This is a genomic window from Streptomyces sp. BE303 (assembly GCF_036290945.1).
Classification (GTDB): domain Bacteria; phylum Actinomycetota; class Actinomycetes; order Streptomycetales; family Streptomycetaceae; genus Kitasatospora.
Genome location: NZ_JAQYWZ010000613.1, coordinates 1 through 44,556 on the forward strand (window position 1 = coordinate 1; position 44,556 = coordinate 44,556).

General features: G+C 75.0%; 40 protein-coding genes and 1 pseudogene. 24 read left to right on the forward strand and 17 right to left on the reverse strand.

Translation table 11 applies throughout. The features are described 5' to 3' along the window. The 7 genes from PUR56_RS13915 to PUR56_RS13945 form a co-directional block, all read right to left on the reverse strand. A partial coding sequence (locus PUR56_RS13915; RefSeq protein WP_329879444.1) for an enoyl-CoA hydratase-related protein occupies positions 1 to 481 on the reverse strand: 481 nt, incomplete at its 3' end. A gap of 166 nt (positions 482 to 647) precedes the next feature. Beyond that, positions 648 to 1,703, reverse strand: coding sequence for an enoyl-CoA hydratase/isomerase family protein (locus PUR56_RS13920; protein ID WP_329949133.1), 1,056 nt, complete (start codon positions 1,701 to 1,703; stop codon positions 648 to 650). A 247-nt stretch (positions 1,704 to 1,950) separates the two neighbouring features. Then, positions 1,951 to 3,171, reverse strand: a complete 1,221-nt coding sequence (gene fahA, locus PUR56_RS13925) for a fumarylacetoacetase (RefSeq protein WP_329949134.1) — start codon at positions 3,169 to 3,171, stop codon at positions 1,951 to 1,953. Then, positions 3,168 to 4,070: a hypothetical protein gene (locus PUR56_RS13930; protein WP_329949135.1), complete on the reverse strand. Its 903-nt coding sequence runs from the start codon at positions 4,068 to 4,070 to the stop codon at positions 3,168 to 3,170. Before PUR56_RS13930 ends, fahA begins: the two co-directional genes overlap by 4 nt. Continuing rightward, the gene (locus PUR56_RS13935; RefSeq protein WP_329949136.1) at positions 4,067 to 5,275 is read right to left on the reverse strand and encodes a homogentisate 1,2-dioxygenase; all 1,209 of its coding nucleotides are present in this window, start codon (positions 5,273 to 5,275) and stop codon (positions 4,067 to 4,069) included. Before PUR56_RS13935 ends, PUR56_RS13930 begins: the two co-directional genes overlap by 4 nt. A 154-nt stretch (positions 5,276 to 5,429) precedes the next feature. Next, positions 5,430 to 6,644, reverse strand: coding sequence for a 4-hydroxyphenylpyruvate dioxygenase (gene hppD / locus PUR56_RS13940; RefSeq protein ID WP_329879449.1), 1,215 nt, complete (start codon positions 6,642 to 6,644; stop codon positions 5,430 to 5,432). Between the two features lie 398 nt (positions 6,645 to 7,042). Further along, positions 7,043 to 8,476 carry a phosphoribosyltransferase family protein gene (locus PUR56_RS13945; RefSeq protein WP_329949137.1) on the reverse strand — a complete coding sequence of 478 codons (1,434 nt, stop codon included), beginning with the start codon at positions 8,474 to 8,476 and terminating at the stop codon, positions 7,043 to 7,045. A gap of 261 nt (positions 8,477 to 8,737) precedes the next feature. Here PUR56_RS13945 and PUR56_RS13950 point away from each other — a divergent pair, with 261 nt between their 5' ends. The 12 genes from PUR56_RS13950 to PUR56_RS14005 all read left to right on the forward strand — a co-directional run bounded on the left by PUR56_RS13950 (position 8,738) and on the right by PUR56_RS14005 (position 19,213). Further along, positions 8,738 to 10,168 (forward strand): sedoheptulose 7-phosphate cyclase, encoded by a 1,431-nt coding sequence (locus tag PUR56_RS13950; protein WP_329949138.1) that lies wholly within the window; start codon positions 8,738 to 8,740, stop codon positions 10,166 to 10,168. After that, entirely contained in the window at positions 10,161 to 10,886 is a 726-nt protein-coding gene (locus PUR56_RS13955) for a cupin domain-containing protein (protein ID WP_329949139.1), read from the forward strand. Before PUR56_RS13950 ends, PUR56_RS13955 begins: the two co-directional genes overlap by 8 nt. Next, a complete protein-coding gene (locus PUR56_RS13960; RefSeq protein WP_329949140.1) occupies positions 10,883 to 11,314 on the forward strand; it encodes a hypothetical protein in 432 nt (143 codons plus the stop codon). The genes PUR56_RS13955 and PUR56_RS13960 overlap by 4 nt, the downstream gene beginning before the upstream one ends. Positions 11,315 to 11,595: 281 nt before the next feature. Beyond that, a complete protein-coding gene (locus tag PUR56_RS13965) occupies positions 11,596 to 12,837 on the forward strand; it encodes a 3-dehydroquinate synthase family protein (protein ID WP_329949141.1) in 1,242 nt (413 codons plus the stop codon). Positions 12,838 to 13,078: 241 nt separating this feature from the next. Next, entirely contained in the window at positions 13,079 to 13,624 is a 546-nt protein-coding gene (locus tag PUR56_RS13970; RefSeq protein WP_329949142.1) for a hypothetical protein, read from the forward strand. Beyond that, positions 13,621 to 14,031 (forward strand): hypothetical protein, encoded by a 411-nt coding sequence (locus PUR56_RS13975; protein ID WP_329879456.1) that lies wholly within the window; start codon positions 13,621 to 13,623, stop codon positions 14,029 to 14,031. Before PUR56_RS13970 ends, PUR56_RS13975 begins: the two co-directional genes overlap by 4 nt. Beyond that, the gene (locus PUR56_RS13980) at positions 14,028 to 15,332 is read left to right on the forward strand and encodes a zinc-dependent alcohol dehydrogenase (RefSeq protein ID WP_329949143.1); all 1,305 of its coding nucleotides are present in this window, start codon (positions 14,028 to 14,030) and stop codon (positions 15,330 to 15,332) included. The genes PUR56_RS13975 and PUR56_RS13980 overlap by 4 nt, the downstream gene beginning before the upstream one ends. Continuing rightward, entirely contained in the window at positions 15,329 to 16,180 is an 852-nt protein-coding gene (locus PUR56_RS13985; protein ID WP_329949144.1) for a cupin domain-containing protein, read from the forward strand. The genes PUR56_RS13980 and PUR56_RS13985 overlap by 4 nt, the downstream gene beginning before the upstream one ends. Further along, entirely contained in the window at positions 16,180 to 17,109 is a 930-nt protein-coding gene (locus PUR56_RS13990) for an SDR family oxidoreductase (RefSeq protein ID WP_329949145.1), read from the forward strand. The genes PUR56_RS13985 and PUR56_RS13990 overlap by 1 nt, the downstream gene beginning before the upstream one ends. Positions 17,110 to 17,188: 79 nt before the next feature. After that, positions 17,189 to 17,761, forward strand: coding sequence for a VOC family protein (locus PUR56_RS13995; RefSeq protein WP_329949146.1), 573 nt, complete (start codon positions 17,189 to 17,191; stop codon positions 17,759 to 17,761). After that, complete coding sequence (locus PUR56_RS14000; RefSeq protein WP_329949147.1) at positions 17,754 to 18,878, forward strand: NAD(P)-dependent alcohol dehydrogenase; 1,125 nt, start codon at positions 17,754 to 17,756, stop codon at positions 18,876 to 18,878. Before PUR56_RS13995 ends, PUR56_RS14000 begins: the two co-directional genes overlap by 8 nt. Positions 18,879 to 19,033: 155 nt before the next feature. Beyond that, positions 19,034 to 19,213: a hypothetical protein gene (locus PUR56_RS14005; RefSeq protein ID WP_329949148.1), complete on the forward strand. Its 180-nt coding sequence runs from the start codon at positions 19,034 to 19,036 to the stop codon at positions 19,211 to 19,213. A 159-nt stretch (positions 19,214 to 19,372) separates the two neighbouring features. On the opposite strand, the gene PUR56_RS14010 is transcribed toward PUR56_RS14005, so the two are convergent. Both PUR56_RS14010 and PUR56_RS14015 read right to left on the reverse strand, forming a co-directional pair. Continuing rightward, positions 19,373 to 20,128: a hypothetical protein gene (locus tag PUR56_RS14010; protein WP_329949149.1), complete on the reverse strand. Its 756-nt coding sequence runs from the start codon at positions 20,126 to 20,128 to the stop codon at positions 19,373 to 19,375. Positions 20,129 to 20,464: 336 nt separating this feature from the next. Next, positions 20,465 to 22,705, reverse strand: coding sequence for a GAF domain-containing sensor histidine kinase (locus tag PUR56_RS14015; RefSeq protein WP_329949150.1), 2,241 nt, complete (start codon positions 22,703 to 22,705; stop codon positions 20,465 to 20,467). A gap of 378 nt (positions 22,706 to 23,083) precedes the next feature. Between PUR56_RS14015 and PUR56_RS14020 the strand changes: the two genes are divergently transcribed. The 3 genes from PUR56_RS14020 to PUR56_RS14030 all read left to right on the forward strand — a co-directional run bounded on the left by PUR56_RS14020 (position 23,084) and on the right by PUR56_RS14030 (position 27,793). Next, positions 23,084 to 23,716 (forward strand): response regulator transcription factor, encoded by a 633-nt coding sequence (locus tag PUR56_RS14020; protein ID WP_329879481.1) that lies wholly within the window; start codon positions 23,084 to 23,086, stop codon positions 23,714 to 23,716. Positions 23,717 to 23,895: 179 nt separating this feature from the next. After that, positions 23,896 to 26,121, forward strand: coding sequence for a sensor histidine kinase (locus tag PUR56_RS14025; protein WP_329949151.1), 2,226 nt, complete (start codon positions 23,896 to 23,898; stop codon positions 26,119 to 26,121). 337 nt (positions 26,122 to 26,458) lie between these two features. After that, positions 26,459 to 27,793, forward strand: a complete 1,335-nt coding sequence (locus tag PUR56_RS14030; RefSeq protein ID WP_443034494.1) for a M28 family metallopeptidase — start codon at positions 26,459 to 26,461, stop codon at positions 27,791 to 27,793. A 55-nt stretch (positions 27,794 to 27,848) separates the two neighbouring features. Here PUR56_RS14030 and PUR56_RS14035 read toward each other — a convergent pair whose 3' ends face one another. Then, positions 27,849 to 29,549: an acyl-CoA dehydrogenase family protein gene (locus tag PUR56_RS14035; RefSeq protein WP_329949152.1), complete on the reverse strand. Its 1,701-nt coding sequence runs from the start codon at positions 29,547 to 29,549 to the stop codon at positions 27,849 to 27,851. A gap of 145 nt (positions 29,550 to 29,694) precedes the next feature. Then, positions 29,695 to 30,228, reverse strand: a pseudogene (locus tag PUR56_RS14040) (PadR family transcriptional regulator); the annotation flags it as partial. A gap of 204 nt (positions 30,229 to 30,432) precedes the next feature. Between PUR56_RS14040 and PUR56_RS14045 the strand changes: the two are divergent. Beyond that, on the forward strand, positions 30,433 to 30,903 hold the full coding sequence (locus PUR56_RS14045; RefSeq protein ID WP_329879467.1) for an SPW repeat protein: 471 nt from the start codon (positions 30,433 to 30,435) through the stop codon (positions 30,901 to 30,903). A 66-nt stretch (positions 30,904 to 30,969) separates the two neighbouring features. Here the strand turns inward: PUR56_RS14045 and PUR56_RS14050 are convergent, their stop codons facing one another. Further along, positions 30,970 to 32,364, reverse strand: coding sequence for a class II fumarate hydratase (locus PUR56_RS14050; RefSeq protein WP_329879468.1), 1,395 nt, complete (start codon positions 32,362 to 32,364; stop codon positions 30,970 to 30,972). Between the two features lie 234 nt (positions 32,365 to 32,598). Next, positions 32,599 to 33,336 carry a carbon-nitrogen hydrolase family protein gene (locus tag PUR56_RS14055; protein ID WP_329949153.1) on the reverse strand — a complete coding sequence of 246 codons (738 nt, stop codon included), beginning with the start codon at positions 33,334 to 33,336 and terminating at the stop codon, positions 32,599 to 32,601. A 253-nt stretch (positions 33,337 to 33,589) separates the two neighbouring features. Between PUR56_RS14055 and PUR56_RS14060 the strand changes: the two genes are divergently transcribed. Then, on the forward strand, positions 33,590 to 35,506 hold the full coding sequence (locus tag PUR56_RS14060) for a cholesterol oxidase substrate-binding domain-containing protein (RefSeq protein ID WP_329949154.1): 1,917 nt from the start codon (positions 33,590 to 33,592) through the stop codon (positions 35,504 to 35,506). Positions 35,507 to 35,590: 84 nt separating this feature from the next. Here PUR56_RS14060 and PUR56_RS14065 read toward each other — a convergent pair whose 3' ends face one another. Beyond that, entirely contained in the window at positions 35,591 to 36,241 is a 651-nt protein-coding gene (locus PUR56_RS14065; RefSeq protein WP_329949155.1) for a helix-turn-helix domain-containing protein, read from the reverse strand. Between the two features lie 69 nt (positions 36,242 to 36,310). Between PUR56_RS14065 and PUR56_RS14070 the strand changes: the two genes are divergently transcribed. Together PUR56_RS14070 and PUR56_RS14075 are read left to right on the forward strand one after the other, a co-directional pair. After that, positions 36,311 to 37,204, forward strand: a complete 894-nt coding sequence (locus PUR56_RS14070; RefSeq protein ID WP_329949156.1) for an AzlC family ABC transporter permease — start codon at positions 36,311 to 36,313, stop codon at positions 37,202 to 37,204. After that, entirely contained in the window at positions 37,204 to 37,512 is a 309-nt protein-coding gene (locus PUR56_RS14075; RefSeq protein WP_329879473.1) for an AzlD domain-containing protein, read from the forward strand. The genes PUR56_RS14070 and PUR56_RS14075 overlap by 1 nt, the downstream gene beginning before the upstream one ends. An 8-nt stretch (positions 37,513 to 37,520) precedes the next feature. Here the strand turns inward: PUR56_RS14075 and PUR56_RS14080 are convergent, their stop codons facing one another. Together PUR56_RS14080 and PUR56_RS14085 are read right to left on the reverse strand one after the other, a co-directional pair. Then, positions 37,521 to 37,838 carry a hypothetical protein gene (locus PUR56_RS14080; RefSeq protein ID WP_329879474.1) on the reverse strand — a complete coding sequence of 106 codons (318 nt, stop codon included), beginning with the start codon at positions 37,836 to 37,838 and terminating at the stop codon, positions 37,521 to 37,523. Between the two features lie 61 nt (positions 37,839 to 37,899). Then, positions 37,900 to 38,472: a GNAT family N-acetyltransferase gene (locus PUR56_RS14085; protein WP_329949157.1), complete on the reverse strand. Its 573-nt coding sequence runs from the start codon at positions 38,470 to 38,472 to the stop codon at positions 37,900 to 37,902. 104 nt (positions 38,473 to 38,576) lie between these two features. Here PUR56_RS14085 and PUR56_RS14090 point away from each other — a divergent pair, with 104 nt between their 5' ends. The 5 genes from PUR56_RS14090 (at position 38,577) to PUR56_RS14110 (ending at position 43,724) form a co-directional block, all read left to right on the forward strand. After that, complete coding sequence (locus tag PUR56_RS14090) at positions 38,577 to 39,767, forward strand: acyl-CoA dehydrogenase family protein (RefSeq protein ID WP_329949158.1); 1,191 nt, start codon at positions 38,577 to 38,579, stop codon at positions 39,765 to 39,767. A gap of 127 nt (positions 39,768 to 39,894) precedes the next feature. After that, on the forward strand, positions 39,895 to 40,281 hold the full coding sequence (locus tag PUR56_RS14095) for an ADP-ribosylation/crystallin J1 (protein ID WP_329949159.1): 387 nt from the start codon (positions 39,895 to 39,897) through the stop codon (positions 40,279 to 40,281). A gap of 187 nt (positions 40,282 to 40,468) precedes the next feature. After that, positions 40,469 to 41,353 (forward strand): alkaline phosphatase family protein, encoded by an 885-nt coding sequence (locus tag PUR56_RS14100; protein ID WP_443034493.1) that lies wholly within the window; start codon positions 40,469 to 40,471, stop codon positions 41,351 to 41,353. Positions 41,354 to 41,810: 457 nt separating this feature from the next. Next, positions 41,811 to 42,290: a hypothetical protein gene (locus PUR56_RS14105; RefSeq protein ID WP_329949160.1), complete on the forward strand. Its 480-nt coding sequence runs from the start codon at positions 41,811 to 41,813 to the stop codon at positions 42,288 to 42,290. A gap of 138 nt (positions 42,291 to 42,428) precedes the next feature. Continuing rightward, entirely contained in the window at positions 42,429 to 43,724 is a 1,296-nt protein-coding gene (locus PUR56_RS14110) for a multidrug effflux MFS transporter (protein WP_329949161.1), read from the forward strand. A 287-nt stretch (positions 43,725 to 44,011) separates the two neighbouring features. Here the strand turns inward: PUR56_RS14110 and PUR56_RS14115 are convergent. Beyond that, positions 44,012 to 44,556: carbohydrate binding domain-containing protein (locus PUR56_RS14115; protein WP_329949162.1), on the reverse strand; the 545-nt coding region annotated here is incomplete at its 5' end.

Genomic DNA, 44,556 nt, shown 5'->3' on the forward strand with positions numbered 1-44,556 from the left:
ACAGCTCCATCGCCTTCGCCTTGCCGACCGCCCGGGTGAGCCGCTGCGAACCGCCGATCCCGGGGATCACCCCCAGCTTGATCTCCGGCTGGCCGAACTTCGCGGTGTCCGCCGCGAGCAGGATGTCGCAGAGCATCGCCAGCTCACAGCCCCCGCCCAGGGCGAAGCCGGCCACCGCGGCCACCACCGGCTTGCGGAGCTCGCCGAGCCGGTCCCACGGGCCCAGCCAGTCGTCCAGGTAGACGTCGGGGAACCGGTTGCCCTGCATCTCCTTGATGTCGGCGCCGGCCGCGAACGCCTTCTCGGAGCCGGTGATCACCAGACAGCCGATCTCCGGGTCCCGGTCGAACGCGGTCGCGGCGGTCACGACCTCGTTCATGAGCTGCGTGTTGAGCGCGTTCAGGGCCTCCGGCCGGTTGAGCGTGATCAGCCCGACCCGGCCCTTGCGCTCGACCAGGATCGTCTCGTAGGTGTCGGTCATCGCCGTTGACTCCCTTTTCCACTGCTCGGCGCCGCCGGGGCGCGCTCTGACCACCCCACGATCTCCGAACCGGACCGCCTCGCGCCAGTCTCGCTCCGCGAGACGGTCGTCACGGGCCGCGCCCCGGGGGTTCGGGCCGGTGGCTCGGGCGGGTCGGTCCGGCTGTTCAGTCCAGGGCCGGCCCGTCACCCTCACGCGGGGCCAGGAAACGCGCCACGTCCTCCTCGGTGACGGCGGCCAGCGACGCCGGGGACCAGTGCGGGTCACGGTCCTTGTCCACGACCTGCGCGCGGATGCCCTCGACCAGGTCGTGGCCGTCCAGCGCCGCGCAGGAGATCCGGTACTCCTGCTCCAGCACCGCCTCCAGCGACGGCAGCGTGCGGGCCCGGCGCAGCGCCGCGAGCGTGACCTTGACGGCGGTCGGGGAGTTGGCGAGCACCTGCTGGGCCGCCTCCTTCGCCTCCGGGACCCCGCTGCCGAGCAGCCGATCGACGATCTCCTCGACGCTGTCGGCGGCGTAGCACTGGTCGATCCACGCCCGCTGCCGGGCGAGTGCGGCGGGCGGCGCCGGTTCGGCGTGCACGGCCACGGCGGCGGTGACCGCGGCCACGGTGTCGAGGCCGTCGGCGGCGACGAGCCCGGCGAGCAGGGCCGGCACCTGCGCCGACGGGACGAAGTGGTCGGCGAACCCGCAGAGCAGCGCGTCGCCCGGCCCCATCGAGGCCGAGGTGAGCCCCAGGTGGGTGCCCAACTCGCCCGGGGCGTGGGCCAGCAGGCGGCTGCCGCCGACGTCCGGCACCAGGCCGATCCGGGTCTCCGGCATCGCCACCACCGAACGCTCGGTGACGATCCGCACCGCGCCGTGGGCGGACAGCCCGACACCGCCGCCCATGGTGATGCCGTCCATCACCGCGAGGTACGGCTTCGGGTAGCGGGCGATCAGCGCGTTGAGCCGGTACTCGTCGCGGAAGAAGGCGCGCGAACCGGCTCCGCCCGCCTTGGCGTCGTCGTGCATCGCCCGGATGTCCGCTCCCGCGCAGAGCCCGCGGTCGCCGGCGCCGGTCAGAACCACGGCACGGACGGCGTCGTCGGAGGCCCAGCCGTCCAGTGCGGCCCGGACGGTCGTGATCATGCCGTGGGTGAGGGAGTTGAGGGCTCTCGGGCGGTCGAGCACGATCCGCCCCACGCCGCCGTCCCGGTAGACCTGTGCCTCGTCGCTCATCGGGCTCGCTCCCGTCCGTCATCGGTCCCGCGCTGCAAGGTCGGATGGTTCCTCCGGACACGGTACTGGCAGCGGTGACCCCTGAGAACCGACGCGATCATGGACGTCCATCGGTGCCGGTGGACGTCGCCGTCCGGCCGAGCGGTACGGGGTGGGCGGGGAGTCGCCGACCGGCGCGAAGGGCGGCACCGGTTGCGTACGGTGCCGCCCTTCGCGGTGGGACGGCCGGTGCGGCCCGCGGGGCCTCCTACGGCGCCACGCGGCCGGTGACCTCGCCGAAGCCGATCCGCGTGCCGTCCGGGCCGGGGGCGGTGGCGGTGATGGTCACCTCGTCGCCGTCCTCCAGGAACGTCCGGGTGGACCCGTCGGGGAGCTTGAGCGGCTCCTCGCCGTTCCAGGTCAGCTCGATCAGCGCGCCTCGGGTGTCCCGCTCCGGTCCGCTGACCGTGCCCGACGCGAACAGGTCGCCGGTGCGCAGCGAGGCGCCGTTGGCCGTCATGTGGGTGAGCTGCTGGGCGGCCGTCCAGTACATCGCGGCGAACGGCGGCCGGGAGACGGTGTGTCCGTTGAGCCGCACCTCCAGCGCGAGGTCCAGCGCCCACGGCTCGCCGCCGCGGTCGTCCAGGTAGGGGAGCGGCTCGACGTCCCGGGCCGGCGGGGCGACCCGCGCGTGCTCCAGGGCGTCCAGCGGCACGATCCACGGCGAGAGGGAGGTGGCGAAGGACTTGCCGAGGAACGGGCCGAGCGGCACGTACTCCCAGGCCTGGATGTCGCGCGCGGACCAGTCGTTGACCAGGCAGACGCCGAAGACGTGCTCGCGGAACCGGTCCAGCGGGACCGGCGTGCCGAGCGCGGACGGGGCGCCGACCACGAAGCCGACCTCGGCCTCGATGTCCAGCCGCCGGGTCGGGCCGAAGGACGGGGCGGCGTCGGCGGGCGTCTTGCGCTGGCCGTGCGGGCGGACCACCGGCGTGCCGGAGACCACGACGGTGCCGGAGCGCCCGTGGTAGCCGATCGGCAGGTGCTTCCAGTTGGGTGTCAGCGGCTCCGTGCCGGGGCGGAACATCCGGCCCAGGTTGGTGGCGTGGTGCTCGGAGGCGTAGAAGTCGACGTAGTCGGCGACCTCGAACGGCAGGTGGAGCTCCACCTCCGCGAGCGGCAGCAGCGCCGGGGAGACGGCCTCCCGGAAGGACTCCTCGGTGAGCCAGCGGGTCAGGTCGGCCCGGACCTGCGTCCAGACCGGACGGCCCGCTCCCAGCAGCGGGTTGAGCGATTCCGCGTCGAGCAGCACGGACGGCGCCCCGACGGCGCGGGCGGCCGCTCCGGCGTCGAGGACGAAGTCCCCGATCCGGACGCCGACGCGCCGCCGGCCCGGCCGGTCGGCCGCGGTGAAGACGCCGTAGGGCAGGTTGTGCACGCCGAACGGGGAGTCCTGGGCGCTCACCGGCCAGCTGAGGGGGGTGGTCAACGGTCCTCCTGGGACGGGGAGTCGGGCGAGGTGGGTGGCGAGGTCGACCCGGCCGGCGCGGCGCCGGGCCCGGACAGCAGGCCGAGCGCGGCCAGGTCGTCCAGCGGCTCGACGATGCTGCACGTGCCGAATGCCGTGAACGAGTTGCGGATCGCGGTAATCTGACGATCGGTCAGGTCGCGTACCGACGCTGCCAGGACCTCGCCGGACCGCTCCGCCAGCACCTCGGCGGCGGCCTTCCGGTCGGTCTCCAGGGCCGCGAGCAGGACGTTCAGGAAGCCGTGGTGCTCGAAGCCGGTCGCTTGATCGGTGTGCCGGACGGCGTGGTGCAGCCCGGCGGTGCACTTGTACGGCAGGCCGCGCTGCGCGCAGCCGGTGAGGAAGCCGGCCAGCTCCTCCTCGTCCGGGAAGGCCCCGGCCACCACTCCGCCGGTGCGGAACTTGGCCCGGTACGGGCTGTCGACCAGGGCGTCCAGCACCTCGTCCAGGCCGTCGCCGCGCAGCAGTTCGCGCGGCAGTTCGACGGCCGCCGGGACGGAGGGCGGCAGCAGCAGGTCGAGCGCGGCGATCGCCTCCCGGGCGTCCCGGGTCGACAGCTCGACCCCGGCGACCTCGAACGGCGCGGCGGCGGTGAGCGCCGGGCCGAGCTCGGAGCTGCCCCCCGGCAGCACCAGGCCGACCCGGAGGGCGGGCCCGGAGCCGACCGTCCCGCCCAGTTCGGCCAGCCGGCCCGCTCCGCAGAGGAACGGGCCGACCGCGTCGGCGTACCAGGCGGTCCGGTGCGCGCGGTGGGCGGGCGCCGCCTCGGCGACCGGCAGGTTCCCCGGCGGGAACACCGCCGCGTCGTCGAAGAGCCCCCGGAACAGCTCGGGGACGACGGACTCCCGGGTGTCGTTCACCGCTGAGGCCCCCGGCCGGCCCAGGTCCAGGCGTAGCCCGGGTCCTCGCTCGCCCGGCCGCCCTCGCCCAGCTCCAGCGGGCGGAACGTGTCCACCATGACCGCGAGCTCGTCGAAGAACTCCGCGCCGATGGACCGCTCGTACGCGCCCGGCTGCGGGCCGTGGGTGTGGCCGCCGGGGTGCAGCGAGATCGAGCCCTGGGCGATGCCAGAGCCCTTGCGGGCCGCGTAGTCGCCGCCGCAGTAGAACATGACCTCGTCGCTGTCCACGTTGGAGTGGTAGTAGGGCACGGGGATCGACAGCGGGTGGTAGTCGACCTTGCGGGGCACGAAGTTGCAGATCACGAACCCGTTGCCCTCGAACACCTGGTGGGCCGGCGGCGGCTGGTGGATCCGCCCGGTGATCGGCTCGTAGTCCCGGATGTTGAACGCGTACGGGTACAGGCAGCCGTCCCAGCCGACCACGTCGAACGGGTGGTGCGGCACGGTGTAGCGGGTGCCGGAGATCCCGTTCGGGCCGCGGTGCTTGACCAGCACGTCGACGTCGCCCTCGGGCGCGGCGTCGGCCGGTAGCAGTTCGGCCGGGCCGCGCAGGTCCCGCTCGCAGTACGGCGCGTGCTCCAGCAGCTGGCCGTACTTGGAGAGGAAGCGCTTCACCGGGGTGATGTGGCTGTTCGCCTCGATGCAGTAGGCGCGCAGCGGCTCGTCGCCGGTCGGCAGCCACCGGTGGGTGGTCGCCCGCGGGATGATCACATAGTCGCCCTGGCCGACCTCCAGCGTGCCGAACACCGTCTCCAGGGTGCCGGTGCCGGACTCCACGTACACGCACTCGTCACCGAGCGCGTTGCGGAACAGCTCGCTGGGCGCCCCGGCGGCGACGTAGGAGATCCGCACGTCGCCGTTGCCGAGGACCAGCCGGCGACCGGCCACGACGTCCGCGGACTTCCAGTCCTGGCCCGCGAACAGCTCGTGCAGCTTGAGGTGGCGGGGGAGCAGCGGGTGGTTGGGCACCGTCGACTGGTCCGGCAACTCCCACGGTACCGCGTTCACGACGGCCGAGGGGATGCCCCGGTGGTAGAGCAGCGAGGAGTCCGAGGAGAACCCCTCCTCGCCCATCAGCTCCTCGTAGTACAGACCGCCTTCGGGTGTGCGGTGCTGCGTGTGCCGCTTGGGCGGGATGCTGCCCAGCTGCCGGTAGTGCGCCATCGTCCTGCTCCTCCCAGACCTTCCTACGGCTCAGCGGTGGCCGGTTCCAGCGGTGCCGGTCCCGCGGTGCCGGTTCCGCGATGGCCGGCCCGGCGGGGTGGCGCCGGGCCGGCGGTTTCCGGCCCGGCGCGTGACGCGGGGCCGGGGCGGCACCTCAGAGGTTGCCGCGGCGGTCCTGCTCGCGCTCGATGGCCTCGAAGAGCGCCTTGAAGTTGCCCTTCCCGAAGCCCAGCGAACCATGCCGCTCGATGAACTCGTAGAAGACGGTCGGACGGTCGCCGATCGGCTTGGTGAAGATCTGGAGCAGGTAGCCGTCCTCGTCCCGGTCGACCAGGATGCCGCGCTTCTTGAGCTCCTCGATCGGCACCCGGACCTTGCCGATCCGCTCGCGCAGCTCGGCGTCGTCGTAGTACGAGTCGGGGGTGTTCAGGAACTCCACGCCGCGGGCACGCAGCACGTCCACCGTGGTGAGGATGTCGTTGGTGGCCAGCGCCATGTGCTGGCAGCCCGCGCCGGTGTAGAACTCCAGGTACTCGTCGATCTGGGACTTCTTCTTGGCGACGGCCGGCTCGTTGAGCGGGAACTTCACCCGGTGGTTGCCGCTGGCGACGACCTTGGACATCAGGGCGGAGTAGTCGGTGGCGATGTCGTCACCGACGAACTCGGCCATGTTCACGAAGCCCAGGACCTTGTTGTAGAAGGCGACCCACTGGTCCATCTTGCCGATCTCGACGTTGCCGACCGCGTGGTCGAGCGCCTGGAACAGCCGCCGCGGCGAGCCCTCGGGGTGCTTCACCCTGCTCTGCGCGGCGACGAACCCCGGCAGGTACGGGCCGTGGTAGCGGGAGCGGTCGATCAGGGTGTGCCGGGTCTCGCCGTACGTGGCGATCGCGGCGCGGCGCACGGTGCCGTTCTCGTCGGACTCGTCGTTCGGCTCCTCCAGGACCGTCGCGCCCTGGGCCCGGGCGTGCGCGATGCACTTGTCGACGTCCGGGACCTCCAGCGCCAGGTCCACGACGCCGTCGCCGTGCCGGCGGTGGTGGTCCAGCAGCGGGCTGTCCGGGGCGACGCCGCCCGTGATCACGAACCGGCAGGAGCCGGAGCGCAGGACGAAGGCCTTGCGGTCGCGGACGCCCGTCTCCGGACCGGAGTAGGCGACCAGCTCCATGCCGAAGACGACCTGGTAGAACTGGGCCGTCTGGGTGGCGTTGCCGACGACGAACACGACGGCGTCCTGCGCGGTGACCGGGAACGGGTCGGTCGCGGGGTCGTGCTCGACGAGGCCGACGAGGCGGCGGAGCTGCTCGGCGTCGAGACCGGCCTCGCGTTCCTCGGGGGTGAGCTCAAGGGCGTGGGACTGCGGGGTCATCGGTCGTTCCTCCACATTGAGGCCTCGGCATTGAGGCATCCGCTTGAGGCGGCCGCGCCGCGGGGTGGGTGCGAGTGCGGCTGAGCGGAGAGCTTGCTCCAGTCGGGGTAGTTGGGCAACAGGTCGGATTTCCACTGTTCAATGTGTACAAGGTGATCAGGAAATCCCTGGTCCTGCTGTGCAGAATGCCTGGTCTTGGGGGCGGTTTCACGAGTTCTGAGGAACGCCCCCGAGGGACCGGGGGCGTCGGTCGGGTGCCCCGGGAGCGGCCGGCCACGGTGGGGGGCCGGGGCGTGCTCGGAGCCCGGTCAGGGCCTGGTCAGGGCTGGTCAGGGGTGGTGCGGGTCGGTGTGTGCAAGCGGGTCGGCGGGTCGTGGCGGGGGTCGCGGCGGAGTTCGTCAGGCCGGTGCGAAGTGGTCGACGAACCAGACGCGGGCCAGCTCGGCGACCCGGTCGAGGGTGCCCGGCTCCTCGAAGAGGTGACCGGCGTTCGGCACCACCGCGAGCTCACTCTCGCAGCGCAGCAGCTCGCGCGCCCGCCGGTTCAGATCGATCACCGGGCCGTCCCGGGAGCCGACGATCAACAGGGTCGGCGCGGTGACGCGGCCCAGGTTCCCGGCGCCGGCGAGGTCCGGCCGCCCGCCCCGGGAGACCACCGCCCGCACGCCGTCGCCGAGCCGGGCGGCGGTCCACAGCGCGGCGGCGGCGCCGGTGCTGGCGCCGAACAGGCCGAGCGGGATCCCGTCCGCGGGGCCGTCCCGGCCGGGCGGCCCCGCGGACGGGGCGGCGGAGAGCCGGGCGGGCAGGACCGCGGGGAGGTGGCCGGCGACGTCCGTCAGCCGGGCGCCGAGCAGGTCGACGTCGAAGACGTTCCGCCGGTCGGGCTCCTCGTCCTCGGTGAGCAGGTCGAAGAGGTAGGTCGCCAGCCCCGACCGGTTGAGGTAGTCGGCCACGTACCGGTTGCGCGGGCTGCGCCGGCTGCTGCCGCTGCCGTGCGCGAACACCACGATCCCGCGTGCACCGGCGGGCACGGTCAGCCGGCCGGTCAGCCGGACCCCACCGGCCGCGACGGTCAGCTCGCGGTCGGTGGGGTCCGTGAGGTCGGTGGAGTCCGGCTCGACGCCGCGGTCGGGCCCGGCGCCGACCGGCGTGCCGGCTCCTGCCTCCGCCCGTGCCTCCTCCCGTGCGCCGGCCTCGGCGAGACGGCGCAGGACCTCGGTGTCCTCGGTCTGCCGGAAGTCGGCGTAGAACTCGCCGATCGCGAAGAACGGCGACGGCGTACCCACGCAGACCAGCTCGTCGGCGACGTCGTCGAGCCGGTCCGTCCAGTCGTCGGGGGCCACCGGGACGGCCAGCACCACCCGGGCGGCGCCGCGGGCCCGGACGATCAGGCAGGCGGCCCGGGCGGTCGAACCGGTCGCGATGCCGTCGTCGACGACGACCACCGTCCGCCCCCGCAGATCCGCGGGTGGCCGGTCGCCCCGGTAGCGGCGGGCCCGGCGCTCCAGCTCGACGCGTTCCCGGGACTCCACGTCGGCGAGCTGCCGCGCCGTGACCCCGGCCGGCCGCAGCACCTGGTCGTTGAGCACCCGTACGCCGTCCTCGCCGATCGCCCCCATACCCAGCTCCGGCTGGTACGGGACACCGAGCTTGCGGATCACGCAGATGTCGAGCGGGGCGCCGAGGGCGGCCGCCACCTCGGCGGCCACCGGGACCCCGCCGCGCGGCAGGGCGACCACCACGGTGCCGGGGCCGCGCAGATGGCCCAGGAGCGCGGCCAGTCGGCGTCCCGCGTCGGTGCGGTCGGTGAAGTGGGTTCCGGTGACGTGCATGGTGCGGCCTCCGGCTTCCACCGTACGTCGGCTGGGCGGCTGGGCGGCTGGGCGGCTGGGCGGTGGGGCGGTGGGGCGGTGGGGCGGTCGGTGTGCCGGGGCGGCGGGCCGCGGGGGCGGCCGTGTCCCGGGTGGGGCCGGGACACGGATGGGCCCGGCCGCCCGTGTGGCCGGGACGGCGGGCGGGACAGCGTGGAGAGCGGCCCGGTCGCCCGTCCTGCGTCCGGCCGTGCCACCCGATCCGTGCGAAGGAGTCGACCCGTGTCCATTCCCCACCCCCAGCACCCCGCCGCCGAACCCGCGGAAACCGCCGATGGCGCCGAGAACGCCGCGTCCGCCCTGACCGCCCGCGAGGCCCGGGGCCGCGACCGCCGTGCCGTGCCGGGACCGCACTCCGCCGGTCTCCACGCCGCCGGGCCCGACTCCGCCGGCCACGCCCCCGCGGGCCGGCACGGCACGGCAGCCGGGCACGTCGCCGGCCTGCACGCCACCGGTGACCCGGTGAGCGGCGCCCCGGCCGCCGGCTGGACGGTCGCCACCGCGCTGCCCGTCAGCTACCGGGTCCGCTTCACCCCCGGCGTCCTGGACCCCGGGAACCCCGCGCTCGCCCTGGCCGGCGGACCGCCCGGACGCCGGCTCGTCGTGGTCGACGCCCGGGTGCACGAACTGCACGGACACCGGCTCCACCGCTACCTGACCGCCCAGGGCGTCGAGTACGAGGCACTGGTCCTGCCCGCACACGAGCAGGTGAAGACCATGGACTCGGTGTTCCAGGTCGCCGACCGGATGGACTCCTTCGGCATCTCCCGACGCGGCGAACCGGTCATCGCCGTCGGCGGCGGCGTGCTGACCGACGTCGTCGGCCTCGCCTGCAGCCTGTACCGCCGCTCCACCCCGTTCGTCCGGGTGCCGACCACGCTGATCGGTCTGGTCGACGCCGGTGTCGGCGCCAAGACCGGCGTCAACCACGGCCGGCACAAGAACCGGCTCGGCACCTACCACCCGGCCGTGGACACCCTGCTCGACCCGGCGTTCCTCGACACCCTGGACCGGCGGCACCTCGGGAACGGGCTCGCGGAGATCCTCAAGGTCGCCCTGATCAAGGACCGTGACCTCTTCGAACTCCTGGACCGCCACGGCCGGAGCCTCCTCGACGAACGCTTCCAGGGCCGGCGCGTCGCCGCTGCGGTGCTCGGCCGTGCCGTCCACGGCATGCTGGAGGAGCTCCAGCCCAACCTCTGGGAGCACCGGCTGGAACGCCTCATGGACTACGGCCACTCGTTCAGCCCGACCGTGGAGATGCGCGCACTGCCCGAACTCCTGCACGGCGAGGCGGTCTGCGTCGACATGGCGCTCACCACCGTGGTCGCCCAGCGGCGCGGACTGCTCGACGCCGCGCAGGGCGAACGGATCCTGCGGCTGATGCGGCGGCTCGAACTGCCCGTCTGGCACCCGCTGGTCGAGCCGCTGACGCTCGGTGAGGCACTCGCCGACACCGTTCGCCACCGCGACGGGCGGCAACGGCTGCCACTGCCGTCCGGGATCGGGTCCGGCGTCTTCGTCGACGACCTCGACGCCCGTGAACTCGCCGAGGCGGCAGGCCGGTTGCGTGCCTGGTCGGCGGCGGAGCGCGCGCGGCCGGGGACCGGACAGGCGTTCCGGACGTGGGAGGGGAGTGAGACGCGTGCGTAGCGCGATCGTGGTCGCGGACACCGGCGCGCCGGCCGCCGTCCACGGCGTGCACGGCGCGGCCGGGGTGACCGAGTGGACGTGCCTGGCCCGCCGGGTGGGGCTGACCGGGGCCTGGGAGGCCGTGGAGTGGGCCCGCGTGCCGGTCGGCGGGGTCAGCGGCGAACACCTGCACACCCGGACCCGCGAGATCTACGTGCTGCTGGCGGGGGAGGGCGAGGTCACCCTCGACGGCCGCCCCTACCCGGTCCGGTCCGGTGACGCCGTGCTGACGGCGGTCGGCACCCGGCACGGGTTGCGCAACACGGGCGCGGAGCCGCTGGAGTGGCTGGTGATCGAACTGCCGGCCGACCCGACGGAGGAGGATCCGGACCGGGCGGGTGACGACGGCGGCCGACGGGTCGGCAGCACGGTGATCACCGACCTGCGGCGGACCGGGCCGCTGGACCCGTCCGCCGTCATCGGCGGACCGCTGCGCCTGCTCCACCACGCCGAACTGGCGCCCGGCGAAAGCACCGGGCTCGTGGCGGACGGCGCGGAACACACGGTGTTCGTCACCGGCGGGGGCGGGCGGACGGACGCCGGGAGTGTCCGGGCGCCGCTGCGGCCCGGGACCGCGCTCACCCTGCCGCACGGCACGGCGGCCGGCCTCGCCGCCGGACCGTCCGGACTGGCGTACGTGCACGCGGAGCTGCTCCTTCCGGGCGGTGAGCGGCGATGATCGTCACCGGAACCGGCGGGCCCCGACTGCTGCTGGGCCCCGGCACCCAGCGGGTCCGCACCCGCTGCCTGGCCCGGCGGGGCATGCTGCACAGCGAATGCGAGGCCTTCGAACACGTCCGGCTCGGCCCCGGCGCCTGCTTCGACCTCGCCGGGCGCGAATCCACGGAAGCCGCCTGGTACGTGCTGCGCGGTCCGGTCGCGCTGCTCGACTGCCCCGACCTGCCACTGCGCCTGCTCGACCGCGGCGCCCTGGTCCTCGCCCCGCACGGGGAGTCCGTCCACCTGCACGGCGGGCCGCTCGGTGCGGAGCTGCTCTGTCTGACCGTCCTGCCGGCGCGGGTCGGCGCCGCGCTGCCGGAGCGGCGGCCGGAGCTCGACGGCCACGGCACGGCAGCCGACGAACCGCCGTCGGCAGGGAGCGGCTGACCGGGAACGGCTGACCGGGAACGGCAGACCGGAGCGGTCGGCCGGGAGTGCGGGCAGGCCCGGGCCGCCGTCGCCCGTTGCGCCGCCGTCGCCCGTTGCCCGGCCCGGCCCGGTGCCCGCGCCGTCGGGACCGGTCCCGGTGTCCTCCTCCCGGGCACCGGGACGGGCCGGGACGCTGCACCCGGGCCCGGCCGGGGCGCGGACAGGCCCGGCGGCTCAGGCGTCCGGGGCGACGGGCGCCGCACGGTGGGTGTGCGATCCCGAACGGGAGGAGGCCCGCCATGCGTAGCAGCGTTCGACTCGACCGGCGGATCCAGGCCGGTGCCGCGAGCATCTCCCTGGCGGTCCGCAGCGGCGAGCAGTCCTGGGACGAACTCGGCGAACGGATCGGCGAGTTCGCCGGTTCCGCCGGTTCGGCCGGTTTCGTAGGGTCCGCCGGGTCCGCCGAAGCCTCCGGTCCTGCCGGGTCGGCCGCCTTCCGGTTCGTCCTCGTGACGGACGGTACGGCGCCCGCCGACCTCGTGGCCCGGGTGCACGCGCTCGCCGCCTCCCGGGCCCCGTGCGCGGTCCACGACCTGCGGAGCGGTCCGCTCCCCGACCGGCCCGCTCCGGCCGGCCGGACCGTCGTCATCGCCGTCGGCGGTGAGCGGGCCTGCGCCGTCGCGGCCGACGTCCGGGTACCGACCGACCTCGCCACGGCCTGCGGACCGGCGCTCGCCCTGCACCGTCCCGCTCCGACGGGCCCGTCCTCCGCGGACCCCGGCCGCGGCGGCGCCGCCGGTCCCGCGCCCGCCCTGGTCTGGGTCCGCGCCGACCGGCTGGCCGACCGCCCGGCCCGGGAGACCGCAGCCGGGACGGTCGCCGTCGTCCGGCACGTCCTCGCCGTCTGCCCGGCGCAGTACGCGCCGCTGGCCGAGGCCCTCGCCCCCGGGGCCCGGTACGGCGAGCGGACCCTCACGGCGCTGCTCGCGCTCTGCGCGGACGCCCGCGCCGCCCTGGTCTGCTTCGACCCGTACGAGACCGGCCCGGCCCTCGCCCTCGGCTACGGCCGGAGTCTCGGCCGGGCCCTGCGGACCGCCGTCGGCCCGGCGCTCGCACCCGGCGACGCCGACGCCCTGGGCCTGCTCCTCGCCGGCCGGATCGCCTTCCGGCTCGGCCTGCTGAACGGTCCCGCCGCCCGGGCCCACGGCGATCTGCTGGCCCGGACCGGCGCGCCGACCGCCCTGCCCGGCGGCGTGGACACGGACCGCCTCGCGGCAGCCGTCGGCGCCGCAGCCGCCCCGGGCCTGCTGCTCCTCGCCGACCTCGGTCACCCGCACTGCGTCGACGGCCGGTTGCTCGGCCCGGTGGACGGCAGGGTGCTGCGGGCCGCCGTCGGGAGCCTGGGCGGTCCGGCCGGCCTCCCGCACAGCCGGGCCGCCGCACCGGACGCGCCGCCCGTCCGGGACCGGCTGCCCGGCCCGGCCGCGGTGCCCGGCCAGGGCCTGCTGCCCCTCCCGGACGCGCTGTGCGCCGCCCGCTGAGCGGCAGACGGGTCCGGCCCGCGGTGCCCGGCCCCGCTCGGCCCGTGCCCGTCGTCCCGGCCCTCGTCCCGGCCGCTGTTCCCGGTCCCGTGACCCCCGGGACCGGCGCCGCTCCCGGGCCCGGCCGGGGGCGGGAGCAGGACGGGACCGGGCTCCCGTGCGACCGGGACGGCGGGCGCCACATCGTGGAGATCAGAAGCGGCCCAGCACGGACCGCCGGACAGCAGAAGGAGTCCCCGTCATGACGGGCACCGTCATCACCGACCTCCGCCGACGTGGCGCGGTCGACCCCAGCCGGGTGCTGACCGGACCGCTCCGCGCCGTCGGCCTGCAGTGGCTCGACCCGGGCCGCAGCGCCGAGGTCGTCGCCGAGGGTGTCGAACGCGCCCTCTACATCACGGCCGGTTCGGGCACCGCCACCGCTCCCGGGTCGGAGGCGTCGACGGCCCCCGACTCCGGAATCCCGCTGGTCGAGGGCACCGCCGTGACGCTGCCGCTGGGCACGGGCACCGTGCTCACCGCAGGAACGGCCGGTCTGGAGTTCTTCCACGCCGTCCTCGCCGTCGCCGGGCATCCGGGCCGGGCCGCCGCCCACCCGGCCGCCGGCCGCCCCACCACCGAACACCGCCCGGTGCACCCGGACCGGCCCGCGCAGGCGGAACACCGCGCGGACCCGGAACCGCCGGAGAACCCCGAGCGCGGTAGCCGTTCCGGCGGCGCCGACCGCCCCGGACATCCGGACCGCCCCGAGAACCCCCCGAGCCCGAAGGGAGGCGAGTCCCGGTGATCGTCACCACCGCGACGGCCTCGGCCGCCGTCATCCTCGGCCCGAACGGCGAACGCGTCCGACTGCGCTGCCTGGCGCGCCGTTCCATGCTCGCCAGCGCGTGCGAGTCCTTCGACCACCTGCGCCTCAGCCCCGGCGCCCACCACACGCTGGCGGGGCAGCCCGAGGCCGAGACCGTCCTCTACGTGCTGCGCGGATCCCTGCTCGTCGGCGGGACCGCCGACGGGCCCGACCACCTGGCCGTCGACGGCGACCTGCTCCTGGCGACCCGGGGCCGCACGCTCGTGCTGGAGGCCGGCCCGGTCGGTGCGGAGGTGCTCTGCCTCAGCCTCGCGGCGGCCCGCCGCACCACCGCGACCAGGGAATCCCTGGCCCGGCGCCGCAGCGAACGACGGACCCGACCGTGAGCGGCCGCCCCGTCGGACCCGTCACCGGACCCGTCACCGGGCCGATCCCGGTGCCGATCGTGGTGCCGAACGCGGTGCCGTCCCCCGGACCGGCACCGTCCCGGGGCCCGGCGGGTGCGTCCGGCCGGGCCATGACCGCCCTGCGGTTCGAGGCGCCGCACCGGATCGCCCTCGCCCGGGTGCCCCGACCGGGGGCACCCGGGCCGGACGCGGTCACGGTGCGCACCTCCCTGGTCGGCCTCTGCGGCACCGACCTGGAGCTTCTCCACGGCACCGCCGCCTACCTGCGGGACGGACGGGCCGGCTACCCGCTCGTCCCCGGGCACGAGTGGTGCGGGACGGTCGTCGAGGTGGGCCGCGACGTCGCCGGGTTCACGCCCGGCGACCGGGTGGTCGGTCACACGATGGTGCACTGCGGCCTCTGCCGGATGTGCCGGCAGGGCCGCCGTCCGCTCTGCGAACGCCTCACCGAGGTCGGCCTCTACGGTCGCCAGGGCGCCGCCGCCCAGTACGTGCAACTGCCCGAGCGTTCGCTCTCCCGAGTCCCGGACGAGGTACCGGACCGGACGGCGGTACTGACCGAGCCGGCGGTCACCGTGGTGGCGGGCCTGGAGCAGGCCCGCTGCCGGCTCGGCGACCGGGTGGCGGTGATCGGCACCGGCACGATGGGACTGCTCGCCGTCCAACTCGCCGCCCGGCTCGGCGAATCCGTCGACGCCGTCGGCATCGACCCGGCCGGACGGGACCTCGCCCTGCGCTGCGGGGCACGCCGCGCCCTGACCCCCGGACAGGCGCGCACCGCCGGCGCCCGCTACGCCCTCGCCGTCGAGGCGTCCGGTGCGGTCGAGGCGTTCGGGTTGGGCCTGGAACTGCTGGAACCGGGCGGACGGCTCGCCGTGATCGGCGTGGCCGGGCAGCCGTACCCGGACTTCGCCCCCGGCCGGCTCGCCCTGCGTGGACTGGAGGTGATCGGGGTCCGGCACGGTCTCGACCACTACGACCGCACGCTCGGGCTGTTCCGTGACGGCGTGCTGGTGGCGGAACCGCTCATCGCGGCCGTCCTGCCGCCGGCCGCGGGGCCGGCGGCCTTCCGGTTGCTCGCCGAGGGGCGCAGCGGCCCGCCCAAGATCCTGCTCGACTTCGGCCGCGTCGGCGGCCCGACCCCGTTCGTCCCCGGTCCGGCCGGCCCCGGGCGCCGGTCCGCCCCGACCGGCCGGCCCCGCCGGGAGCCCCGGTCCGGTCCGGCCACCACGACTCCCCCGACTCCCACGACTCCCCCCGTGCAAGGAGACCTCGCGTGATCCTCGTACCCGCCGCCGTGCCCCGCACGGCCCCCGCGTTCCGCCGACTCATCGACCCCTTCCACCTGCCCTCGGTCCACGGCGGGCTGACCGTCGAGACCCTGCCGCCGGGGGTCCGGGTCGAGCAACACCCCTCCAGGGTGGCCGAGTCGGTGACGGTGGTCCTCTCCGGCCGGATCCGGTCGGCCGGGCGTGTGCTCGGCCCCGGCGAGGGCCTGTACCACCCGCCGGGCAGCTCCTGCGGTATCACGGCACTGCCCGGTGCGCCCGCGGCCGTCCTGACCGTCCGGCCGCGTGCGGTGGCCGACGACCGGCCCGCGCCGCTCCCGTACCCCGTCCCGCTGGGCCCGCCGAGGCCCACCGCCCCTGACGCTCCCACCGCCCCCGCCACTCCTGCCGCCGGGACCGTTCCCGCCGCGCGCCGGGCGGGCGAGGCGGGCCCGTCGGGCGAGGCTGGCCCGGTCCAGCCGGAGCCGGGCGCCGCGGGCCGGATCGCCGGTTCGGCGGGGATGGAGGTGCGCTGGCTCGCCACCGCCGACACGGTCGGCGCCCGCCGGCTCACCGTCGCGGCCTCGACCTTCGCGGTCGGGGGCGGCCACGACCTCCACCGCCACCCGCACGCCGACGAGTTCTTCCTGGTGATGTCCGGAGGCGGCGGCCACCTCACCGAGACCGCCGAAGTCCCGCTCCGGGCCGGTGACCTGGTGTTCGTCCCGGCGGGGGAGTGGCACGGGTTCCGGACCGGCCCGGCCGGCCCGACCGCCGCGCTGTACGGCTACCTGGGTGCGTCGAGCCTGACCGGCGCCGGCTACCAGGTCCGTCCGGCCGACGTGCCGGAGGTGGCCTGATGGACACCGGGCACCCCGACCGCCGGGAAGGGCCCGCCGGCGGACGCGGGCGAGCCGCCGCGGCGCCGTCGGTGGCGATCGTCACCGGCGCCAGCTCCGGTATCGGCCGGGCCACCGCCGTCGCGCTGGCCCGGGCCGGCCACACCGTGGCCATCGGCTACCGGACCGACCGCGCCGCGGCCGGCCGGACCGCCGCCCTGGCCGGCGGGCGGACCGTGCTGCTGCCGCTGGACCTGGCCGACCCGGCCGCCGCCGCCCGGGCCGTGCACGGCGCGGCGGACCGGCTCGGCGGGCTCGACATCCTGGTCAACTGCGCGGGTGTCAACCGGCGTTCACCCGTGCTCGACGAGACGCTGGACGACTGGCAGCGGATCCTCACGGTGGATCTCAGCGGCCCGTTCGCCTGTGCCCAGGCGGCTGCCCGCCGGATGGTCCGGCAGGGGCGCGGGGGGCGGATCGTCAACGTCACCTCCGTCCACGAGTTCACCCCGATTGTCGGCGGCGCCGCCTACTGCGCGGCCAAGGGCGGGCTGGGCGAGCTGACCAAGGTGCTCGCCCTGGAACTGGCCCCGTACGGGATCACCGTCAACGCCGTCAGCCCCGGCGAGACCGCCACCCGGATGAACGGCGCGACCGACGAGTACGACACACCCGACGGAGCCGACGGAGCCGACCCCGGCACGCCCGCCGACGCCGCCCGGCCGGCCCGGTTCGCCCCTCGTCCCGCCATTCCGGTGGGCCGCCCGGGCCGGGCCGCCGAGGTCGCCGCGGCCATCGTCCACCTGACCGGGCCGGACGCCGCCTACACCACCGGCATCTCGCTCACGGTCGACGGCGGCCTCAGCCTGATGAGCGCCGTCGCGAACCAGCGCGACGCCGCGCACGAGCGGCCCGGCGACGCCCGGCACCCGGCGGGGCGACCGGCCTGACGATCTGACGGCCCGACCACCGGACGAATCGACCGACCTGACGACCGACCTGACGACCGACTTCGCAGAGGAGTGCGCCATGACCGGAATCCCCGGTGCCCGCGCCGTCCATCACGTCGCCTACACCGTGCCCGACCTCGACGCGGCCGTGGCGTTCTTCACCGGCGTGCTCGGCGCGCGGCTGCTCTACCGCGTCGGGCCGGTCGCCGCACCGCAGGGTGACCGCGACTGGATGGCCCGCCAACTCGGCGTCCACCGCGAGGCGGTGGCGCACATCGCGATGCTGAGGCTCGGCCCGGTCAGCAACCTGGAGCTGTTCCAGTACACCGCCCCGGGCCAGCGGCACGAGCTGCCCGCCAACAGTGACTGGGGCGGTCACCACCTGGCGATCGCGGTGGACGACGTCGACCGCGCCGTCGCCTACCTGCGGGGCTGCCCGGGGGTCGAGGTCCTCGGCGAACCGCAGACCGTCGCCGACGGCGGCCCGATCGACGGCGACCGCTGGGTGTACTTCCGCACCCCCTGGGGCCTCCAGCTGGAAGTGCTGGCGATGCCCCCCGGGATGCCCTACGAACGCGCCACGCGCGACCGGCTGTTCACGCCCGACACCCCGTGGGCGTCCGCCGACGCGCCCGGGAGCGGCGATGATTGAGGCCACCGCCGCCGTGGTGGACACCAGGGGCGGACCGTTCGAGCCGGAGACCGTCCTGCTGGACGACCCGCGCCCCGACGAGGTGCTGGTCCGGATCCGCGCCGTCGGGATCTGCCACACCGACCTCAGCGTCCGGGCCGGCCGCACGCCCGCCCCGCTGCCCGCGGTCCTCGGCCACGAGGGCGCGGGCACGGTGGTCGCGGTCGGCGCCGACGTCACCAGGGTGCGGCCCGGTGACACCGTGATCCTGACGTTCGACTCCTGCGGCGCCTGTCCGCCCTGCCTGGGCGGCCGCCCGGTGCGCTGCGAGCACTGGGCCGCGCTCAACCTCTTCGGTGGCCACCGGCTGGACGGCAGCGCCACCCTGCGCGGCACCGGCCGCCGCGACGGGGCCGTCCTGCACGGCCACTTCTTCGGCCAGTCCTCCTTCGCGACCCACGCGCTGGCGGACGAACGCAACGCCGTCGCCGTCCCGGGACCGGCCCTGCCCTTCGAACTGCTGGCCCCCTTCGGCTGCGGGGTGCAGACCGGTGCGGGCGCGGTGTTCCACGTGCTGCGCCCCCGGCCGGGCGACACGGTGGTGGTGTTCGGCGCGGGCGCCGTCGGGCTGGCCGCCGTCCTCGCGGCCCGGCTGACCCCGGCGGCGCGGATCGTGGCGGTGGACCTCCGCCCGGCCCGGTTGGCCCTGGCCCGGGAGCTCGGTGCGACCGACGTCGTCGACGCGGGCGCCGACGACCCGGTGGCGGCGGTCCTGGACCTCACCGGCGGACGCGGCGCCGACCACACGCTGGAGACCAGTGGGAGCGTCCGCGCGCTGCGGCAGGCCGTGGACGCGCTGGCCGTCGGCGGGACGTGCGGGGTGGTCGGCGCGCCGCCGGCCGGCAGCGAGGTGGGCCTGGACGTTCCCGCGCTGCTGGCCCGGGCGCCCCGGATCGTCGGCGTCAACCAGGGGGCGAGCGTGCCCGGGCGGTTCCTGCCGGCCCTGGTCGACCTGTTCCGCGCGGGCCGCCTGCCGGTGGACCGGCTGGTGCGGGCCTTCCCGTTCGCGGCGATCGAGGAGGCGGCTGCGGCGGCGGAGGCGGGGGAGGCGGTGAAGCCGGTACTGACCCTGCCCTGACCCGCGGCGACGACCGCCGTCCCGGCTGCCGGGCCCGTCCTGGGACCGGAACGGGACGGCGGGCCCATGCGCCCGGGGCGCGGGTCCGCCCAGAGTGGAGGAAGAGCGGCCGATCGGCTCGACCCCTCGGAAGCGAAGAATCTGGAGCATCATCCATGGCAACGAACACGGCAACGAAGACGCTCGGCGTCGCGTCCGTAATCGTCGGCTTCGCCGCAGCCACCGCCGTCATCCGGAGCGCCGTCATCGGCGCGGCGGCCAAGGCGGGCCCCGCGGTCCAGGCCGCGGACTCCGCGCGACGCTGCAAGCCGGGCGAGAAGGACTGCAAGGGCTGATCACCCCTCGGTTCTCCTCCGTCCCCCGATCACTCGTCCCCTGCCTCCGCCCCCGGCGCCGCCAGCGCCGGGGGCGGCAGCCTGTGCGGAGACCGCCCGCCCGGCGGGAACGCCGTCGAGGCGGCGCCGCGGATCACGAGCTGCGCGCCTCCGGGGCGGTCACGCCTCGACACGGATCCAGGTGTTGCCGGCGCGAAGCCACAACACGCCGTCCCGACCCTGCCCGCCGTGCCTGACCACCCGGCCGGGCACGTGCAGGATGCTCCGGTCGATCACCCGCCAGGTGTCGCCGACCAGTTCGGCCCGCACGACCTCGGTCGACCGCTGGTCGTGGGCGCGACGGGTCAGGACTGCTCGACGGTCGCGCACGGCGAATCCGTCCGGGTCGCGCACGGGGCTCGGCCGGCTGGTCACCTCACCCGTCGAGGGGACGATCCGCGTCAGGAACGTCTCGTCGGACCGGGTGCCGGAGTACCAGACCAGCCAGACCCGGTCGCCCTCGGTGGCGGCGGCGCAGCCTTCCAGCGGCTCGTCGGGAAGGCGCCCGCCCGGGGCCCAGACCGCCCGGCCCGTGGCGCTCCAGCCGGCAAGCCCGGCAGTGGACTCCGGATGCTCCCCGTAGACGCCCTCGTCGCCGTAGGCGGTCCAGATCGATCCCCCGCGGTCGGTCACCAGGGCGGGGATGTCGTCGCCAATGCAGAAGGCGTCCTCCTGCTCGCCGCTCCCCAGGCAGAACACCACGGCGTTCGGGCTCCACCCGCCCGCCGGCTCCTGATACGCCCGAGCGCTCGCCACCAGGAGCCGGGATCCCGGGAGAAGCGCCAGGTGGTCGGGGCTGACCGGTACGTCCCTGACCGGCCGGCGCCGCACCGACCCGTCCGCCCGCCGAACCACCAGCACGCCGTCGAACGGCACCGCCGGACCGTGTCCCGCCCGACCCCTGACGGCGTGGCTCCGACGGAGGTACGCCCGGCCGACGAGCAGAACCGCCAGTTCCCCCGCCGGCCCGGCGGTCCACCCCAGGGGGCGCCGCCCGGCCCGCAGGTCCGTGGCGGACGGCCGCCACACCCGCTGAACCTCGACCGCCGACACCGCGCCCCCCGTTCCCGATCGCAGCACCCGGCAGAGGCGCTGACGGGAGGAGTGTACGGACGGCGCCGCCGTCCGCCCGCCGCACCTCCGTGTCTCGCCTCCGCCGTCTCGCCTCCGCCGGCCGGTCGACGCGACCCGTCCGGGGTCATCTGCCCGACGTCATCCGCCCGGGGTCGGATCGCCGCTCCGGGACGGGTAGCGGGGCAGTACGGCCAGCACGCGCGTCCCGCTGTCCCGGGACAGCGCGTCGACGGTGCAGCTGCCGCCGATCTCCGCGGCCCGGTCCGCCATCGACCGCAGGCCGACGCCGCCGGACGGTTCCTCCTCGGGCCGCGGCGCCTCGCCGATCCCGACCCCGTCGTCCTGGACGGTCAGCGTCAGGCTCGCGCCGTCCACCCGGAGGGCCACCTGGGCGCGGCGGGCCCGGGCGTGGCGCAGCACGTTGTTCAGCGCCTCGGCGGTGATCCGGTACGCGGCCACCTCGACGGCGGCGGGCAGTTCGGGCAGCGGCTCGGGTTCCACCACGGCGGTGACGGCGAGGCCGTCGCCGCTGAACGTGGCCGCCAGCTGCTGTACGGCCCGGGCCAGCCCGAACTCGCCGAGCGGGGCCGGTCCGAGCCGGTCGGTGATCCGCCGGACCTCCTTGATCGCCATCGCGAGCTCCTCCGAGATCCCCTGCAGGCTCTCCGTGAGCCGGTGACCACTGCCACTGTCACTGCTACTGCCGCTGCCGCCGACCCCGGTCCCCGCCCCGGCGTCGCTCCCGGTCCCCGTCATCGAGGCCGAGGCCGAGGCCGCGTCGTCCACCCGCAACCGCAGCCCGGCGAGCGCGGGCCCGAGCCCGTCGTGGATGTCCCGGCGCAGGCAGCGCCGTTCCTCCTCCCGGGCCGCGACGATCAGCTCCCGGCTGGCCTGGAGGTCCTCCAGGAGTCGCAGCGAGGCGACGGCGGGCGAGGCCTGGTCGGCCAGTGAGCGCAGGATGTCGACGTCGCTCGGGTCGAGCTCCTCCTCGCCCGCCCGCAGGCCGACCGTCAACTCGCCGATCACCGTGCCCTGGTGGATCAGCGGGAAGCCCTGGCGGCTCCCGCCGGTCCGGCCGACCGAGGCCAGCGGCCGGCTCCCGGCCCGGGTGGTGACGGTCAGCGCGACGCCCGGCAGCCGCAGCTCCGCCGCGACGGCCGTGCACAGCGCGGACGGCAGTCGCTCGGGCTCGACGACCTGCCGGACCTGGCCGGCCAGTGTGCGCAGCACCTGGTACGGCTGGGCGCGTTCGCCGTAGTAGAGCCGGTCGACCAGGCCGACGGCCCGGCGGGTGGCCCACGGCAGTCCGGCGCCGAGTCCGTAGACCAGGGCGATCAGCAGCAGTGCGGCCGCGCCCCGGCCCGGCACCAGCCAGCCGGAGAGCACGGCCGCGCAGACCACGAACAGCACCGTGAGCCCGGTGGCGAGCAGCAGTCCGGTCAGGACCGAGCGTGCCGCCCGGTCCAGCCGCCACCCGCCGTCGCGGACCACCAGGTACGCGACGGCGACGGCCCAGACCGCGCCCGCCGCGGTGAACAGCGAGTAGCTCAGCCAGTACTCGTACGGGTACCGGCGGGTGTAGTAGTCCTGCATGCCCGCCCAGAGCAGGTACGCGCCCAGCATCCCCGCCACGTGCGCCCGGTGCCGCGGCAGCGCGGTGGCGGTCCCGCCGTCTCGGCCCGGCACGGGCCGGACCAGCCGGGCCAGCAGGACGGCGGCCGCGATGCCGACCAGCAGGTAGTTGACCGGGTCGTAGAGGCCGTCCAGGTGGTCCGCGACGGACCCGAGGAAGCTCGCCGGCTCGGTGCCGGTGAGCGGACCGGGGCGGCCGAAGACGGTCGTCCGGTCGAGGAAGGACAGGCCGTCGGGGATCACCCAGAGCGCCACCGCGCCGATGTAGAGCCACCACCGGCGGGTGGTGAGGCGTCCGGCCGGCAACCAGAGCGGCAGCACGTAGAACAGCGTCTGGCTGACCGTGTCGCAGACCCCGCGTACGACCGCCGTCGCGCCCACGATCGCGGGATCGGAGATCTCGACCCAGACCGGTGCGGCGGCGGCGCTCGGCAGCATCGACGTCAGCGCGTAGACGAGCATCACCCAGCCGAGCGGACTTCCCGGCCGGTGGGCGTGCAGCAGCATTCCGGCGCCGGCGGTCGGCAGGGCGTAGAGCAGGATGGCGAGTTGGTCGCGGGGCCGGTCCACGCCGGGTTCGCCGAGGTGGACCAGCACGTAGCAGACCCAGGCGGCGGCGATCGCCAGGCAGAGCGCGGTGAGGACCGCGGCGCCGGTCAGCCGGCGCTGTGCGGGCGTCCGGTGCGGGGTGGCCCGGGCGGGCCCGTGGGGTCTGGACCGGGGCCGGAGGGAGATCACCGTGGTCATGGCACCGCCTCGAAACGGACTGGGGATGGGTCCACCGGCGGCCGGGCGCCGGGCCGAGCGCTGGGATCCAGTCTCGGCCGCCCGTCGTCCCGGGCGCATGGGGCAGCGGTCTCGTCCTTCCCGGGGGTGCCCGCAGGCGGGGCCCCGCGGATCCGGCCGGCCCGGCGGCGGGCCGCGCATGTCACGGAAAGTCACTCTCTTATCGCTGGTAGTGTCGGCCGGGTGGACGAAGAGCACCCCTCCGCAGAGCCCCCGCACCCGGACCCCGCACCCCACCCGGACCCCTCCTCGCACTCCGACCGCGCCCCGGTCCGGGCCCAGGACCGGCGTCCGGACCGCACCCCCGGCGCGGAACCGGACGTCCCGCCGGTCCGGGTCCTGATCGTCGACGACCACCCGCTCTTCCGGGAAGGGCTCAAGGCCGCCCTGGAGAGCGCCGAGGGCATCGCCGTGGTGGGCGAGGCCGAACGCGTCGCCGACGTGCCGGACGCCGTCGCGCGGCACCGTCCGGACCTCGTCGTGATGGACCTGTCCCTGCCGGACGGGTCCGGGCTGGAGGCCACCCGTCGGCTCTCCGTCGAGCAGCCGGCCCCGCCGGTGCTGATGCTCACCATGGCGGACGACGACGGCAGCCTGCTGGCCGCGCTCCAGGCGGGCGCGCGCGGCTACCTGGTCAAGGGCGCGGGTCGGGAGGAGGTGCTGCACGCGGTGCGGACCGTCGCGGCCGGAGGCGCCGTGTTCGGCGCGGACGTGGCCGAACGGATCACCACCCTGCTCGCCGGCGCCCGGGTGCGGGAGGCCGGCCAGCTCTTCCCGGCGCTCACCGCCCGCGAGGCGGAGGTCCTGGACCTGGTGGCCCGGGGGCTGGACAACCGGCGGATCGCCCGCGAGCTGGTGGTCGCCGAGAAGACCGTGCGCAACCACGTCACCCACATCTTCGAGAAGCTGCACGTCGCGACCCGGGCCGAGGCGGTCGCCCGGGCCCGCGACATGGGCCTCGGCGACGCCTGACCCGCGGTGCCCCGGACCGGCCGGACCCGGGACCGGCGGGGGCGCGCCCGGACGCGGGCCCGCCGCCGGACCGCAGACCCGGGCCCGCCGCCGGACCGCGGACCCGGGGCCGGGAGCGGACCGCGGACCCGCGCCCCCGGGACGGCAGGACGCCGAGGATGCGGGGGAGGAGGCCACCCATGAGTGAACCGGCTGTCACCCCGGACAGGGCGGACCGGGCGTCGGCCCGGGCCGACGGTCCGGCCCCGGCGCCGCCGGGCCCGACCGCGACCCGGCGGGCGGGCCCGCCCCCGGCGCCGCCGGGCCCGACCGCGACCCGGCGGGCAGGCCCGCCCCCGGCGGCCTGGGCCTGCGCGCTGACGCTGGCCGGCGGCCTGGGCTGGGTCCTGCTGGCCGTCACCCACCAGGACACCCGCTGGGCCACGCCCTTCTACCTCCACGACGGCGAGACCGTCCTGCTCGGCTTCGCCTTCGCGCTCTCCGGGCTGCTCATCCTCGCCCACCGCTCCGGCCCCGAGGAACACCCGCGGCCGGGGAGCGTCGCACCCGCCCCGCCCGTCGGCCGCAGCCTCGGCCGCTGCCTGCTCGCCGCCGGCCTCGGAGGCTGCCTCTCCCGGTTCGTCCTCTTCGCCGGCGCGGCGGCCGACGCCGGTCCGGTCGTGGAGGCGCTCGGCGCGGCCCTGCTGCTCGCGTCCGTCACCCTGTTCATCTTCATCTCCCTCGCCCTCCCCCTCTGGCTGCCCGAAGGGCGGCTGCCCGGTGGGCCCGGCCGCCTCTACGTCGCCGCGATCGCGGCGTGGAGCGCCCTGCACGCGTGCGTGGTCCGCCTCGGAAGCCCGCTCCCGTACTTCGACGACGTCCTGGTCCCGGACGGCCGGGGGCTGCCGCTCGGCGAGTGGCGGGCGACGCTGGTCGCCTGGGGCATCGTCGTCACCAGCCTCGCGGTGGCGGCCGTCCGCTGGCGGCGCTCGGCGAGCCCGCACCGCTCCGTGACCGCCGTCCTCGTGCCGTACCTGATCTGGCTGATCACCACCAACATCGCGCTCCGGATGGGGAGTTCCGAGAGCGTCGCGGCGGTCGCGTACTTCGCCGGATCGGCGCTCTGGATGCTCGGCGCGGTCGGCTACGCCTTCACCCGCGACCGCTCCCACTACCTCGACCGGGCGACCCGCCGGATGTTCAGCGTCCTCGCCCTCACCGCGCTGCTCATCGCCGGCTACCTCGGCATCGCCCTGCTGCTGCGCCGTCTGCTGCCGCAGGCCAGTACCGCGGACGCCCAGCTGCTGGCCGCCGGGGCGCTCGCCATCGGCGGACTGCTCGGCCCCACCACCCGCTGGGTGGTGCGCGCCGTCGACCGGTTCTACTACGGGGACCGGGCCCGGCCCTACCAGGTGGTGCGGGCGCTCGCCGAACGCCTGAGCCGCGCCGTCAGCCCGTCCGACGCGCCGCCGCTGCTCTGCGACACCGTGGTCAACGCCCTCGGCCTGCCCGGTGCCCGGGTGGTCCTGCACACCCGCACCGGACCGCTCGAACTCGCCTCGGTCGGCGTGCTGGGACCCAACAGCCAGGTCTTCCCGCTCAGTTACGAGGGCGCGGTGATCGGCGACCTGTACGCGCCGCCGCGCGCCGGACAGCCCGAGCTGGACGCCCAGGACCACGAGGTGCTGCGCTTCCTCGCCGACCAGGCCGCGCCCGCGATCGCCTCGCTGCGCCTCTACGAGGAGCTCCAGAGCGGGCGGCGACAGATCGTGCTGGCCCGGGAGGAGGAGCGCCGACGGCTCCGGCACGACCTGCACGACGGGCTCGGACCCACGCTGTCCGGCCTGCGGCTCGGCGTCGACACCGCGCGGGCCGCCGTGCCGCAGGACTCCGCGGCGGCCCGGTCGCTGGGCGCCGTCTCGGCCGGGATCGGCCAGGCGATCGTCGAACTCCGCCGGATCACGGAGGGGTTGGCGCCCGCCGCGCTGGCGGGGGAGGGGTTGGCGGTCGCGTTGCGGCGGCTGGTCGCGGAACTGGACGGGCCGCGGGTGCGGATCTCCCTGGTGCTCGATCCCGATCCGCCACCCGCGCTGCCCGCCGCCGTCGAGGTGGCCGTGCTGCGGATCAGCGGGGAGGCGCTGAACAACGTCCTGCGTCATTCGGGTGCCGCCAAGGCCCGGTTGACCCTGCGGGTCCGGCCGGACCTCGTCGTCGTCGAGGCGTGGGACGACGGTTGTGGGTTCCCCGAGGCCCGGGCGGCGGGCGGCGGCGGGGCGGGGTACCGGCCGAACGGGTCCGGCGTCGGGCTGCGTTCGATGGCCGAGCGTGCCGAGGAACTGGGCGGCGGCTTCACGGCGGTCAACCACGACGGCGGGGCGCTCGTCCGGGCGGCGCTGCCCCGCACGCCGGAAGCGGACGACGCGTAGCCGAGGGCGGGTAGGGACCGACGGGTAGCCGACGGCGGTCGGCCGACGGCGAGTGGGGGTCGTCGGGTGGGGGGGGGTCGTCGGGTGGGGGTCGTCGGGGAGCGGCCGACGGCCGGCGGCGGCGCGTGACGGGAGGTGGCCGAACGGCCGCCGTCACCGGCCCGCTCGCTCCCCTCGTCGGGCCTCCCCTCTTGACGGGTCCGCGAGTTGGCCCAATCATCATGGTCGCGTCAACTTCGCGACCCGACCCCGCTTACCCGCGAAGTGCCGCGCTTCCGTTCTGCCCCATCAGAAACCGGAGCCTCCCTTGACCGAGCGCGCCCCGCGGCGATTCCGCCTGCGCCGAACCACCCTGCCGACCGCAGCCGTGGTCACCCTCGCCGCCGCCCTCCTCGCCCCCGCCGCCGTCGCGGCCCCCGAAGCCCCGGCCGTCCGGGTCGCCTCGGCGGGCGTGAGCCCGGCCCTCGCCGCCGCCCCCGACATCCCGGTCGCCAACGTGAAGGCGCACCTCGCCCAGCTGCAGTCGATAGCCACGGCCAACGGCGGCAACCGCGCCCACGGCCGAACCGGCTACAAGGCCTCGATCGACTACGTGAAGGGCAAGTTGGACGCGGCCGGCTACACCACCACACTGAAGACCTTCAGCTACAACGGCGCGACCGGCTACAACCTGATCGCCGACTGGCCGGGTGGCGACACCTCGCACGTCGTGATGGCCGGTGCCCACCTGGACTCCGTCACCGGCGGTCCGGGCATCAACGACAACGGCTCCGGCTCGGCCGGTGTCCTGGAGACCGCGCTCGCCGTCTCCCGGGCCGGGCTCACCCCCTCCAAGCACCTGCGGTTCGGCTGGTGGGGTGCCGAGGAGTACGGCATGATCGGCTCCAAGAACTACGTGAACAGCCTGTCCACCGCGGACCGTTCGAAGATCGACACGTACCTGAACTTCGACATGATCGGCTCGCCCAACCCGGGCTACTTCACCTACCGCTACGACAGCACGCTCGACGCCCTGTTCCGGAACTACTTCGCCGGTCTCGGCATCAGCACCGAGCAGGACTTCGAGGGTGACGGCCGGTCCGACCACGCGCCGTTCCAGGACGCGGGCATCCGGGTCGGCGGCCTGTTCAGCGGCGCCGACTACACCAAGACCAGCGCGCAGGCCGCGAAGTGGGGCGGAACGGCGGGCCAGCCGTTCGACCGCTGCTACCACTCCTCCTGCGACACCACCGCCAACATCAACGACACCGCGCTGGACCGGATGAGCGACGCCATCGCGTACGCGATCTGGAACCTGGCCGCCGGGAGCACCACGCCGCCCACCGGTACGGTCTTCGAGAACACCGCCGACGTGCAGATCCCGGACTACGGGGCGGCGGTGACCTCCGACGTCGCCGTCACGGGCCGCACCGGCAACGCGCCGGCCGCGCTCCAGGTCGGCGTGGACATCAAGCACACCTGGCGCGGCGACCTGGTCATCGACCTGGTCGCGCCGAACGGCACCACCTTCCGCCTGAAGGACGCCAGCGGCAACGACTCCGCGCCCAACGTGCAGACCACGTACACGGTGAACGCGTCCGCCGTGGCCGCCAACGGCACCTGGAAGCTGAAGGTCCAGGACATCGGCCGGCAGGACACCGGCTACGTCGACAGCTGGAAGCTCACCTTCTGACGGCGCCGGGGGTGCCGGCCTGCCGGGCCGGCACCCCCGGGACCACCCGGTGCGGCTACGGCTGCATCTCGTACGCGCCGGAGAGCGCCTCGACCATGCCCCACACCTTCGTCGCCCGCGCGCCGTCCGCGACCGGGCGGCGGACGTGCGCCAGCGCCCACGCGGCCTGCGCGTCCGTCGTCGACGCCTTGCCGTGCAGCTCGGTGGCGTGCGCGGAGAAGTCCCGCACCAGCGCGTCGAAGACCTGGTCGAGCAGGTCGGCGTCCAGTCCGGTCAGGGCGGCCTGCTCCAGGACCAGCTGGCCGTAGACGATCAGCGCGAAGAGCTGCCCGATCTCCAGCAGGAAGTCGAGGTCGGCCTGCTGCTCGGTGCTCGGCGCGGCGGTCAGCAGCAGCTCGCAGAAGCCGTCGGCCTGCTCGCGGAACCGCGCGACGTTCGGGACGTGCGCGTGCGCGTCGTAGGCGGTCCGCCAGTCGTGGAAGCGGATCGAGCCGAGGCCGCGGGCCGGACCCTGCCGGAACAGGAACGTGTCGTCGGCGGCGTCCCGGCGGCCGGGCACCGGGGCGTACTCGGCCGGGTCGAACAGGTAGTTGGCCATGAACTTGAGGATCAGCGCCAGGTTGACGTGGACGGTGCCCTCCAGCTTCGGCAGGCCGCGGATGTCCTTGGCGGCCTTGTCGAAGTAGGTGTCCGCCTCGAAGCCCTTGGCCGCGATGACGTCCCACATCAGGTCGATGACCTTCTCGCCCTCCGTGGTGACCTTCATCTTGGTCATCGGGTTGAAGAGCAGGTAGCGGCGGTCCTCGGGGGAGGCGGTGCGGAAGTAGTCCACCGCGCGGGCGGAGAACAGCTTCATCGCCACCAGCCGCGCGTAGGCGTCGGTCAGCTCGCGCCGCACGTGCGGGAAGTCGGTGACGTTCCGGCCGTACAGCACCCGGTTCCGGGCGTGCGTGACGGCCTCGTACATCGCGTGCTCGCAGATGCCGACGGAGGCCGTGCAGAGGTTGAACTTCCCGACGTTGACGGTGTTCAGGGCGGCGTCGAAGGCGGCCTTGCCGGTGTGCAGCACGTCGTCGGCGCGGACCGGGTACCCGTCCAGGCGGAACTCGCTGACGTACATCTGGGCGTTCACCACGTTCTTGACGAGGTGGTACGCCTCGTGGCGGCTGTCCGCCGCGAAGAAGACGTAGCCCTCCGGGCCGTCGACGTCGGAGCGGCGGCCGAACACCGAGACCAGGCCCGCGACGTTGCCGTTGCCGATGTAGTACTTGGAGCCGGTGGCGGTGAAGCCGCCGTCGCCGTCCGGGGTGAGGATCATGTCGGTGGAGTAGATGTCGGCGCCGTGGCTGCGCTCGGAGAGCCCGAACGCCATCACGTGCCCCTCCGTCAGGAGCTTCGCCGCGCGGGCCCGGACGGCCTCGTTCTCGCTCTGCCAGACGGGGCCGAGGCCCAGGATGGTGACCTGCCAGGTGTACCAGTAGCCCAGGCCGTAGAAGCCGAGGATCTCGTTGAGCTCGGCGATCCGCGCGGTGTCCCAGCGCTTGGCCGGGTCGGCGGCCGAGGGCGTCAGGAACTCGGCGAACAGGCCCTCCTTCGCCGCGAAGTCGAGGAAGTCGGCGTACCAGGTGCGGTCGACGTAGGTGTCGATCAGCGCCTTCTTGCCGCGCGACTCGAACCAGTCCACGGTCGTGCGCAGCAGCCGGCGGGTCGGCTCGTCGAACTGCGTGGGGTCGTAGGTGCGCGGGTTGAAGAGCATCGCGGGCTCCCGGGAGTGTCGAGGGTGGGGAGGGGTGTCAGGGGGTGTCGGCGGCGGAGCCGCCGGTGCGGTCGGCGGGGTCCGTGCCGCCGGCCGGGCCGGTGCGCGCCGGGCCGGCGGACCGGCCGTCCACGTCGGTACCGGCGAGGTCGTGCAGGGTGGCGAGCACGTCGTCCAGCCAGGCGAGGGTCATGCGTTCGTACTCGATCCCGCCGCGCAGCACCACGTGCTGGAGCCGCTGCCGGGCGTCGAGGGCGTCCGGGGCCGGGAAGTCCCGCTGCTCGCCGTGCAGGTAGCGGGCAAGCAGGGCGGCGTGGCCGTCGCGGTGCCGTTCGACCTCGGGGATCAGCGCGGCCGGGTCGTCGAAGGCCACCGCCCGGATCCGGACGGCCAGCTCGTGCCGGACGGTCTCCGGTTCGACGGGTTCGCGCAGCCAGCCGGCGAGTGCGGCCCGGCCGGGCGGGGCCGCCGAGTACACCTTCTTGTCCGGTCGGCCGTCCTGGGCGACCTCCTCGACGGAGATCCAGCCGTCCGTCTCCATCCGCCGCAGCACCCGGTAGATCTGCTGGTGCGTGGCGGTCCAGAAGCGGCCGATGGACCGGTCGAAGCGCCGGGCCAGTTCGTAGCCGGAGCCGGGCCGCTCCAGCAGCGAGACGAGGATCGCGTGCTCCAGTGCCATGAACGGCATCCTGCTATGCGCCGAGTTGCATAGGCAATGGCGGCGCGCGAGGGTGAGACGGAGGTCACCCGGGTCGTCGGGGGTCGTCGGGGAGGGGGGCGGGGCAGGGTAGCTTCCGGGGCGAAAAGGTGCAAAACGGTCGAACGGCGCCAGAATGGTACTGGGCTAGCGCCCTCCATGTGCCGAACCTAGGAGGTGGTATCGGTGTCTACCCAGATTCCGATGGGCATGGAGCACCATCCGGACATCGTCGAACTACGGGAGCACTACGAGCGACTCACCCTCACTCCGCGGGCCCAGGCCGTCGAGGCCCTGGCCGTGCTGGCCGGTCTGTTCCTGGCGGCCTCGCCGTGGATCATCGGCTTCACCGCCTTCAACACGCTGACCGTCACCTGCCTGATCGTCGGACTCGCCTACTGCGTGCTGATGGCCGGCTACGGCTCCGCGTACGAACGCACCCACGCGCGGGCCTGGGCGGCCACCCTGCTCGGCGCGTGGACGATCATCTCTCCGTGGGTCGTCTCCGGCGAGGTGGACCGCGGCAAGAACATCGTCACCTGCATGATCGCGGGCGGCGTGATGTTCCTGCTGGGGCTCGCCGCCATCTCGATGGCCACCATGACGTCGAACGGAGCATCGATGCGGCGCGGCCGGGCCGGTCGGGCCAGGGGCTGACGATCACGGGAAGCCCGACCCGGGGCGCGGAACGGCGAGGCCGCCGTCCGCGCCCCGGGTGCTGTCCTACGGCCGCGTCATCCGCAGCACGTCCAGGGCCTCGTCCAACTGCTCGACGGTGAGCCGGCCCTGCTCCACGTACCCGCGCTCCAGCACCACCTGCCGGATCGTCTTCCGCTCGGCCAGTGCCTGCTTGGCGACCTTCGCCGCCTCCTCGTACCCGATGTACCGGTTCAGCGGGGTGACCACCGAGGGCGACGACTCGGCGTACTCGCGGGCCCGCTCGACGTTGGCGGTGAGGCCGTCCACGGCGCGGTCGGCCAGCAGCCGGGCGCTGTTGGCGAGCAGCCGGACCGACTCCAGGACGTTGCGCGCGATCACCGGGAGCATCACGTTGAGCTCGAAGTTCCCGCTCGCCCCGGCCACCGTGACGGTCGTGTCGTTGCCGATCACCTGGGCGGAGACCATCAGCACCACCTCGGGCAGCACCGGGTTCACCTTGCCCGGCATGATCGACGAGCCGGGTTGCAGGTCCGGCAGGTTGAGCTCGCCGAGGCCGGTGCGCGGGCCGGATCCCATCCACCGGAGGTCGTTCGCGATCTTCGTGAACCCGACTGCGACGGTGCGCAGTTGGCCGCTCAGCTCGACCAGTCCGTCCCGCGCGCCCTGCGCCTCGAAGTGGTCCCTCGCCTCGGTCAGCGGCAGGTCGGTGGCGCGCGCCACCTCCTCGATCACGGCCGCCGCGAACCCGGGCGGGGTGTTGATGCCGGTGCCCACGGCCGTGCCGCCGAGAGGGAGTTCGGCCACCCGGGGGAGCGTGGCCAGCAGCCGCTCCCGCCCGTGCCGGACCTGCGCGGCGTACCCGCCGAACTCCTGGCCCAGGGTGACCGGCGTGGCGTCCATCAGGTGGGTCCGGCCGGCCTTGACCACCAGCGCGAACTCCGCGGCCTTGCGCTCCAGCGCCTCCGCGAGGTGCTCCAGCGCCGGGATCAGGTCGTGGGTGACGGCGGCGGTGGCGGCGATGTGGATCGAGGAGGGGAACACGTCGTTGGAGGACTGGCTGGCGTTGACGTGGTCGTTGGGGTGGACCGGTCGGCCCAGCCGCTCGCCGGCCAGGGTGGCGATCACCTCGTTGGCGTTCATGTTGGACGAGGTGCCCGAGCCGGTCTGGAACACGTCCACCGGGAACTCGGCGTCCCACTGCCCGGTGGCGACCTCGTCGGCGGCGGCCGCGACGGCCTCGGCCGTCTCCTCGTCCAGGACCCCGAGCCGGGCGTTGACCCGGGCGGCGGCGGCCTTGATCCGCGCCAGCGCGGCGATGTGCGCCCGCTCCAGGCGCTGGCCGGAGACCGGGAAGTTCTCCACCGCCCGCTGCGTCTGCGCCTGCCATTTCGCTGCGGCGGGCACCCGCACCTCGCCCATCGAGTCGTGCTCGGTCCGGTACTCCTGCTCGTCGGCCATCGCGCGCCGCACCTCCTGGTCGGTCCGGGCGGGCGCCGTTCCCCGGCCGTCCGACGGCCGTACGGCGCCCGTTCCCGGGCCCTCGCTCTCGGGTCTGGGGTCTGGGGTCCGGGTCCCGGTTCCGGGTCCCGCTTCCGATCACCACAGCCGCGCGCGGGCCCCGGGTATTTCCGAACCCGGAGCAGGGCTGCGGCGTCGGCGGGGCGGCGCCGTCGGAGCCGCCCCGGGAGGGGCCTACCGGAGCTCGACGCGGATGATCTCGCCCGCCCCGTCGCCGGCCTGGACGACCAGCGAACCGTCCGCCGCCCAGACGCCGGAGCCGCCCGAGGTCTCCGCGAAGTCGCCGCTGGCGCCCGCGCCGGTGGACAGCACGCCCCACACCCCGTGGGCGGTGGCCCGCTCGCGCATGTGGCTGTCGCGCCTGGCCAGCTGCGACTCGCTCACCCCGTACAGGGCGGAGCCGACGTAGGCGTCGATCCCGAGCCCGGCGGTCCGCTCGGCGTGCCCGGGCTCGGCGACGTCGGCGCACACGGCGAGGCCGAGGCGGAAGCCGTCCAGCTCCAGGACGGACGGCGTCCCGGCCGGGGCGAACCGCTCGACCTCCTGCCCGTGCAGGTGGGTCTTCCGGCAGGCGACCTCGACGCCCCGGCCGCTGACGGCCAGCGTGCCGATGTACTCGCGCCCGTCCCGGTCCGCCACCGGCGCGCCGACCAGCGCGACGGAGCCGGTCTCGGCGCAGGCTGCGACCAGGGGCGCCAGCCTGAGATCACCGGGAGCGAGGGCGGGTGCGTCCAGGTCGTACCCGGTGAGCGAGAACTCGGGGAACACCACCAGGCGCGTCCCGGCCTCCCGGACGGTGGTGGCGTGCCGTTCGACGTTGAGGACGACCGTGTCGGGCCGGCCGGACTCCGCGCAGACGGGTTGGGCGACGGCGACGGTCAGCGGAGCCGATGCGGATGCGGATGCGGACACGGGCTCGGACTCGGGCGCGGGCACGGTGGGGCCTCCGGGCGTGATCAGGTGGGATCGAGAGTGATCGGGCGTGATCCGGGATGGTGATCACTCTTAACCTACGAGCCTGTCGCAGAACGGGGCAAGGTTCACCTGATCGAGTGAAGATCGCGAGGCGTCGCCCCGTGCCCGAACGGCCCGCTCCGTACGCTCGCCCCGAACCGGGGGAACCATCCGGGCCCCGGTCCGCCGGGGCCGATCGACAGGGGCGGGCATGGCGACACCACAGCACGACGATCGCGGCAGCGGCAGCGGCAGGGACGGTCACGGTAGCGGCGACCCCGGCGGCTTCGGCCACCACGACGGCCGCCCTGACCGGGGCGCCCCGACCGGCCTCAGCCGTCGGCGTCTCCTCGGCGCCACCGCCGCGCTCGGCACCGGCGCCTGGCTGCTGCGCGGCACCGTCGGACCGGACGGCGCCGAGGCCGCCGCCCTCCCCGCCCTCCCGCCCGACCTGCCCGCCGGCACCGAGATCACCCGGAGCGTCTACCAGAACTGGTCGGGCGAGGTCCGCACCGACCAGCTCTGGACCTGTGCCCCGCGCACCCCCGAGGAGATCCCCGCGCTCGCCGACTGGGCGCGCGCCCACGGCTGGCGGCTGCGCCCCCAGGGGTACCGGCACACCTGGGCACCGCTCACCGTCGCCGACGGCACCCCCGGGGCGGCCCGCGTCCTGCTGCTGGACACCACCCGCCACCTCACCGCGATCACCGCCGACTCTCCCACCACCGTCCGGGTCCAGACCGGCGCCACCATGGAGGACCTGCTCGCCCACCTGGCCGGCCGGGGTCTCGGCCTCACCGCCGTGCCGGCCCCGGGCGAACTGACCGTCGGGGGCGTGCTCGCGATCGGCGGCCACGGCACCGCCGTCCCCGCGGCCGGCGAACTGCGGCCCGACGGACACGGCTACGGTTCGGTCAGCAACCAGGTCACCCGGCTCACGGCCGTCGTCCACGACCCGGCCACCGACCGGTACGCCCTGCGCACCTTCGACCGGTCCGAGGCCGACAGCGCCGCCTTCCTGGTCCACCTCGGCCGGGCGTTCCTCACGGAGGCGGTCCTCCGGGCCGGTGCCGACCGGCCGCTGCGCTGCGTCAGCCGGCTGGACATCCCGGCCGCCGAACTCTTCGCCCGGCCCGGTACCGCCGGCCGGCCGCGCACCTTCGCCGACTTCGTCGAACGGGACGGCCGCGCCGAGGCCATCTGGTTCGCCTACACCGACCGCCCCTGGCTCAAGACCTGGAGCGTCGCCCCGACCCGCCCGTTCGGCTCCCGCGCCGTCGACGAGCCCTACAACTACCCCTTCTCCGACTCGATTCCGGAGCCCGTCGCCCGTCTGGCCGGTGAACTCGTCGGCGGTTCCTGGGCCGTGGCCCCGCTCTTCGGGCAGCTCCAGTACCTGATCGCCAAGGTGGCGCTCACCGGCGACATCACCGACATCCTGCTCTCGGGCGGTCTGATCCGCGACCTGCTCACCGGCGAGGTGCTCACCCACCTGCTCGCCGGCGGCCTGCGCTCCGACCTCTGGGGTCCGTCCCGCACCCTGCTCCAGTACGTGCGGCCCACCACCCTGCGGGTCACCGCCAACGGCTACGCGATCCTCGCCCGTCGGGCCGATCTCCAGTGGGTGGTGGCCGAGTTCGCCGACCGGTACCGGACGCTGCTCGACGCCTACCGGGCGCGGGGCGAGTTCCCGGTGAACGGCGCGGTGGAGATCCGGGTCACCGGCCTGGACGACCCCGCGTGGTCCGGGGTGCCCGGGGCGCGCCCGCCGCTGCTCTCCGCGCTGCGCCCGCGTCCCGACCGGCCCGAGTGGGACACCGCCGTCTGGCTCGACGTGCTCGGCTTCCCCAACACGCCCGGGTTGCACCGTTTCGGCAGGGACCTCGAACAGGCCCTGCTGCGTTCCTTCGACGGCACCAGGGCCGGTCTGCGCGTCGAGTGGTCGAAGGGCTGGGCCTACACCGAGGACGCGGCCTGGGCGGACCCGGACGTCCTCGACCGGGTCATCCCCGCCAGCCACCGGGACGGCGGCGGGCCCGGGTGGGACGAGGCGATCGCGGTGCTCGACCGGCACGACCCGCACCGGGTCTTCGGCAACCCCTTCCTCGACCGGCTGCTGAGGGCGTGAGGGCGTGAAGGCGTGAGGGGCCGAGGACCTGAGGACCTGAGGGTCCTGCGGGTGTGAGCCGGACGGAACCCGTCCGACGTCCGGTCAGATGTGCTCCATCACGATCACCGCGAGGGTGCCGGGTTCCAGCGCCCGGAAGACGTGCGGGACGTCCCCCGGGTAGCTCACGTAGTCGCCCGGCCCCAGTTCGATCGGTGCCTCCGTCGGCCCGGCCAGCGCCCGTCCTGCACCCAGCAGGACGTGCTCCACCGTCCCCGTCATGTGCGGGTCGGAGGCCCGGGTCTCGCCGGGCTGGGCGTCGATCCGGTAGATGTCGCGGCGGGCGTTGGGCGGGCAGGAGGCGAGCAGGGTCGCGGCGTAGTCGGCCCGCTCGGAGTGGGTGATCGGGCCCTCGCCTGCCCGCACCACCCGGACCACCGGGCGCGGCGGGTCGACGAGCCGACTGAACGGCACGTCCAGGGCGACGCCGAGCGCCCAGAGCGTCTCGACGCTGGGATTGCCGGCGCCCGACTCCAGTTGCGAGAGCGTCGACTTGGCGATCCCCGCGCGCCGGGCCAGCTCGGCCATCGACAGGCCGGTGCGCTCGCGCTCGCGCCGGATGGACGCCGCGATCAGCCCGATCAGCTCCGATCCGGTGGCGGAGCCCGGGTGTGATCCCTGGCCGCTGCCGGCGCCGGCACCGGAGGGCCGGGCAAGGCGGTCGGTCGGGGGGATCCCGTCGCTGGTGTCACTCATCCGCGTTCGCTCCACAGGTCCAAGCGTTCGCCTTGACGAACGGTAGCCATGGGGTTCACTCTACTGGACATGCGTTCGCTCCTTCGAACCCTGGAACGTTCCACGCTCCGTGACATCGCCCTGGTCTGTCTCGCCGACGCCCTGGTCGGCGCCTCGTTCGGGGCGATCACCGTATCCGGTGGTCTCCCGCTCTGGGTGCCGGTCGTCATGTCCGTCCTCGTCTTCGCCGGCGGTGCCCAGTTCGCGGCCATCGGCGTCGTCCTCTCCGGCGGCGGCGCGCTCGCCGCCGTCGCCACCGGGCTGGTGCTCAACGCGCGCCTGCTGCCCTTCGGCTTCACCGTCGCCGGCGTGCTCGACGGCCCCTGGTGGCGGAGACTGCTGGGCGCGCAGCTCCTGACCGACGAGTCCGTCGCCTTCACCCTGCTCCAGCCCGACCGGCGGCGGCGCCGGGCCGCGTACTGGGTCTGCGGCCTCGCCCTGTTCGCCGTCTGGAACGCCTCCGTGCTGGTCGGCGCCGCGGCCGGCGGAATGATCGGTGACACCGACGCGCTCGGTCTCGACGCGGCCTTCCCGGCCGTGCTGCTCGCCCTGGTCCTGCCGTCGCTCACCGACCCCCGCACCCGGACGGCCGCCCTGGCCGGCGCCGTGGTCGCGGTGGCCGCCACGCCGTTCCTGCCGGCCGGCGTCCCCGTCCTGCTCGCCCTGGCCGGCCTGCTGTTCGCCCGGCGCCCCGCCGGTCCCGCCCGGCCCGCCGATCCCGCCGGTCCCGCCCGGTCCGGCGATACCGCCGATCCCGCTCGGCCCGGCGATACCGCCGTCCCCGCGGACCCGGCCGGCTGCCCTTCGGACTCCGCCGCGAAGGCCGGCCCGTCCGGCGACGCGGCCCCGTCCGCCCCCGCCGACAGTGCCGGAGGCGCGGCCGACCGCAGCCGGCCGACCCCCCTCGCCGAGGAGGTCCACTGATGCCCCTGCTCGCCGTCCTGCTGCTGGCCGTCGGCACCTACGCGTTCCGGATCGCCGGCCCGCTGCTCGGTGACCGGCTCACCGTCTCGGACCGCGTACGCCACCTGCTCGCCGTGGCCGCCGCCGTCCTGCTGGTCGCCCTGGTCGCCACCGGAACCTTCACGCAGGGCCACGACTTCGCGGGCTGGGCACGCCCGGCCGGCGTCCTGGTGGCCGGGGTCCTCGTGCTGCGCCGCGCGCCGTTCCCGCTCGTGGTGGTGGCGGCCGCCGCGACCACGGCGCTGCTCCGGCTCGCCGGGGTCTCCTGAGCCGATGCTCAGCGGGTTCCGTCGGTGAGCCGCTCCTGCTGGACCTCCGGGCGCTTGCTGTCCCACAGCAGCTCCCACACCTTGAAGACGCAGTGGTAGTCCCGCATGCTCCCCCGGGAGATCAGCATGTAGGTGTCGCCGTCCCGCAGTAGCGTGCGCCGGCGGCTGTTGAACGGGTGCTGCGGCGTGTACGACGGGACCAGCTTCCGCAGTTCGGCGAGGGCGTCCTCGCGGCTGCCCTCGATCTCGGCGAGCACCTTGGTGCCCCAGATCCGGTCGTCGCCTATTCCGTCGGTCTCCTGGACGACCAATGCCCAACGCGCCACGGTCCACCCCTCACGTCTCGTCACGTCCCCCGCATCCCGCCCGTGTGCGAGAGCGGTCATCCTAGAGCTTGTCCCGGCCGGGGCGGACGTCCGGCCCGGCGGCCGGTTCCGCGGGCAGTGCCTTGTAGAAGACGGTCGTCGCGTGCGGCGTCCCGGACGGGTCGGTCGCGTAGTCCGGCACGGTGCCGACCCGGGTCCAGCCCGCCGCCGCGTACAGCCGCTCGGCGGGGCTTCCCGTCTCGGTGTCCAGGACCAGGGTCCGGATCCCGTGTTCCACGGCCGCCGACTCCAGTGCCGTCAGCAGCCGGCCGGCCAGCCCCCGGCCCCGGTCCGCCCGGTGCACCATCAGCTTGGCCACCTCCGCCCGGTGCCGGCCGTTGGCGGGGGTCGCCGGGCGCAGCTGCACCGTCCCCGCGATCCGGTGGTCCGCGTCGTGGTGCGCGGCCCAGACCAGCAGCCGGCCGGCCGCGACGTCCGGGGCCAGGGCCCGCCACCAGCCGGCGGCCTCGGCGGCGTCGAGCGGGGCGAGGAACCCGAGGGAGGAGCCGCTGCCGACGGTGTCGACCAGGAGTTCGGCCAGCGGCCCCGCCGAGTCCCGAAGTTCGCCCGCCGCCAGCCGCCGGACTGTGTACATGCTCACTCCCTCGCCGCCGGTCCTCCGAAGGCAGGGCCCGTGCGGAATACTCGCCGGTACCCAGCGCTGCGCCCGGCACCCGCCGAGACTAACAAGGAGCTCCCATGGCGAAGCCGACCAGGATCGACCCCGCCGACCTGCTCGCCGTCGGTGACCTGCTCACCGACGAGGAGCGGCTCGTCCGCGACACCGTGCGGAGGTTCGCCGACGAGCGGATCCGCCCGCACGTCGGTGACTGGTTCGAGCGGGGCGTCTTCCCGGCCCGCGAACTCGCCCCGGAGCTCGGCGCCCTCGGTGTCCTCGGCATGCACCTCGACGGTTACGGCTGTACCGGCTCCACCGCCACCGCCTACGGCGTCGCCTGCATGGAGCTGGAAGCCGCCGACTCCGGGCTGCGCAGCTTCGTCTCCGTCCAGGGCTCGCTGGCCATGCGCTCGATCCACGCCTTCGGGTCCGAGGAGCAGAAGCAGCGCTGGCTGCCCGGTCTCGCGGCCGGTGAACTCATCGGCTGCTTCGCCCTCACCGAACCGGACTTCGGCTCCGACCCCGCGAACATGCGGACCCGGGCCCGCCGCAAGGGCGCCGGCGAGGACGCCGACTGGGTGCTCTCCGGCTCCAAGATGTGGATCACTAACGGCAGCGTCTCCGACGTCGCCGTCGTCTGGGCGCAGACCGAGGACGGCGTCCGGGGCTTCCTGGTCGAACCCGGCACGACCGGCTTCACCGCGACCGACGTGCACGGCAAGCTCTCGCTCCGGGCGTCCGTCACCAGCGAACTGGCCTTCGACGAGGTCGTGCTGCCCGCCGACGCGGTCCTGCCCGGCGTCAGCGGCCTGCGCGGACCGCTCTCCTCCCTCAACGAGGCCCGCTACGGCATCCTCTGGGGTACCGTCGGCGCCGCCCGCGACTGCTACACCACCGCGCTCGACTACGCGAAGAGCCGGATCCAGTTCGACCGGCCGATCTCCGGGTTCCAGCTCACCCAGCAGAAGCTCGTGGAGATGATGCTGGAGGTCGAGAAGGCGTACCTGGTCGCGCTGCGGATCGGCCGGCTCAAGGACGAGGGGGCGGCCCGCCCGGCGCACATCAGCTTCGGCAAGCTGAACAACGTCCGTGCCGCGCTCGAGATCGCCCGCAGTGCCCGCACCGTGCTCGGCGCCAACGGGATCACCACCGAGTACCCCGTTCTGCGGCACGCCAACAACCTCGAATCGGTGCTCACGTACGAGGGCACCGGTGAGATCCACACCCTCGTCCTCGGGGAGACCATCACCGGAGAGTCGGCCTACCGCTGACGGCCGGTCCCGACTGCGGACCGTCGCCACCGGCCGGGTCCGGGCCGGTCCCGCGCGGCGTCCGCGGCGGCACCGCACGGGAAAAACGGTTCGTCCGCCGGGCCGTTCGTGGATACCTTCGGTGACCATGAACGGCCCGACGGCGCAGCCCGTCACCCCAGTCACGCCCACCACGACCCTCTGGCGCCCGACCGGTCCTGCGGAGCTGGCCCTGGTCGAGGCCGCGGACCGGCGCGCCTGGCCGCCCCGCCTCCCCGACCAGCCGATCTTCTACCCGGTGCTGAACGAGGACTACGCGGTCCGCATCGCCCGCGACTGGAACGTCCCCGCGTCCGGGGTCGGCTACGTCACGCGGTTCGAGGTGGAGACCGCGTTCCTCGCCCGCTATCCCGTGCGGCGGGCGGGCGGCCGGACGATCCTCGAACTCTGGGTGCCCGCAGAGGAGTTGCCCGAGTTCAACCGGCACATCGTCGGCCGCATCGAGGTCGTCCACGAGTTCCGGCCCGCGTCGTGACCGGGCCGTTCGGGCTCCCGGCCGCCCGATCCGACCACCCGCGCGCGGTGACACCGGACGCCGCACGGTCACCCGGCGTTGTGCCGGAGGACACCTGGTGGTCCGGCAAGGCGTGAAGCATGACGCGGTCGGTGACGCCCTCGCGGGCGGGTCCGGCACCCGCACCGCGAAAGGAACCACCGTCCTCATGTCCGTACCACCGCTGCCCCGCCCCCGGCCCCGGGTCCTCGTCGTCGGAATCGACGGCGTCCGGTACGACCTGCTGGAGCAGGTCCCGATGCCGAGGCTGGCGGAGGTCGCGGGGGCCGGCTTCCTGGCGCCCGTCACGGTGGCGGAGTCCACGCCCACCATGTCGGGGCCCTGCTGGGCCACCGTCGTCACCGGCGTCGAACCCGCCAAGCACGGCGTCTGGGGCAACCACCTGGGCGGCAACCGGCTCGACGTCTTCCCCGACTTCACCACCAGGCTGGCCCGGCAGGACCGCCGCCGCACCTACGTCGCGGCCGGCTGGGACCCGCTGGTGATCGGCGAGTCCGGCGGACCGTTGTTCCGCGCACCCGGCCGGCTCAGCTACGTCGCCCCCGCCGAGGACACCCCCGAAGCCTGGGAGGCCGTCGACGAGGAGGTCATCCGGGAGGCCGTCGACGTCCTGCGCGCCGCCGACCCGGAGGCCTCCTTCGTCTATCTCGGCGCCGTCGACGAGACGGCCCACTTCCTCGGCTGCGGGGACGAGTACCGCGCCTCGATGCGCACCGCCGACGAACGGCTCGGCCGCCTGCTCGACGCGGTCCGGGCCAGGCCCGGCTACGCCGACGAGGCGTGGACGATCATCGTCGTCACGGACCACGGCCACGTCGACGCCGGGGGCCACGGCGGACGCACCCCCGAGGAGCGCACCGCCTGGGTCGCCTGCGCGGGGCCGGACATCCCCGCCGCGCCGCCCACCGGCGAGATCCGCCACCCGGACGTCGCCGCCCAGGTGTACGCGGCCCTCGGCCGGCCGATCGACCCGCACTGGACCCTGGACGGCCGTCCGTTCCCCGTCGCCCGGCCCGTCCCGGCCGGGGCCTGACGGTCGGACGGCCCCGGCACGAGGGCCCGGTACGCCGGGCCCGGTGCGGTGTCCGGCAAGCGGGTGGCCCGCGCACCCGGGCGGCCCCGGCCGGGTGCGCCCCGGCCCCGTCCGGGCCAGGCTCGACCGGGGTGAACCCCTAGACCGGACGGCCTCGCGTACGCCTGAAGGTGGAGGGCGTACCCCCCAAGGACGGCGGACGGTCGCGACTTGCTGGTGACGTCCCGACAGGGGCGGACGGGCCAGGATGGGAGACGACCGGAGCGCCGGCCCCCGGACCGGGTCGGCGACGGCCGCGGGGGACAGCGGTTCCGGCAGAGGTACGGAAGTGGTCCGGGCAGTGGTCCGGACAACGGCTCGGGCAACGGCTCGGGCGGGCGGTGCCGCACGGCGCGCCGCACAGCAGTGGTGGCGGTGCCGCACGGGGCGGCACCACAGGAGGAGAGGGCAGGCGGGCATGAACGGCATCGTGGGCAAGGTCGTACTCGGAGTGGCCGGCACCGGCATGGCCGTCGCCGCCGCGGCCGTGGCGGTCGGACCTCGGGTCGTCGACTGGTACGACGGCCGGCACCAGGAGCAGTCCAGCTACGCCAGCGGCAGCGAGGCCAAGGCCGGCCGCCACTCGGTGCCGACCTGGCTGCCGGACAACGCCTCCTCCGTCCGGTACCTGGCCTCGACCACCGGCGACGACCGCCTGCTGATCGCCACCCTGCCGGAGGGCAGGCTGCCCGCCGGGTGCACCGCCACCGCATCCGGCCGCGGTGGCCACCCGGCACCGGCCACCCTCAAGGCGGGCTGGTTCCCGGAGGGCGTCGTCTCGAAGGTCACCGGCTCCTGCGGCCACTACAACGTGACCCTGACGGGCAACCGGCTCTACGCGTGGCAGGACGGCGCCGCCGTCCAGGCCGCCCTGCGGGCCGAGCGCGTCGCGCGCTGACGGGCCCGCCCCCCGGTCGGCAGGGGGCGGCGGAGGGAGGGCCGTGGGCCACGCGGCGGACCCCGACTGTCGGGGCGCCGGGCCGCTGGGGTAGGACGGAGCGAGCACGACTCCCGCGTTCGTTCCGAGAGGAGCCCCATGCCTGGTTCGACCGCCGGCCCCGCCGGTGACACGTCGACCGCTCCCGCCGCCCCCACCGACCCCGGAACCGCAGACGCCCCCGGCCGCGCCACCATCGCCGTCCTCGGCGGCCTGGTCGCCCTCGGCCCCCTCACCACCGATCTCTACCTGCCGGGCCTCCCCGCGATCGCCGAGGACCTCGTCGCCGAACCGGCAGCCGTGCAGCTCACCCTCACCTTCTCGATGTTCGGCGTCGCCGCCGGCCAGCTGATCTTCGGACCGCTCAGTGACCGCCTCGGCCGCCGCCCGCCCCTGCTCGCGGGCCTCGTCGTCTACACCGTCGCCAGCATCGTCTGCGTGATCGCGCCCAACCTGCCCGTCCTGATCGCCAGCCGCTTCGTCCAGGGCGCCGCCGGCGCCGCCGGGCTCGTCATCGGCCGCGCCGTGGCCCGCGACCGCTTCGAGGGCGTCGCGATGATCCGCTTCCTAGCCTCGATCACCCTGATATCCGGACTGGCCCCGATCCTCGCGCCCCTCGTCGGCGCCCAGCTCCTCCGCGTCACCTCCTGGCGCGGCACCTTCGGGGCCCTGGCCGTCCTCGGCCTGCTGCTCACCCTGATCGCCTTCGCCGCCCTCCGGGAGACCCTCCCGGCCTCCGCCCGGCACGGCGGGGGTCTGGGGACGACGCTGCACACCATGGGCGGACTCCTGCGCCGGCTGCCGTTCCTCGGCCTCGCGCTGACCAGCACCTTCGCCTTCGGCTCGCTGTTCGGCTACATCAGCGGCTCCTCGGTGGTGCTCCAGCAGGTCTACCACGTGTCCCCGCAGACCTACAGCCTGCTGTTCGGGCTCAACTCGCTGGCGATCGTCGGTGTCACCCAGTTGAACGGCCGCGTCCTCGCCCACCGCTTCACCGCCGGGACGCTGATGACGGTGGGCCTCGGCACGTCCATCGCGGCGGGCGTGTCCCTGTTCCTCGTCACCGCCGTCTGGGACCTCGGGCTGGTCGCCTTCTGCGCCTCGCTCTTCGTGATGATGGGCAGCCTCGGCATCGTCCTCCCGAACTCCGCCGCCCGCGCCCTGAGCCTGGTCGCCCCGAAGGCCGCCGGTTCCGCCTCCGCCCTCATCGGCACAGGAACGTTTCTCTGCGGCGCGATCGTCGCCCCGCTCAGCAGCCTGGGCGGCAAGCCGTCGGCGGTCCTGCTCGCGATCGTCGTGCTCTGCTGCTCGGTGCTGGCCGCCACGTCCTACGCCGTCCTCTGCCGCCCCGGGAGGTCGACCCCGGCCGACGCCCCGAAGCCGGCCGTCGCGTAGCGGGGCGGGGAACGCGCCCGGCCGGCCCGCCCGTCCCCCGTGGGGCGGCCGGGCCGCTGCCTTCGCGGCAGCGCGCCGCGCCGTCCTGCGGCCCTGGTCCCGCCGGTGCCGCGGTACTCCGGCAGGAACCGCGTCAGGGGTGCCGCGACGCATGGTCGCGGCACCCCTGAGCGGCACCCCTGACGGGACGGCCGGGCTCGTCCGTCCTCCGACGGAATAGGCCGTCAGCCGTCAGAAGTCGTCAGCCGTCAGCCGTCGGCTTCAGGCTTTCGCCGGCTGTCGTGCCGTCAGGCGATGGAGAAGTCGTCGCCGAAGACGTTGCCCTGGCCGTACCAGCCGTGCAGGTACACCGTGGCGGTGCCGGAGGCGCCGGTGGTGAACGGCACGGTGAGCTTGGTCCAGCCGCTCGCGCTGGTCCAGGCGGAGCCGGTGGCACCGCCGCTCACGCCGAGGTAGGCGTAGCTGCCCTGGACCCAACCGGTCAGCGTGTAGGCCTTGTTGGGCGCCAGCGTGACGGTCTGCTGGCACTGGCCGGTCTGCGAGGCACTGGCCGCGGCCTGGAGCGCGTAGGACCCGGAGTGGGCCGGGGTGCTCACCACGGAGCCGCCGCTCTGGCAGGTCCACGGACCGAGGCTGCCGGTCTCCAGGCCACCGTTGACCAGGCCGCCGGGCGGGGTGACGCCGGTGACGGTCAGCGTGTAGGTGCTGGTGTGGGTGCCGGAGGCGGCGGTGCCGGTGACGGTGAGCGGGTAGGTGCCGGGTGTGGTGGTGCCCGCCGTGGTGATGTTGAGCGTGGCGGGGGAGCCGGCGGTGACGCTGCCGGGGGTGGCGG

What these genes read in the sequence shown, in the direction of transcription:
- PUR56_RS13970 (WP_329949142.1), top strand. Translation starts at nt 13,079, where the DNA reads ATGACGGGCACCGTCATCACCGACCTCCGCCGACGTGGCGCGGTCGAC.
- PUR56_RS14110 (WP_329949161.1), top strand. Translation starts at nt 42,429, where the DNA reads ATGCCTGGTTCGACCGCCGGCCCCGCCGGTGACACGTCGACCGCTCCC.
- PUR56_RS14005 (WP_329949148.1), top strand. Translation starts at nt 19,034, where the DNA reads ATGGCAACGAACACGGCAACGAAGACGCTCGGCGTCGCGTCCGTAATC.
- PUR56_RS14100 (WP_443034493.1), top strand. Translation starts at nt 40,469, where the DNA reads ATGTCCGTACCACCGCTGCCCCGCCCCCGGCCCCGGGTCCTCGTCGTC.
- PUR56_RS14050 (WP_329879468.1), bottom strand. Translation starts at nt 32,364, where the DNA reads ATGGCCGACGAGCAGGAGTACCGGACCGAGCACGACTCGATGGGCGAG.
- PUR56_RS14025 (WP_329949151.1), top strand. Translation starts at nt 23,896, where the DNA reads ATGAGTGAACCGGCTGTCACCCCGGACAGGGCGGACCGGGCGTCGGCC.
- PUR56_RS14095 (WP_329949159.1), top strand. Translation starts at nt 39,895, where the DNA reads ATGAACGGCCCGACGGCGCAGCCCGTCACCCCAGTCACGCCCACCACG.
- PUR56_RS14000 (WP_329949147.1), top strand. Translation starts at nt 17,754, where the DNA reads ATGATTGAGGCCACCGCCGCCGTGGTGGACACCAGGGGCGGACCGTTC.
- PUR56_RS13935 (WP_329949136.1), bottom strand. Translation starts at nt 5,275, where the DNA reads ATGGCGCACTACCGGCAGCTGGGCAGCATCCCGCCCAAGCGGCACACG.
- hppD (WP_329879449.1), bottom strand. Translation starts at nt 6,644, where the DNA reads ATGACCCCGCAGTCCCACGCCCTTGAGCTCACCCCCGAGGAACGCGAG.
- PUR56_RS14105 (WP_329949160.1), top strand. Translation starts at nt 41,811, where the DNA reads ATGAACGGCATCGTGGGCAAGGTCGTACTCGGAGTGGCCGGCACCGGC.
- PUR56_RS13990 (WP_329949145.1), top strand. Translation starts at nt 16,180, where the DNA reads ATGGACACCGGGCACCCCGACCGCCGGGAAGGGCCCGCCGGCGGACGC.
- PUR56_RS13920 (WP_329949133.1), bottom strand. Translation starts at nt 1,703, where the DNA reads ATGAGCGACGAGGCACAGGTCTACCGGGACGGCGGCGTGGGGCGGATC.
- PUR56_RS14060 (WP_329949154.1), top strand. Translation starts at nt 33,590, where the DNA reads ATGGCGACACCACAGCACGACGATCGCGGCAGCGGCAGCGGCAGGGAC.
- PUR56_RS14090 (WP_329949158.1), top strand. Translation starts at nt 38,577, where the DNA reads ATGGCGAAGCCGACCAGGATCGACCCCGCCGACCTGCTCGCCGTCGGT.
- PUR56_RS13960 (WP_329949140.1), top strand. Translation starts at nt 10,883, where the DNA reads ATGATCGTCACCGGAACCGGCGGGCCCCGACTGCTGCTGGGCCCCGGC.
- PUR56_RS14070 (WP_329949156.1), top strand. Translation starts at nt 36,311, where the DNA reads ATGCGTTCGCTCCTTCGAACCCTGGAACGTTCCACGCTCCGTGACATC.
- PUR56_RS14035 (WP_329949152.1), bottom strand. Translation starts at nt 29,549, where the DNA reads ATGCTCTTCAACCCGCGCACCTACGACCCCACGCAGTTCGACGAGCCG.
- PUR56_RS13945 (WP_329949137.1), bottom strand. Translation starts at nt 8,476, where the DNA reads ATGCACGTCACCGGAACCCACTTCACCGACCGCACCGACGCGGGACGC.
- PUR56_RS14075 (WP_329879473.1), top strand. Translation starts at nt 37,204, where the DNA reads ATGCCCCTGCTCGCCGTCCTGCTGCTGGCCGTCGGCACCTACGCGTTC.
- PUR56_RS13995 (WP_329949146.1), top strand. Translation starts at nt 17,189, where the DNA reads ATGACCGGAATCCCCGGTGCCCGCGCCGTCCATCACGTCGCCTACACC.
- PUR56_RS14085 (WP_329949157.1), bottom strand. Translation starts at nt 38,472, where the DNA reads ATGTACACAGTCCGGCGGCTGGCGGCGGGCGAACTTCGGGACTCGGCG.
- PUR56_RS14015 (WP_329949150.1), bottom strand. Translation starts at nt 22,705, where the DNA reads ATGACCACGGTGATCTCCCTCCGGCCCCGGTCCAGACCCCACGGGCCC.
- PUR56_RS13965 (WP_329949141.1), top strand. Translation starts at nt 11,596, where the DNA reads ATGCGTAGCAGCGTTCGACTCGACCGGCGGATCCAGGCCGGTGCCGCG.
- PUR56_RS14065 (WP_329949155.1), bottom strand. Translation starts at nt 36,241, where the DNA reads ATGAGTGACACCAGCGACGGGATCCCCCCGACCGACCGCCTTGCCCGG.